Below are 57,671 nucleotides of genomic sequence, written 5' to 3'. Positions count from 1 at the left end.
CGTAGCTCCGACAGCCGTTGCAGCAGAAGCTCGTTCGACTTCCGGTCGCCCGCCGCGCCACCCTCGCCGCGGATCTCGAGCAACAACACTCCGGCCTCGGCCGCGAGCCGTGCGGCGACCGCGTGGTCGTCGCCCCCGTCCACCGACCGCGCGACCACCTCGGAAACACGGTCCGCACGCAGGGCCTGATCGCTATCGCCGGTCGCCGCCATCACATCCATCCTTCCGCCGGTGTGCGGTGAGCACACCGATCGTTCGAACATACTCGACAGCCCCGTGGACCAGCGTCGCGGCGGATTCGGATCCGGTGCCACGGGTGATCCCGGCGCCACTGTGATATGTGATCATCGGACTCGGATCCCGTTGCGCGGCCGGAGTCTCGGCCGCACGGTGAGAGGCCTGGTGGTCGATCGGCGTCATTCGGCTCATCCCGCCGGGGGAGGGGTGAGCAGGCCGAGGGTTCGGAGGTGCTCGACCACCCGGTCGGCCAGTGTCGCGGCGGATTCCGCGCCGCCGGTGTCGAGGCGCAGTTCGGGTGATTCGGGCGGCTCGTAGGGGGAGTCGATGCCGGTGAAGTGGACCAGGTCGCCGCGTCGTGCCTTGGCGTACAGGCCCTTCGGGTCGCGGGATTCGGCGACGGACAGCGGGGCGTCCACGTGGATCTCGATGAATTCGCCGTCGTCCAGCAGTTCGCGCGCCAACTGTCGTTCGGCGCGGAACGGGGAGATGAACGAGGCGAGCACGATGAGCCCGGCGTCGGCCATCAGCCGCGTCACCTCCGCGATGCGCCGGATGTTCTCGACGCGGTCGGAGTCGGTGAAGCCGAGGTCCTTGTTCAGGCCGTGGCGGACGTTGTCGCCGTCCAGCAGGTAGGTGTGGAAACCCTGCTCGTGCAGCCGCTTCTCGACGAGGTTGGCGATGGTGGACTTGCCCGCGCCGGACAGGCCGGTGAACCACAGGACCGCGGGATGCTGCGCCTTGGTCCGGGCGCGAGCGCGCTTGTTCACCTCGACGGCCTGCCAGTGCACGTTGTCGGCGCGGCGCAGGGCGAAGTGCAGCATTCCGGCGGCGACGGTGGCATTGGTGAAGCGGTCGATGAGAATGAAGCCGCCCATATCCCGGCTGGCGGTGTAGGGGTCGAAGGGGATCTGCCGGTCGAGATTGAGGTTGCAGACCCCGATCTCGTTGAGGGCCAGGGTGCGGGTCGCGGTGTGCTCGAGGGTGTTGACGTTGATCTTGTACTTGGGCGTGGCCGCGGTGGCCGTCGCGGTCCGGGTGCCCAGCTTGATGAGGTACGGCCGTCCCGCCAGCATCGGCTGGTCGCTCATCCAGATCAGGTGGCACTCGAATTGGTCGGCGCTGCCGGGCGGTTCGTCGGCGGCGGCCAGCACGTCGCCGCGGCTGACATCGACCTCGTCGGTCAGAGATATCGTGACCGACTGTCCCGCAACGGCTTCGGCGAGATCGCCATCGGCGGTGACGATGCGGTCCACGGTGCTCTCGAGGCCGGAGGGCAGGATCCGGATCCGATCACCGGGCCGCACGCTGCCGCCCGCGATCTGCCCGGCGAAGCCGCGGAAATCCAGGTTCGGGCGGTTGACCCACTGCACCGGCAGGCGGAAGGGCCGGCCCGACAGCTCGTCGGCGATCTCGATCGTCTCGAGATGCTCGATCAGTGACGGCCCGGTGTACCACGGTGTGCTGGGACTGGATTCGGTGATGTTGTCACCGCGCAGCGCCGACATCGGGATGCAGGTGAAGTCCTCGATGCCGATCCCGGCGGCGAACTCCCGGTAGTCGCGCTCGATCGTGTCGAACACCTCGGGGGAGTAGTCGACCAGATCGAGCTTGTTCACCGCGACCACGATGTTTCGAATCCCCAGCAGCGACACCAGATAGCTGTGCCGCCGGGTCTGGGTGAGCACGCCCTTGCGGGCATCGATGAGGATGACCGCGGCATCGGCGGTCGAGGCGCCGGTGACCATGTTGCGGGTGTACTGCTCGTGCCCCGGCGTATCGGCGACGATGAACTTGCGGCGCTCGGTGGAGAAGAAGCGGTAGGCGACGTCGATGGTGATGCCCTGTTCGCGCTCGGCGGCCAGGCCGTCGACAAGCAGCGCGAAATCCAGCGCCCCGCCCTGTGTGCCGACCGTCTTCGAATCCTGTTCCAGGGCCGAAAGGTGGTCGGAGAAAACAAGTTTCGAGTCGTACAGCAGTCTGCCGATGAGCGTCGACTTGCCGTCGTCGACGCTGCCGCAGGTGATGAACCGCAGCATCGACTTGTGTTCGTGCTGGTCCAGATACTGTTCGATATCGGTGCCGACCAGGTCGTTGATCGTATGTGCCATCAGAAGTAACCCTCCTGCTTCTTGCGCTCCATCGAGCCGCTCGCGTCGTGGTCGATGACCCGGCCCTGCCGCTCGGAGCTGGTGGTGAGCAGCATCTCCTGGATGATCGCGGGCAGGGTCGCGGCCGTGCTCTCGATGGCGCCGGTGAGCGGATAGCAGCCCAGCGTGCGGAAACGCACGCTGCGCTCGACCGGTACCTCGTCGGGCTGCAACGGCATCCGGTCGTCGTCGACCATGATCAGCGTGCCGTCCCGCGTGACCACCGGCCGCGGCGCGGCGAAATACAGTGGCACGATCGGGATGTCCTCCCGGTAGATGTACTGCCACACATCCAGTTCGGTCCAGTTCGACAGCGGGAACACCCGCACGCTCTCACCCGGACTCTTGCGGGCGTTGTAGAGCCGCCACAGCTCCGGCCGCTGCTGCTTCGGATCCCAGCGATGCTGTGCGGAACGGATCGAGAACACCCGTTCCTTGGCCCGGGCCTTCTCCTCGTCGCGGCGGGCGCCGCCGAACGCGAGATCGAACCGATGCAGATCCAGGGCCTGTTTGAGGCCCTCGGTCTTCCACATGTCGGTATGCGTCGAGGATCCGTGATCGAACGGATTGATGCCGCGCGCAACGCATTCCGGGTTCCGGTGCACGATCAGATCGATGCCGAGCCGGTCCGCGAGCTGGTCGCGGAATTCGTACATGGCCCGGAACTTCCAGGTCGTGTCCACGTGCAGCAGCGGGAACGGCGGCTTGGACGGATAGAAGGCCTTCATCGCCAGGTGGAGCAGGACCGAGCTGTCCTTACCCACCGAGTAGAGCATCACCGGCCGTTCGCTCTCGGCCACGGCCTCGCGGAAGATCTGGATGCTCTCGGCCTCCAAGCGCTCCAGATGGGTCAGTCGATGCATGGTGTTTCCGGTCATGGTGTTTCCGATCTGAGTTCGTCCGAATCACTGCCGCAGGTGGGAGCCGCCGCCGATGTACCAGGTCTGGCCGTTGATCCACTCGGCTTCGTCGGACAGCAGGAAGGAGACCACCGAGGCCAGATCGCTCGGCCGCCCCAACCGGGTGGTCCGGCCGTGGGTCACGAAGGCCTCCTGCAGCGCGGTGTCGTTCTGTTCGATCTGCAACTCGCCGATGACGTAGCCCGGCATGACGCAGTTGCTGCGGATTCCCTTGGCGCCCCAGTTGACCGCGACGTGGCGGGTCAGCTGATTGATCGCGGCCTTGGACGCGTTGTATGCCACGTGCATGGGATCGTTGCCCAGCGACCCGCCGGAGGAGGTGTTGACGATGCTCCCGCCGCCGTCGGCGAGCAGGTGCGGCAGCACCGTGCGAATGGTGCGCACGTAGCCGAACAGGTTGACCTCGAACGTGCGCTGCCACACGTCCATATCGGTGTCCAGCAGGGTGGTGTCGCGACCGAGATTGCTCGGGCGCAGATCCGCGCCGACGTTGTACAGCCCGTGCACCGCGCCGAACTCGTCGATGGTCCGCTGGACCAGATCCACGATCGACTTCTCGTCGGACAGATCGAATTCGACCGCGATGGCCCGCCCGCCCGCCGCGGCGATCCGCTCGGCGGTGGCCGTGGCTCCGGGAAGGTTGATGTCGCCGATCGCGACGAGCGCGCCCTCGGCGCCCAGCCGTTCGGCGGTGCCGCGGCCGATTCCGGTGGCGCCGCCCGCCACGATGACGACCTTGTCAGCCAGTCCTTGCATGGTTTCTCTTTCAGTGCGTGGTCCAGCGGCCGGCGTGTTCGACGTACTCGGCGAACATCGGCCGGACCTGGTCGATATCGATCCCGAACGCGGCCGGATCGGCGCGGTGGCTGGGTTCGCGCTCGGCTGCGGTCCGGGTCCACCAGCTGCGCATCCGGTTACCGAATTCGGCGCCGACGGGCTGGCCCAGCCAGGCGTACAGGCCCTCGACCTGTCCGATCGGATCGGATTGCATGGCGCGGAAGTCGATGTCGTAGAAGCGGTCGTCGGCACCGTCGTCCCGGAACCGCACGGCCCGCCGCACCCCGAGCGCGCAGTGCTCGACGTTGAGCCGGCCGATGTAGGGGCGGTCGATATGGTCGGTGAATCCACCGATGATGTCGGCGTACAGTTCGGCCACCGACAGCACGACGTCGGCCGGATCGCGATGGGTCATCACGTACCGGGCGTCGGGAAAGACCTTGTCGATGACGGTGAGGAACAGCACGTGCGCGGGACACTTGAGCCGCCACGGCCGGGTCGGCTCACCCCATTGCAGCAGTTTCATCACGCGGCGCTGGTACTCGAACGTGGAGGCCAGATCGGCGCGGCTCACCAGCCACTCGGAGTACGTGGGCACCTGGGCGAACGCCTGGAACAGATGGGATTTGAAGTCCAGGCCCATCAGTTCGAGGCATTCCATCGGGCCGTTCGCGTCGTCGACCGGGACGTGATACCGGGTCCCGATCATTTCCCCCTTGTCCGAGGGAATTCGGGGATCCGGCCCGGACACCGTGGACGGGGGCGGGCACGGTTGCGAGGATTCCCAGCGGCGCAGATACCGGGTATCGGGGTCCTGGGCCAGCAGTGCGGACAATGCCGTGGAGCCGGTGCGGGGTAAGCCCAGGCAGATCAGCGGCGGGACGATCGGCACGTCGTCTATTTCGGGGTGCCGACGGTACCAATCCTCGACCTGTAGGCGTTGCGACAGATAGGTGATCAGGCGCGAATATATCGCGTCCTCGCCCCGGGAATTCAACTGCGCCTCGGTGCGCAATGACTGTGCCAGGATTTCGAGACCCTCCCGGAAGGAATCATCGCCGAAATCGTGCAGGCCGGTCTTGGCGACCGCGGCCTCGATCAATTCGTTCATAACCGTCAACCGATCAATTCATCCATTGTCCGCCGGCCACATCAATAGTCTGGCCGCACATATAGTTGGCCGCATCGGACGCCAGAAAGGCGACCACATTCGCCACTTCCTCGGGCAGACAGGCGCGGCCGAGCTGTACCTGGGTAGTGATCGACTCGGCGATCGAATCGCGCCCGGCGCGCTGCATATCGTTCTGCGGGTCGAAGATCATCTGTTCCATATCGGGTTTCAGCATGATGCCGGGCCCCACGCCGAGCACGTTCACTCCGCGCGGCGCGAATTCGTGCGCGAGGTTGCGGGTGAACCCGATGACACCCGCTTTGCAGGAGTCGTAGACGACCAGGCCGCGGTGCTGGATCCGGCCGCCGACGGCCCCGATGTTGATGATCTTGCCCGACGCCTGGGGAAGCAGATGTTCCAGCGCGGCGTGGGCGCCGTACATCATCATGGTGAGGCTGCCCAGCACCGTCTGGTCGATCTGTTCCCTGGTATGTTTCTCGAACGGCCCGGCGTTCACCATGACCGGGTTGTTGACCATGATGTCCAACCCGCCCAACGCTTCTCGGCTCTCTCGTACCGCACGATGCACCTGATCCCAGTCGGACAGGTCGGCCAGGATCGGCACCGCGCGCACATCCCAGCGCTGCTCGATCTCCTTGGCGCGGCGCTCGACCTTCGCGAACGTCCGGCCGATCAGCGCCACGTCCGCGCCGAGTCCGGCGAAGCGATTCGCGATGGCCTGGCCGAGGCCGTCGCCGCCCGCGCCGGTGACGATCGCCCGGCGTCCGGACAGATCCATCAGCTCGGTCACGCGTTTGTCGATGGTGTGTCTCGGCAATCGATCCATACCCAGCATCTCGGACCAGTTCTGCTCCCGCGCATCCATGCCAGATCACCTTTCAAGGGTCATCGACGGGTGTGACGCCAGAGCGGCAAGGTATCCCCGTCGAGACTTTGCTGTCGCGTTAGTACTCTATGGCCGGGGGTTTTCCGGAATCCAATACCAATTTCGTCGATTCGTCATATCATTGCGTTATAGCGGATAGATTCGGATCGCGATGGACACACATAGACTCAAGTATTTCCTGCGTATTGCCGAGGAGGGGTCGATGACCCGGGCGGCGAGCGTGCTCGGAATAGCTCAACCCGCGTTGAGTCGTCAGATGCGGCTACTCGAGGAAAATCTCGGCGTCGTGCTCTTCCGGCGAACCTCGCGCGGTGTGGAACTCACCGAAGAGGGCGAGCGGTTTCGCGCGTCCACCGCCGCCCCGCTGCGTCAGCTGGAGCTCGCGTTCCATTACGCGGGCTCGCCGCTCGCGCGCATCGAGCGGGCGCTGCGTTTCGGCATGCATACCACGGTGGCGAACGTCGCGGGCACGGCGCTGGTGGGCGGGCTCAGCGCCGCATTCCCGCGGATGAGTTTCGATGTCACGGTCGGCAGTACGGATCATCTCGTGGAGGGCATGATCAAGGGCGCGATCGATACCGCGATCATCAATCCGGTTCCCGACGACCGGGTGTTCTACCGCGAGATGCTGGCCGAGGGGCTGGTCGTCGTCGGGGGGCCGACGACGGCGCTGCGGTCGGACCATCCGATCGAGTTCCTCGAACTCGCGCAGCTGCCGTTGGTGATGCCCGCCTCACCCACCGGGATCGGCAAGACCGTCGAGAACGCCGCACTCCGGCTGAAAACGACGATCGACTCGAGATTCGCCACCGATTCGCTACAGCTCGCCAAGGAACTCATCCACGCGGGCCACGCCTACGGCGTGTTGCCGGTGTCGGCCTGCGCCGCGGAGTTCCAGACGGGATGGCTGTGCTACGCGCCGTTGAGTCAGCCCGAACTGAGCCAGCAGTTCGGCGTGGCCGCCTCACGGCAGCTCGATCTGCCGCGTGAGGTCGCGACCAAGATCGGGGACGTGATCCGGGAGGAGGTCGCCCAGCTGACACGCTCGGGCGCATGGCCCGCGGTGTTCCTGTCCCCGAACCGGTGGAACCCTAATTTTCCGGACCAGCCTCCATCGTCCGGGTGAGAAAGTGGAGGCTGGGCGCGTCTGCTATCGGTTCAGATACGTCGAGCCGAAGGCGTCGATGAAATCGAAGGTGGCCGAGGCGGTTCCGGTACGGCTGGACACCACGATCCAGTCGACGCCGATCTTCTCCAGTTCCGCGAACGTCTCGCGATGCCGGTCGGCGTCCACGGCGGGTGATTGCATGTCCTGGCCACTGTAGGAATACACCAGATCGACATGTTCGGTGCGTCCGGCGGCCTCGGCCGCGGTGCGCACCTCGGCCATCCTGGCCCCGAGTTCGGCGATGCCGCCGAGGGCGGGAGTCCTTGCGGTGGAGCTCAATTGGGCGCCCCCGGACATGGGCATCCAGGCCTGCGCCCGGGCGGCGACGCGGCGGCGGGTCAGCGCCGAGTTGCCGCCGATCCAGATCGGGATCGGATCCTGGACCGGCAGCGGCCGGGCGACGATGTCGCGGGCGCTGAAATGACGGCCCGTATAGCTGAACGGCTCGCCGCGCCAGTGCAGCGGCAGCACGTCCAGCGCCTCGTCGAACAGCGCGTTGCGCTCCTCGAAATCGACTCCGAGAGCGTGATATTCGCCCTTCAGATACCCGGTGCCCAGGCCCAGGATCGCCCGCCCCTGCGACAGTCTGTCGAGCGTCGCCACCGCCTTCGCCAGCAGCAGGGGGTTGCGATACGGCGCGACCGCGAGATAGGTGAGCAGCCGCAGCCGTTCGGTCGCGCCGGCCACGAAGCCCAGCGCCACGAACGAATCGAGCGTCTGATGCCCGCCCGAGGCCAGCCATCGGGCGCCGGGTGCGGGGTGCTCGCTCAACGAGAACCCGTCGAATCCGGCCCGTTCCACCGCGATCGCGACCTCCCGGAGTTGCCCGGCGTCGAGCATGTCGCCGTCGTACCCGGTGACCTCCGGGTAGTGGAATATGAATCGCATCGTTGCCTCGAATTGTCGAAAGTGCGGGGCCACTACCTCAGCGGCCGTTCAGCCCGGCACCGCGTCGCCGCCTATCGGGGTCGGAAACCGCTGCGGTGCAAGCGGGTTCGCGCAGCACCCCGACAGGCGCGGCGTGGGCCGGGAATTCCCGGGTTGCGGTCCGTTCCGGCTAGACCTTCAGCAGCCGGGCCAGGTTACCGCCCATGATCAGGGCCTGATCCGCCTCGGACAGCTCCTTGATCTCGTTCACGTAGCGGGCGGGCTCGGCCAGGCCCTCGGGGTGCGGCCAGTCCGAACCGAACAGCACGTGATCGGCGCCGATGAGGCCGGACAGCTCGACCAGATCTTCCTCCCAGAACGGGCTGACGTAGATCTTCTTGATCATCTCGACCGGATCGCCCAGGAAGCCCTGCGGCGCCTTCTTGTAGATGCCGGCGAGATCGTCGATCAGGCCGGGCAGCCAGGCGGCGCCGTTCTCGATGACCGCGATCTTGAGCTCCGGGAACCGGAACAGCGCGCCGTGGCATACCCATGACGCCATCGCGTCGCGGATCGGCTGCCACTGGTTGACCATCTTGAAGGTGTTGGTGACGAACGGCAGCATCTCGCGCGCCACGCCGTCCCATTCGGAGGCGAAGCGGGCGTACCCGCTATCGGAGGAGTGCATCGTGACCAGCACGTCGAGCTCGACGACCCGCTTCCAGAACGGATCGAACTCCGGCACCGCGAACGAGCGCGGACCGCGCAGGCCGGGTACCGGGGCGGGCCGTACCAGGATGGCCTTGGCGCCGCGCTCGACGACCCACTCCAGCTCCTCGATGGCCTTGTCCACGATCGGCAGGCTCACCACCGGCACGGTGAAGATCCGCTCCTGGTAGTTGAACGACCAGGTCTCCTCCAGCCACTGGTTCAGCGCGTGCACGGCGGCGTGGATCAGCTCCGGATCGTCCTTCATCCGCTCTTCGATGAGGCTGGCCAGCGTGGGAAACATCAGCGCCCGGTCGATCTGCAGATCGTCCATGACCTTCAGGCGGGCGCCGGGCTCGCGGAAGGCGTCGGTGGCGCGGATCGGCTTGCCGAAGATCTCCCGCATGCTCTTGCCGTCGGGATTGCCGTTCTTGAAGTAGTCCTCCATCGCGCCCGGCGCGGCGACCACGTCGAAGGTGGGGTTGGGGATGTACTCGCTGATCTGGCCGAGGACCGCGATCTTGGTGCGGCCGTCGACCTCGACGTACTTGACCGCGTCCCGGTACTCCTTGGGGAGGAACTTGGTGAACGCCTCCTTGGTCTCGTACAGGTGGTTGTCGGCGTCGAACAGGGGATAGGGCAGGTCCCACTTGGGCATGTAAGTCTCCTTTGCTTCTGAGGAGAATCGTATTCTCCCGAATAAGGACGACGCAATACTGGTAAGGATTGCAAGGAAATACCCGCGCGAGCAGGCTCGTCGTGGTGTAGCTGGATACACCGGCGATCCGGGCCTGTACTCCCCGGTGGCAATCGCCCGGCAACGATACGGTGGGTTGACCGGTCCAGCTCCCGCGTCGAGGAGCGCCGAGAAAGGACGAACACCCATGTCGGCTATGAAGTCGGTTCAGACCGCGGGTTCCGGCGGTGTCGAGGTCGTCGAGGTCGCCCGGCCCGCCGTCGGCCCGCGCGACGCGCTGGTGCGCATCCGCGCCTGCGGAATCTGCGGCACCGACGTGACCTTCGTGCATATGGGCGGCATGCCCAAGGTGCTCGGACCGCAGGCCGAGGCGGTTACGCCCGATCAGCTGCGTCCGGTGGTACTGGGCCACGAACCGGCGGGTGAGGTGGTCGAGGTGGGCGCGCAGGTCACCGGGCTGAAGTCCGGCGACCACGTGGTGATCAACCCGCAGGGCGCACCTTCGGGCATCATCGGCTGCGGCGGCCCGCTGGGCGGGATGAGCGAATACCTGCTGATCCAGGATGCCGAGATCGGGAAAAGTGTTGCGGTGGTGCCGGACTCGCTGCCCTTCGAGGTCGCGGCGATGAACGAGCCGATGGCGGTGTCCCGGCACGCGGTGAACCGTTCCGGGGCCGGGGCCGGCGACAAGGCCCTGGTATTCGGCGCGGGCCCGATCGGCCTCGGCGCGGCGATCTGGCTGAAGCTGCGCGGCGTACACGTGGTCGTCGCCGACGTGATCCCGTCGCGGCTCGAGACCGCACTGGCCGTGGGCGTCGACGCGGTGATCGACTCCTCGTCCGAGGACGTCACCGCCCGCCTGCTCGAACTACACGGCGAGGGCCGCAACGCCCTGGGCGCGCCGCGTCCCGACACCGACGTCTACATCGATGCCGCCGGGGTGGCGGTGGTCGTCAATACCGCCCTGAACGCCGGGAAATGGGGAGCCAAACTCGTCACGGTCGCGGTGCACAAGAAGCCCGAACCGATCGACCTCGGTGCGATCCTGCGCAGCGAGATGACCATCGTCGGGTCTCAGGGATACCCCACCGAAATCTTCGAGATCACCCCCGAATTGGCCGAGCATGCCGAGCTTTTCGCGCGCCTGATCAGCCACCGCGTTCCGTTCGCGGAGGTGCACAAGGCTTTCGAACTCGCCTTGACCCCGGGGGCCGCGGAAAAGGTTGTCGTCACCTACGAGTGAGCCGAGTCGGCGCCATATTCCGGTACGACGGGGGCGGGGGATCGCTGTCACCGACCGCATGGCCGCAGTACAGGTGATCGATGCGCTCGCCCGATCCGGCCGCCATCCGCGCACGGTTACCGACTGCGGCTCGAGTCGATAACCGTGCGGGCGAATCCGGCCGTTACGCGGTGCGGCGGCGGCGCAGGAACGGGTCGGTCAGGGCTGGCGGCTGATAGCTCTGGTCGGCCCGGGAGATCGTCACGCCGGGCGGCACGATCTCATCGATCTTGTCCAGGATGTCGGTGGACAGCGTGACGTCCGCCGCGCCGATCTGGGACTCGAGATGCGCCAGGGTGCGCGGGCCGATGATCGGGGCGGTGACTGCCGGATGCTGTATCACGAACGCCAGCGCCAGGTGGATCAGCGGGAGACCGGCCTCGTCGGCCAGTGCGCCCAAGGCGTCGGCGGCGTCGAACTTACGCTGGTTATCCGGATTCGAGAGGTCGTATCGGGCCGGCATCCGGTTGCGGCGCTGGGAATCCGGCAGGTCCTTGTCCTTGCGGTAGCCCCCGGTGAGCCAGCCGCCGCTCAGCGGGCTCCACGGCAGCACTCCCATGCCGTACTCCTGGGCGACGGGCAGTACGTCCGCCTCGATCCCGCGCACCAGCAGCGAATAGGGCGGCTGCTCGGTCACGAATCGGCCGAGTCCGCGCCGCTCGCTCGTCCACTGGGCTTGCACCATCTGGTGGGCGGGGAAGGTCGACGAGCCGAAGGCGCGGATCTTGCCCTGGCGCTGCAGATCGGTGAGGGCGGCGAGGGTCTCCTCGACGTCGGTGTCCGGATCGGGGCGGTGTATCTGATAGAGGTCGATCCAGTCGGTGTTCAAGCGCCGCAGGCTGTTCTCGACCTCCTGGATGATCCAGCGGCGGGAGTTGCCGCGCTGGTTGGGATCACCCTTGGCGCCCGGGAGCGCGTCGGTCGGGAGGCCCATCTGGAAATGGACCTTGGTGGCCAGGACCACGTCGTCTCGTTTGCCGCCCGCCAGGGCCTTGCCGACGATGGTCTCCGATTCACCCTGAGAGTAGACGTCGGCGGTGTCGATGAAGTTGATGCCGGCGTCCAGGGCCGTATGGATGGTTTTGATACATGTCTCGTGGTCTGGCTCGCCCCAGGCGCCGAACATCATGGCGCCGAGGCACAGCGGACTGACTTGGATGCCTGTTCGTCCGAGGCTGCGATATTCCACAACCTCGAAGTCTAGGCGCGAACGTTGCCCGAGTACTCGATCTTGTCCGCACGAGCCGTCGGGACAGCACGATGCCGACCGGCACGACGCTCGATCCGGATCGCGTCACTCCTGGTTGAGGTAGGCCAGGACGGCGAGCACGCGGCGATGACCACTGTCGGTTGGCGGCAGGCCGAGTTTGAGGAAGACGTTGCCGATGTGTTTGGAGACCGCGCGTTCGGTGACGACGAGGGTCGCGGCGATGCCCGCGTTGTCGTGGCCGGCGGCCATCAGCGCGAGGACCTCGCGTTCGCGGGGGGTCAGCGAATCGAGGGGGGATCGCCTTGGGCGCGTGAGCAATTGGCTGACGACCTCGGGATCCAGGGCGGTGCCCCCGGCGGCGACCCGATCCAGGGCGTCGAGGAATTCGTCCACCCGGCCCACCCGATCCTTCAGCAGATAGCCGACACCGCTCGCGCCGCCGCCGAGAAGTTCTGTGGCATAGGACTGTTCGACATATTGCGACAGCACCAGGACCGGCAGCTCCGGCATCCGCGCGCGGGCCTCGAGCGCCGCCTGCAGGCCCTCGTCCCGGAATCCGGGCGGCATCCGCACGTCGAGAACCGCGATGTCGGGGTGGTGCTCGAGCAGCATCGGCATGATCTCCGGGCCGGTCCCGGCGATCGCGACCACCTCGTGCCCGGCCGAGGTGAGCAGCAGTACCAGCCCCTCGCGCAGCAGGGCGTTGTCCTCGGCGATCACCACACGCATGGGAGCTCCGCTTCGATCGTCGTCGGGCCCCCGGCGGGGCTGGTCAGGGTGAACGTACCGTCGAGGGCGGCGACTCGCCGCTGCATGCCGAGCAGGCCGGAACGATCGGCCGTCGGCTCGCCGAATTCCGCCCCGCCGCAACCATTGTCGCGGACGGTGACGTGTAGGCCCGCGGCGGTTCTGGCCAGGGTCACCTCGGCGCGGTCGCCGTGGCCGTGTTTGGCGGCGTTGGTCAGGGCCTCGGCGACCACGAAGTAGGCGGCCGCCTCCACGGCCGCGGGCGCGCGAGACCCTTCGTGCACGCCGTCGGTGTCGACGGTGGTGGCCACGGTGCTGTCGGCGGCCAGCGCACGGACCGCGCCGAGCAGACCGCGGTCGGTGAGGATCGGCGGATGGATGGTCCGCACCACGTGCCGCAGCTCGGCCAGCGCCTGCTGCGCCTGGTCCTGCGCCTGATCGAGCAGGGCCAGCGCGCCCTGCGGATCGGTCGCGCACGCCCGTTTGGCCAGGCCGATCCGCATCGAGAGGGCGACCAGCCTGGCCTGCGCGCCGTCGTGCAGGTCGCGCTCGATCCGGCGTAGTTCGGCGCCGTGCGCGGCGATCGCGCCGGCGCGGGTCGTGGTCAACTGCTCCACGCGCTCGGTGAGCCGGGCGCGCGGCGGCGGGGCCAGCAGTGTGCGAGACAGGCGGGCGTCCAGGTCGGCGAGGCGGGAGATCAGCGGCAGGACCACGGCGGGGCGTCGCAGCATCCCGCAGCCGATCCCGTCGACCACCAGCCCCACCGGCCACAGCGGGATCGCGAGGACCGCCAGCGCGCCGTACAGGTAGTAGGCGAGCAGCCAGCGCAGGTCCGCATAGGTGCACGGGTCGCGCACGGCGTTGCGGAACGCCGCGCGCAGCGGCGGGTCGAGCGGCAGATACGCCTCCGGTATCGGCCGCCCCGTCCATTTCGTGGTCATCCGGCGCTTGGACGAGGTGATCCGGCGCAGCAACAGAACGGTTTCCGGCAGTATCCCGATCCCGATCACCGTCACCGTCCCGGCCACGGCCAACAGGATCATGCTGATGAACAGATACATCGCGAAGCACAGCGCGATGGCATTGGCCAAATGCATCGAGGCCCGCGCCGCCTGCCGCACCGATACCAGCATGACCATCACAGTAATCCGGGAACGACAGGATTACGGGGGAGCCACGTGCACCGCCAGGGTGTAGCGGAATACACCGCCCCTTCGGGACCGCACCCCCTCGCGGCAACCGCCCGGCAACGAGATCGTTGAGATGTCGGAGTCCATCACATACCGAAGGCTCGCCGGCCGAGCGGCGGTTCGTCGCCCGTTACCGCCACGACGGCCGGGGCACCGGACTCGTCGGCTGCAACATGCCCGAGCAGGGCCGCCTGCGCCGCCAGGAAATCGTCCACGCCCGAGCGGCGCCGGCGCACTGAGCGATTCATTCGATACCCGAGGAGCCCCCGTGAAAGTGTTCGTAGACCAGGACAAGTGCGTCGCCTGCGGCCAGTGTGTGGCCGCCGCTCCCGAGGTCTTCGACCAGCGCGACGAGGACGGCATCGTCATCCTGCTCGACGAGAACCCGCCGTCCGAGCAGGACGGCGACGTCCGCGAGGCGGCCGGTGTCTGCCCTGCGCTCGTCATCACCTTCCAGGAATGACCAGTCCCGCGAAAGGAAAGACCATGACCGAGTCCACGATTGCCACGAAGCTGCCCGAATTCCCGGCCGCCCGGTCCGCGAGCTGCCCGTTCCACCCGCCCGCCGAACAGCGCGAACTGCTGGCGCGGGCGCCGCTGTCCCGGGTGCGTATCTGGGACGGCAGCACCCCCTGGCTGGTCACCGGCCATGCCGAACAGCGCGTCGTCCTGTCCGATCCGCGGGTCAGCGCCGACGAGCGGCTGCCGGGCTTCCCGCATCACAACCGGGGAATGGCCGAGACCATCGAGCACCGGCCCCCGACCATCTTCAACACCGACGCCCCCGAACACACCCGCTTCCGGCGCTTCATGACCTTCCCGTTCACGGTCAAGAAGGTGGAGGCGCTGCGCCCGATCATCCAGCAGATCACCGACGACCTCATCGACGAGATGCTGGCCGGGCCGAAGCCGGTCGACCTGGTACAGGTGCTCGCACTGCCGCTGCCGTCGCTGATGATCTGCGAGCTGCTCGGAGTTCCCTACGCGGACAAGGAATTCTTCCACGAGCACGCCGCCACCGCGGTGGACAGCAAGGCCACGTCCGAGCAGAACGCCGAGTCCAGCGGGGCGATCGTGGAATACCTGGCCGGGCTGATCACCGAGCGGATGAAAGAGCCCGGCGTGGGCTGGGTTTCGGACCTGGCCGAACGGGTGGACGCCGGTGAGCTCACCGTCCACGAGGCTGCGCAGATGGGTGTGGTGCTGCTCATCGCCGGGCACGAGACCAGCGCGAACATGATCGGCCTCGGAACCCTTGCACTGCTGGAGAATCCGGACCAGCTGGCGGTGTTCCGCGACAGCGACGACCCGAAGGCGATCACCGCCGGGGTCGAGGAGATGCTGCGCTACCTGTCCATCCCGCAGCACGGCCTGCGCCGGATCGCCGTGCAGGACATCGAGGTCGGCGGCCGGACGATCCGCGCGGGGGAGGGAATCATCACGCCGCTGCCGATCGCCAACTGGGATCCCTCGGTCTTTCCCGACCCCGAGCGGCTCGACCTGCACCGGCAGGCGCGCGCCCACCACGCCTTCGGCTTCGGTATCCACCAGTGCGTCGGGCAGCAGCTGGCACGGGTGGAGTTGCAGGTCGTCTACGGCACCCTCTATCGCCGCGTCCCCACCCTCCGGCTGGCCACCACGGCCGACCGGATCGAGTTCAAGCACGACATGTTCGCCTTCGGCGTTCACGAACTCCCGGTCACCTGGTAATCGGACCCTTTCGGAAAGGAAATACTGAAATGAACGAATTGAAGGGCAAAGTCGCGATAGTCACCGGCGGTGCGTCGGGCATCGGGCTGGCCTCGGCGGAGAAGTTCCTGGCACACGGCGCCCGCGTCGTCATCGCGGACATCAACGCCGAGGGTGGCGAATCCGCCGCCGCGGCACTGGGATCGAACGCCGCCTTCAAGACCGCCGACGTCTCCGATACCGGCCAGATCGGCGATCTGATCGACTTCACCGTCGATACGTTCGGCGGCCTGGACATCATGTTCAACAACGCCGGTATCCCGGCGGCCATGCGCTCGAGCTTCCTCGACGACGACCTGCACGATTTCCGGCACATCATGGACGTCGATCTGCTCGGCGTCATGCTCGGCACCCAGCACGCGGCTCGCTACATGGCCGAGCACGGCGGCGGCTCGATCATCAACACCACCTCCATCGGCGGTATCCAGGCCAGGCGCGGCCAAATGGCCTACCGCGCGGCCAAAGCGGGCGTGATCCACTTCACGAAGTGTGTTGCCATCGATCTGGCGGAGTACGGTATCCGTGTCAATTGCATTGCGCCCGGTGGCATTCCCACGAAAATCCTGTCCATAACCACCGCGCACCTGGCCGACCCGGACGAGGCCGTCCGTGAGCTGCGCGAGGTGATCAAGTCCATCCGGCCGCTGCCGCACGACGGCAACGCCGACGATATCGCCGAAGCCGCCCTCTATTTCGCGGGCGACCGCTCCGACTACATCACCGGCACGATCTTGCCCGTCGACGGCGGTATCGTCGCCGGCATGCCGCTGAACGCCATGGCGGATATCGAGAAGTCCTGCGCTACACCGATATCCGCATAATCAAGGAGAGACTCGAATGACCAAGCCCGATACCGCCGTACGCTCCGGCAGCGTCCTGGCGGTACTGGCATACACCGGCATCGTCGCATCGCTGATGCAGACGCTGGTGGTTCCGCTGCTGGGCCAGCTGCCGCAGATCCTGCATTCGTCGGCGGCGAACACCTCGTGGGTGGTCACCGTCACCCTGCTGGTCGGCGCGGTGGCGACACCGGTCGCCGGCCGGCTGGGCGACATGTACGGCAAACGGCGGATGGTGATCATCTCGACCATCCCGCTGATCGCCGGCTCGGCGCTCTGCGCGGTGGCGAGCTCGCTGGTGCCGATGATCGTCGGCCGCGGCCTCCAGGGGCTGGGATTCGGCGTGATCCCGCTGGCGATAGCCCTGTTGCGCGATGTGCTGCCGCCCGAGCGGCTGGGATCGGCGATCGCGCTGATCAGCTCGTCGCTGGGGATCGGCGGCGCGCTCGGCCTGCCGATATCGGCGGCCGTCACCGAATACAGCACCTGGCGGGTGCTGTTCTGGGTCGCCGCCGGGCTGGTGGCCGTGTCCACGGCGCTGATCATCGCCTTCGTCCCGGAAGGCATGTCCGAGGGGTCTTCCGGACGGTTCGATTTTCTCGGCGCGCTGGCGCTGGGCGTCGGGCTGGTTTCGACGCTGCTGGCCGTGTCCAAGGGTGCGAGCTGGGGTTGGACAAGTACGAGCGTGCTGAGTCTGTTCGCGGCCGCGCTGGTGGTGCTGCTGGCGTGGGGCTGGTGGGAGCTGCGGGTTGCGCCCGAACCGCTGGTCGATTTGCGGGTGACCGCCCGGCCACAGGTACTGGTCACCAACATCGCGTCCATCGCGGTCGGCGTGGGCATGTACGGGCTGCAACTCGCGGTCCCGCAGCTGCTGCAGCTTCCCCGGCGCCTCGGCTACGGCCTGGGCCAGTCGATGATGGCGATGGGCCTGTGGATGGCCCCGGCGGGCATCGTTATGATGCTGATCTCACCGGTCGGCGCCCGGTTGTCGGCCGCCAAGGGCCCGAAGTTCACCCTCGTCGTCGGCGGCCTGATCATGGCCGTGGGTTACGGCTCCGCACTGGGCCTGATGCACCACACCTGGGGCCTGCTGATCGTCAACGTCGTCAGCACCACCGGCGTCGCCTTCGCCTACGGCGCCATGCCGGCACTGATCATCGGAGGAGTTCCGCAGTCGGAAACCGCCGCCGCGAACAGCTTCAACCAACTGATGCGATCGGTCGGCACCTCGATCTCCTCGGCGGTGATCGGTGCGGTCCTGGCACAGATGACCATTACCGTTGGCGGGCACAACATTCCGACCGAGCGCGGCTTCCAGGTCGTCTTCGCGATCGGATGCGGCGTCTCGGTCGTCGCGGCGCTAATCTCCATGGCCATCCCGATTCGCGCGGCCGTGCGAGCGGAACCGGCCGCGGACACCGAGCCCGAGACCTCACCCGCCCGCTGAACGGCTGAGACTCGCCGGCCGTCGGGTCGGCGAAACACAGTGCCCTGGAACCGATGCCGGTCGGTTTCAGGGCACGGCCTCGGCGTGTTGCGGTGAAATGCCGTCCGGTTGTTTCGGTTTCGTGTTGGGTACGCGCTAGATTGCTGAATCATGGCCGAGACGCCGTCCACACCTTATGATTCGTTGTTCAAGCAGTTGATGAGCAACAAGGAGAACGCTGCTGCGGAGTTGCGTTCAGCGTTGTCGCCTGCGGCGGCGGCGCGGATCGATTGGCGCTGGCTCACACCGTATCCGGGCAGCTTCGTCCGACCGGACCTGCGGCAGCGGCACACCGACCTGATGCTGGAGACCCGGCTGATCGACGGCACCGAAGCGTTTCTGTACTGCCTGGTGGAGCACCAAAGCAGTCCCGATCCATTGATGCCCTATCGGCTCGATGAATACCGGCAGCGGTTCTGGAGCGCATGGCTGGACGAGCATCCTGGCGCCACCACGGTGCCAATGGTGATCTCGCTGGTGATGCACTGCAACCACGAGGGCCGCCGCTGGCATGTTCCGCTGGACCTGGCCGACCTGATCGACCTGGACGAGCAGAGCCGCGCTGCACTCGGAGAGCTGGTGCCGCGATCCCGGTATCTGGTCGATGATGTCAACCGGCTGGACAAACCGGCCATGCTGACCCTGCCCCAGCCCCCGGAACTACGGGTGTTGAAGGTGCTGTTGCGGTTCGGGCCGGGCAACCCGGCCCTGGTCGACCTGCTGACCCAGGACTACGGTCCCGACCTGAAGGCCTCGTTCAACGCCGCCGGCGGAGACAGGCGATTCGAGTACGTGATGGAGTATATTTTGTTTGTGACCGCTGGTTCGATCAGCGAGCATGATCTGGAACCGATATACGAGCTACTCGGCCCGGAAGCGAAGGAGATCGCCGTGACACTTGCCGAAAAGTACGAGGCTCGCGGCGAGGCGCGTGGTGAAGCTCGTGGTGAAGCTCGTGGTGAGGCCCGGGGTCGCGCAGAGGCGCTGCTCCAACTGTTGTGCGCGAAGTTCACCTCGCTGCCGACCGAGGTGGTCGAGACCGTGCGAGCCGCTGACATCACGCAGTTGCAGGCATGGACCGAGAGTGTGCTGGCAGGGGCCACCCTCGAGAGTGTCTTCGACTGACAATCGCTCGCGAGTTATGAACTGCCGCAGGTAATGTGGATCCTTCGGCGTCACCAGGGCATGCTGGGCGGTGTGATCACCCGGATGGCTGAGCTGTCGATCATCACCCCGATCAGGTAGGCCGCGGTCTCCCCGACACCTTGACGATCACCCGTTCGACTTCTTCTTTGCGACCTTTCGGTGGACACCGCGGTGTCGTTGGTGCGGTGATATCCACACAGACACCGGATGTCGGCACACGATGCTGTTGGATGCCGGGCAGATGACGGTAACGTTAACCCAGGCCTGCGTCGAGGCCGGTCTGACGGATGGGGTTGCTGTGCAAGATTTCAACGTGGTGCTGAGGCAGTCGATCGGTGAGTCGGCCTTGGCGGAGCTACAGGCGCGGGCGGACGAGGACGATGTCGCGTTGCGGCTCGGAGTGATCATCGAGCGCCGGGGGGAGGTGCTGCTGCTGGACCGGGCCGAGGTCGCGCCCGGGCGTTTGCTCATGCTGCCGGGCACGACGGTGAAATCCAAGGAGAGCCTGGCGGCGGCCGTCTACCGGGCCGTGTTGGAGGAGACCGGGCTGATCGTGACGGACATCAGTCGGTTCATCGGCAGCTTCGATTATCTGTCCAATGCCGGAACCCCCGTGCGCCGACTGCATTTCGCCGTCGATGTGGCGGCCGACCAGCCGATCCGGCTCAGCAACTATGCCCATTACGTGTGGCTGCCGCTGACCGGAGAACTGCCGGTGACGTCGTCGATTCGCGAGATTCTCACGACCTATCGCGACACTCCGGCGGGAGTTTGACGCCTGACGGGAGCCTGCTTCGGGGGCGCACCCGCCGCCGCAAGGTCCGCACACCATGCGATTAGCCTGCATGGATGACTTCTTCCTGGACCACGGGCGGCGTGCTGGATGTCGTCCCCGCAGTGGAACACCCGGATCTGCTGGCCGATCCGGTCCGCAAGGCCCTGGACGGGCTGGAGGGTGCGGATCGCTGGGGCGTGGCCGAGATCGATCCGGAGCTGGCCGACACCGCGGCCTTCTGTGAGCGTTACCAGGTGGGCCTGGAGGTATCGGCCAACTGTGTCGTGGTCGCGGCCAAGCGGGCCGGCGAGATCCGCTACGCCGCCTGCATGGTCCTGGCCACCGACCGAGCCGACGTCAACGGCATCATCCGTCGCCACCTGGACGCCCGCAAAATCTCCTTCGCCCCCATGACAGAGGCCGTCGGCCTGACCGCCATGGAATACGGCGGCATCACCCCCTTGGGCCTCCCCGCCGACTGGCCGCTCCTGATCGACACCGCCGTCGCCCGATCCCCCGAGGTGGTCGTAGGCAGCGGCCTGCGCCGCAGCAAACTCTTCGTCCCGGGCAGCGCCCTCACGACCCTCCCCACCGCCGAGACACTCACCCTCGCACTCAACCGCTGAGAAAGGGGCCTCGCAGGTCAACTGCCATATATCTCATCGAGTCCGATAAGTAGCGGCGGTGCGGTGTCGTCTTGTTGGTTGCGCAGTGTGTCGCTGAAACCAGCTCCGCTGAAACAGGCCAGGCGGCAGCGGGATACGTCCCAACCGGCGGCCGCCAGAAGATCTCGTGCCCGGCTCAGGCGGCTTGTGTGGCCGATGCCCATGATGGCGCCCCATTTCACCTCGCCGAGCAGTGACACCGCGGGCTTGCGGCCGCCGTCGCCCGGATGGGTCATCGCGACGTCTATCTGAATCTGGCTGCGGGTCGCTGGATCTGGGACGATGCCGCAGCCGACATCACCGAATTCGGCCTCCGGGCCGAGTAGGTCGATGCCGTCGCCGAGCATGAATTCCCGGCACATCGTCTCGAAGTGAGGGCCCGCGACCTGGGCGGCGAAGCGCTCTCGGGACCGCGCCCAGACCTGCTGTGCCTGCCCGTCCTCCAGACGAACCCAGGCCGGGCGCATGATGGCCTCGTAGAAGGTGATCAGCGGCTCGGTGATGCGGTAGACGGATTTACCGGCTCGGAAAGCGTCTTGTTCCCGGACAAGAAGGCGGCAGTCCTCCAACACGGCGAGGGGATGCGAGATGTCGACCGACTTGCGGCCGATGTAACCAGCGATGCCGCCCCGGGTGTTGTTTCCCTGTGCCACGGCGGCCAATACCGAGTGGTACAGCGCGGTATCGCGGACCTCGGCCTCCTCCGCCAGCAGGTAGCGAGCCTCTCGGAACAGTGGGCTCAGCGGGGATAGCACCGTGCGGCACAGCCATTGATCGAAATCGTCGAGCGAAGCGGGCACATCGTCTGCCAGAAATTGGCGGCGGTATGCGGGGGTTCCGCCGAGTACGGCGTGCAATCGCAACGCGAGCGCGGGATTTTCCGCGACCCCCCAGAACTGTGCCGCATCGCGAAAACCGAACGGCTGCACCACGAGTTCGAGCTGTGCTCGTCCGCGCAGCGGCGCACTGCTGGCCAGCAGCCCACCCATGACCGACATGGCCGATCCACACAGCAGCAGGCGCATCCCGCTCGGCTCGGTCTGGTAGCGATCGATCTCCCGCTGAACCAGTGACGGCAGCTCGGGCACCGATTTCACCAGGTACGAAAACTCGTCCAGCACAACCAGAAACGGCGAATTGGCATGGTCACGGGCCGCGAGTCCGAACAGATAGGTGATCGCGTGATCCCAGGTGTCGAACGAGATCGGCACCTCGGCTCCGGAATGTTCGGCGATGGCAGCACCGAACTGGCGCAGTGATTCGCCGGAGGTAGCCGTCGTGGCGCCGAAGTAGAGCCCGCCGAGTTGCTCGACAATGGCGCGGAGAAGGTAGGTCTTGCCCATGCGGCGGCGCCCACTGACAATGCCCAGCCGGGCAGTGGCGCCGGGCCGTGACGCGAATGAGACCAGGGCATCCCATTCCACTGCCCGGTCGAACAGGTGCTCCGGTTTCGCCACAGGCTTCCTCCCAGCGCTTAGGACTATACCCCTTAGGACTATACTCCTAATGTGCCGCCTGTTCGCTGAGTTCGCCGCCGGTGATCGGATTCGGGCCGGTGGGTGCGTCGGGGTGGCGGGGAGAATGTTATTCTCATTATTCGATGATCTGATTCTCGTACCGGTCGGAGGGCCGTCGCATGAGGATCGCGACACGAAGGACCGCCACACCATGACCCTCGAGCCGACCGGCGACCAGATACTGTTCCAGAATACGACCCGGGAATTCCTGGATCGCACCGTACCGATCGGGGTGGTGCGTCAACTCGCCGATACCGCAACGGGTTTCGACCGCGACTGGTGGCGCCGGGGAGCGGAGCTGGGCTGGACCGCGATGCTGGTTCCCGAAGACCTCGGGGGCGGCTCGGTTGCCGGGCAGCCGCTGTCCGAACTCGCGCTGGTGGCAACGGAATTCGGGCGCACCTGCGCGCCCGGGCCGCTGATCCCCACCAGCGCGGTGCTGGCGGGGCTGGTCGCCGCGGGCGACCGGTTCGCCGACGTCGTCGCCGAGATCCTCACCGGTGATCTCGTCGCCGCGTGGGCGCTGTACGAGCCGCGTCACGGGCTGGATCTCGCACCGGCGCAGACGCGCGCGGAACCCGACGGCGCGGGCTACCGTCTCACCGGGTGCAAGGACCGCGTCGAGGCCGGCGACAGCGCCGGCATCTTCCTGGTCACCGCGCACAGCACGGACGGCCCGGTCCAGGTGCTCGTGCGCGCCGACGCGCCGGGGGTGACAGTCACCCCGACGTGGACCCTCGATCTGGTCCGCCGCACCGCCCGGGTGGAATTCGACGATGTCGCCGTGGACGCCGACTCGGTCGTGCAGCGCGGTGAATCCGCCGCCGCGGCAGCGCAATCCCAGCTTCACATCGCCGCGGCGCTGACCGCGGCGGAATCCGTGGGCGCCACGCAGGTCGCCTTCGACGCCACCGTCGCGTGGATGTTCGACCGCTACACCTTCGGCCGCCCGCTGGCGTCCTATCAGGTCCTCAAGCACCGCATGGCCGACAACAAGACCTGGCTCGAGGCCTGCCGCGCCACCGCACGCGCTGCGGCTCGCGCGGTGGACGAGAGTCCCTCCACCGCCGCGGAACTCGTCAGTGTCGCCAAATCGTACGTGAGCACCAAGGCGCCGGTGATCGTCCAGGACTGCGTGCAGATCCACGGGGGCATCGGCGTCACCTGGGAACACGATCTGCACCTGTTCCTGCGGCGGGTCACCCTCGGCCGGGCGCTGTACGGCACTCCCGAGGAACACCACCACCGCATCACCGATCTACTCGTCCGGAGCGCCGCATGACCATCGAAACCGACACCACCACAGCCGAATCCGTCGAGAGCTTTCGCGACCGCGCCCGGCACTGGCTGAAGGACAACCTCGAGCAGGCAGTGCCGTACTCCGGTCTCGGCGTCCCCGACGACGAGGAGTGGCCCCGCGCGCGCGAATTGCAGCGCCGGCTGTCCGACGGCGGCTTCGCGGGTATCTGCTTCCCCGAAGCCTATGGCGGCCAAGGACTCACCCCCGCCCATCAGCGGGCCTTCACCGAGGAGGCGCTCGGCTACGAGATGCCGCTGGCACTCAACGTGCCCACCCTCGCGATCTGCGCCGCGGCCGTGCTCGACCTGGGCACCGAGGAGCAGAAGCGGGCACATCTGACCGCGGTGCTGCGCGGCGACGAGGTGCTGGTCCAGTTCCTGTCCGAACCGCGCGGCGGCTCGGATCTGGCGGGGCTGACCACCCGTGCGGACCGCGACGGCGACGAATGGGTCCTCAACGGCTCGAAGATCTGGAGTTCGGGGGCCTACGCCGCGGACTACGGGCTGTGCCTGGCGCGGACCAACTGGGACGTGCCCAAGCACAACGGGCTCACGCTGTTCCTCGTGCCGGTCGCCGCGCCCGGCGTAACCATCCAGCGCATCAAACAGGTCACCGGGTCCACGGAGTTCTGCCAGGAGTTCTTCGACGATGTCAGGCTGCCCGCCGACGCGGTGCTCGGGGAGGTCGGCGGCGGCTGGGCGGCCGCCTCACGGCTGTTGCAGCGCGAGCGGGAGGCGATGGGCGGCACCTCGCCCTTCATCAGCGGGGCGCGCCCCCATCTCGGCGGCGAGATCTCCTCTCTGGTCGAACTCGCCCAGAGCACGGGCCGCCTCGACGATCCGCGGGCGCGCGAGGAGATCGGCGCCGCCCGCGCGATGACCGTGGTGCGCAACCAGCTCATCGCCCACGTCTCGAATGCCATCGGCACCGGTGAACTGCCGCCCGCGGCCGGTTCCATCGTGCGGCTGTTCGGCGCGGAGAACAGCTGGACGCACGCGGACGCCGTCATGGCGATCGCGGGCTCTGCGGCCGTCACCGGAGACCCGGACGGTCCGGGCACCGGGCAGATCAGCATCGACTATCTGTTCCGCAACGCCTCGAGCCTGGGCGGCGGCAGCACCGAGATGGCCCGGAACATCATCAGCGAACGGGTGCTCGGCATGCCGCGCGAGTTCGCCGCGGACCGTGACGTGCCGTTCAACCAGGTCAAGCACGGTCGCTGAATCGCGGTATCGCACAACGGGCCTGGCGGTTCACACGGCAGCCGCCGGGTTCGGTTGCCGGAGCGCGGTACGGCCGGTACGAGATCAGATCCGCACCGGCCGTCGGCGCCCGGACCGCGGCAACCCGATTCCGGCCCCCAGCGCGACCACTCCCATTCCGGCCGCCGCCAGGATGCTCTGCGGACCGTCCACGAACAGACCGGCGCACACGGCGACGAGCAGATTGAACAGGAACAGGAACCACAGCGTCGGGCGGGCGGACAACCATGTGCGAATCGGTTCCTTGCGCATGACCAAGGGCCCGGTCACCAGCGCGAGCGCGGTGCCCGAGTAGGTCGTGACCTGTTGCGGATCGCCGTGCAGTACGAACCCCGATCCGAGGCAGGCGATGAGTCCGGCGACGAACAGGCACCACAGGGCGACGGTGCTGAGCAGGGATTTCATGGGGTCTCCTGGAATGGCGGGGGCGTTGCACCTCTCACCATTCCGGTTTCCGTCGCTGGTCACGATGGAGCGAACTCGCCGGTCCGTGGTGTAGCGAGGTACACCGGCCGCGCGGCGCGGACTATCCGATCGCGGCGATGATCTCGGTGATCTGCGGTCCGGCGTCGGCGGCGAGCTGCGGCAGGCCGTGGTCGGCGCAGCGTGAAAGTGCCGGTTGGAGAGTGTGTTTCGCCTCGTCGCGGCGTCCCGCCGCCCACAGGCAGCAGCTGTGGAGGAGTTGGGCGCGTAGCAGCGCCAGCGGGCGGTGCTGGGATCGGATCTGCCGCATCATCCGATCGGCACGGGTGCATGCCTCGTCGGCGGCGGCCGCCGTGTGCCGGGCCAGCAGCAGGCGGATGGCCGCCTCCTGTTCCAGCTCCGCGATGGCGGCGTGGATCCGGTTGTCCTGCTTGCCATACGGCGGGAGTGATAGCAGACGGGCGCGCACGTCCGGGGCGATCGGCAGGCCGAGTCGGCTGCGCTCGTCGAGGATCCGGGCGGTCAGCCGGGACAGTGAGCCGGCGTTCGCGATCGTCTCGCCCGTCGCGAGGTGCTGCGCGGCGGTGTCGAGATCGCCGCGCAACGCGGACAGCCGGGCGCCGGTGCCGAAGGTGGCCAGCAGAAAGTCGACCGGCCCACCGTGGCGACCCAGTCGCGCACTGGCGGTGAGTAATTCGGTGGCCTCGGCGATCCGGCCCTGCTGATAGCGCAGCTCGCCCAGCAGCACCCCGGCCAGGGTCGTGAACTGGTTCGGGCCACTGCCCGAGCGTTGCGCGATGGCGATGGCCGCCTCGAAAAGCTGTTCCGCCGTAGGTATGTCGAGCTGTTCGAGGGCCGCGAGCCCGGCGATGCAGCGCCCGTGCATGATGAGGAAGGGCGCGCCCTGGCCGAGCGCATGCGGCGCGGCCCACACGAACCAGCGTGTCGCCTCGTCGAATTCGAAGTGATCGAGCGCGTCGATGGCGGAGAGGTTGGCGGCACAGATCGCGGTGAAGTCGCCGAGCGGGTCCTGCCGATGCTCGAGCACCAGATCGGGCAGTCCGTTGAGCCGGTCGGTCACGTACAGCTCGACGCAGCTCACCATCGCGGCTTCCACGCGCAGCGCGGTCGCCAGCGGTTCGGGTGGCGAGGTCGTGGCCAGCGCGGCGAGGGTGTGGTGCAGTGCGGCGTGCATCGGCTGGGGGCGTTGCAGGGCGAGGTAGGCCCATGCCGCGCTCAGCTGCAATCGTGGTCGCAATTCCGCCAGGCCCACAGGGAGTTTCGCCATCAGGCCCAGAAAGGTGGTCATCCGGGATTCGGCGATCAACGGCTCGGCCCGGGCCTCGAGCAGGTCGGCCGCGCGTGCCGGATCGCCCGATGCCAGGGCATGATCGAGGGCCTCGGTGAGCATGCCGTGCTCGGCGAACCAGGATCCCGCCAGCTCGTGCAGCCGGTCGAGGCGGTCCGGCTGCTCCTGGACGAGCCGCCGGTGCAGATAGTCGGCGAACAGCCGTCCATAGCGGAACCATTCGGAGTCCTCGTCCAGCCGGCGCAAAAACAGCCCGCGGTCGGTGATCTGCTCGAGCAGTTCCTGGCTGTCGGCCCGGCCGGAGAGCACCGTGGCCAGATCGGCGCGAATCCTGGCGGTGATCGAGGTGCAGAGCAGGAAATCGAGTAGTCGCGGATCGAGCGACTTCAGCACGTTCTCGGCCAGGTATTCGCCGATGATGTGGTGGCGGCCGGTGAGCTGCTCGATGAAGGAGTCCGGGTCCTCGCGCCCGCGCAAGGAGAGCGCGGCCAGTTGCAGAGCGGCGGGCCAACCCTCGGTCGCCTCCTGCAACGCGGTCACCTCCGCGTCGGTCAGCGGCAGGTTGTTCTCCGCGACCAGAAACTCCCGTGTCTCCGCGGAGTCGAAACGCAGTGCGGCGGTATCGAATTCGAGCAGCTCGTCCTGCACCAGCAGACGGCTCAGCGGCAGCCGGTCCCGTGCCCGGGTCACGACCACGATCCGCAGATGATGACAGCCGCGCTCGAGCAGATAGTCCAGCGCCGCGAGGGTCGTACGGCCCGTCACCCGGTGCCAGTCGTCGATCACCAGAACCAGGGCGCGGCCACTGTCGTGGATCTCGTCGATGAGCGTGGACAGCACGTATCGCGCGGTGTCCGACGCGTGCTCCTCGAGCAGCGCGCCCATTTCGCGCGCCAGGTCGGGCCGCACCCGCCGGATCGCCTCGACGAGGTGGGCCAGGAACCAGACGAGGTTGTCGTCGTCGGAATCCGCGGACAGCCATGCGATCGGCATGCCCTGCGACTCGAGGCGACGGCCCCACTGCGCGGCCAGGACGGTCTTGCCGAATCCGGCCGGCCCGTGGATCACCGTCAGCCGGCGCGTGGGGGCCTGTCCCAGGGCATCCAACAGGCGGGTGCGCTCGATCTGCGTTCGAGGTGGGTCCGGCGGGCGGAACCTGGTCGCGGCGCTCGGCGGCGTCACCGACCCGGCGGGATGCGCGACCAGCGGTGCGGGCGGCGCACCGGTGATCGCGGTCGGCGCTGCGGGCGGCACGGCCATGGCGTCGACCGGGCAGCCGCAGCCGCGCTGCACGTCGCGGAGCGTTTCGCCGAAGTCGGTCGCCGAGGCGGGCCGCCGCGCGGGGTCGGTCGCCATCGCCGCCTCGATCGCCGCGCACACGGCGTCCGGAATGTCGAACTCACGCAAGTCGGGCAGCGGTGCGGTGGCGATCCGGGCGAGCTGGGCCTCGAGCGTCTCGCCGGTGCGCCGGGCGTACGCCGCGTGCCCGGCCAGCAGGCTGAACAGGGTCGCGCCCAGCCCGTAGATATCGGACGCCGCGGTGGGGACGGCGCCGCCGAGCACCTCGGGCGCGGTGAACGCGGGCGTGCCCGCGACGATCGGCTCCACGCTGATCTGCTCGCCGAAGTGGGCGATGCCGAAGTCGGACAGCTGCGGCTCGCCGTAGTCGGTGAGCAGGATGTTGCCCGGTTTCACATCGCGGTGCAGAATACCCAGCGCATGGGCCGCCGCCAAGGCGCCGGCGATCTTGACTCCGATCGACAGCACGTCCGGCCAGCGCAGCGCACCCAGCCGGTCCAGCATCCGGTCCAGCGAGCCCTGGGCGTGATACGGCATCACGATATAGGGGCGGCCGGTGGCGGTGATGTCGGCCTGGAGCACCTGCAGAATATGCGGATGGCCGGACAGGCGGCCGAGTGCTCGCTGTTCGCGCACGAATTGCTCGCGCTCGTCGCCGCGGACCTCGGACATCAGGATCTTGACCGCGACGTGGCGTTCGAGGGTGTATTCATAGCACCGGTACACGATGCCGAACCCTCCCCGCCCGATCTCCTCGGCCTCGCCGAAACCGGCAGCTGCCAGCTCGGCGGTGATCCCGGTGGGGAGATCCCGCTGGGTAGCGCCGTCGTCGGACCGTCCCATGGGATGCGCCGATGCGCTCAGGCCGCCCGGGAGCCCGGGGCCCGGTGTCGGCGGCGTGGCTCCACGGGTCCGACGTACAGCTCTGGAACCATGCTCACCTCCGCGGACGGCTACTCATCCCGACCTCGTCGCTCAACGATAGCGCGGTTCGGACCCGTTGATAACCTGCCGCTCCATGCTGCCATGGGCGATCGGTTCGTACGCATGCGCCGCGCCGATGTCAGGCGATCCGCACCGCGGTCCCCTCGGTACCGGGTACCGGTTCGAATCGCGTCAGCACTTCCGGGTCGTGACCGGGCACGATGAGATCCGGGGAGCTCGCGAGACCGTGCATGACGTCGAAGGCGTGATAGGTGCCGGGCAGGTCGGTGTGCACGGCGAAGGGGGCGTCACCGCAGACATTTCCGTAGAAATGGGAGGAGTCGGCGGCCAGGACGACCGTGCCGCGCGCGGTGGCGATGCTGACGATCTGCATGCCGGGGGTGTGGCCGCCGACCAGGTGCACCCGGACGCCCGGGGCCAATTCTCGCTCGCCGTCGACGTATTCGAGGCGTCCGGCCAGCCCGAGTTCCACCAGCCGCACGATGTCTTCGGCCTCGATGAGGCGATGAAATTCGAGACGGGACGCGAAACGCCCTGTCCAAAAGGCCATTTCACTGGATTGGACGATGAATTTCGCGTTCGGGAAGGCGTCGAGATCGCCGACGTGGTCGTAGTGGAAGTGCGAGAGCACCACCTGCGACACGGCGGCGCAGTCGACCCCGAGCAGGGCCAGCGCCTCGGAGGGGGCGCGAAAGTGCGTGCGCTTGCGGCGCTGGGCCATGGCGGCGGTGAATCCGGCGTCGACCACGATATCGGCCTCCGCGGTGCGGACCAGCCATACGTAGTAGTCCAGCTGCATCGACTGATCGCGGGGATCGGCTGCGCAGCCGTGGAAATACTCGCCGCGGGTGCCGCCGGGGTTCTCGCCGAACTTTATCGCGTAGACCTCGTGCATCGGCTCCGTCATGGCCGGACCCGACCGTGCTCGCCCACTCGTCCCGCCGCGTTCGCCCCCGCGATCCGCCCGAACACCGCGCCGCGCATCAGGCCGGCGCCCGCGGCGTAGTTGTGATGGAAGAAGTCGCCGGTGATCTCGCCGGTGGCGTAGAGGCCGGGCATGGGCTGCCCGGTCACGTCCAGCACCCGGGCGTCGGTGTCGATCTTCAGGCCGCCGTAGGTGAAGGTGATTCCGCAGGTGACCGGATAGGCGACGAACGGCGCCCGATCCAGGGTGATGGCCCAATTGGATTTGGGCGGTTGACCTTCCGGCCGTGCGGCGAGCCCGTCGAGGGAGATCGGGTCGAATCTGAGTTCGGCGTCGGACGCGACGGCCTTGTTGAACGCGGTGACCGTCGCGGTGAGCGTGTCGCCCGGAATGCCCAGCCGGGTGGCGAGTTCCTCCAGCGTGTCGGCCTCGATCGGCGCACCGGTGCGATAACGCGGTTCGAGCAGATGCGCGGTCTTGCGATCGAAGATCTGGTAGGCGACAGCGCCGCGCTGCCGCAGGATCGCCGAACCGGTCTTGGCGTAGGTGAGGAAGACCTGATCCTCGCCCTCGTCGACGAAACGCACGCCCTCGGAGTTGACCAGCAGCGAATACGGATAGGAGTAGCGGGCGAGCTTATCGGTCAGGCGCAGATCGCCGACCGGGGGATGGGCCGCGTCCTGCGGGCTGGCGTGGCAGCCGCCCCAGTGGCCGGTCGGTTGCGCCCCGGCCTCGAGCGCTTTGGCCAGCATGGTGCCCATGTTGAAGCGGGTGCCGCGCACCCGCACCAGATCCCAGCCGGGGCCGAGGTAGCGCATCCGCATCTCGGGATTGGCCTCGAACCCACCGCAGGCCAGCACCACCGTGCCCCGGACCTCCTCGAACCGGTCCGGCCGGCGCACGCGCACACCCTCGACGGTCGCGCCGCTGGTGATGAGGTCGGCCGCCGGCGCGTCGTACCAGATATCGATCCCGGCGGCCTCCGCCGCGGCGAACAGCGAGGCGACCAGGCCGATGCCCTCGTGCCGCACCCGGATCGCGCCGCCGGGTGTCAGCGCGTACACCTGATCGAGGCTGTCCAGGTCGAACAGCTTGTTGGCGGTCAATTCCCATTCGACGCCGTGCCCGCGCATCCATTCGAGGGTCGCGAACGATCGGTCCACGACCGTTTCCACCAGATCCCGCGGCGGATGCCCCTGCGAGGTGTTCATCCAGTCGCGGATGTAGTTCTCGCGGGTGTACGCGGCCACCGACACCCGGGCCAGGATGTTCTCGTCGGGATCGACCAGGATCGGCCGGATCGAGTCCAGGCCGTCGTGTACGGCCCGGAAGATGGAGCCGGAGAACCGGCTGTTGCCGCCGCGCTCCTCCTGGTTGGCGGCCTCCAGCACCAGCACTCGCGCGCCGGCCTCGCGGGCCGTGAGCGCGGCGACCAGCCCGGCGTTCCCCGCGCCGACCACGATGACGTCGTATTCCGCTGTAGACAAAGCGAATTCCTTCCTGAATCGAGCGCGACTCTCCATGTATTCGGTGAAACACAGCACCGCAATGGAATTCGGCTCAGGTGCGGATGACGAACGGGTCCCGGGCGGCCCCGGAGTAGTCGATCATCACGTTCTGGGTGTAGGTGTACTCCGCGAGCGCGTCCTCGCCGCGCTCGCGGCCGTAACCGCTGCGCTTGATCCCGCCGAACGGGGCCTGGGCGGCGGTGCTGCGGTAGGTGTTGACCCACACCGCACCCACCTCCAGTTGCTCGACCACGCGGTGCACGCGGTCGATGTTCCGGCTCCAGACCGCGGCCGCGAGCCCGTAGTCGATGCCGTTGGCGATGCGCACGGCGTCGTCCTCGTCGTCGAACGGAATGATCGACAGGACCGGGCCGAACACCTCCTCGGTCGCGACCCGCATATCGGGTGCGACGTCGGCGAAGACGGTCGGGGCGACGAACAGTCCGGCGCCGAATCCGGTCGCGGGCCCGCCGCCGGCGACGAGCGTCGCGCCGTCGCCCCGGGCGGCCTCGATCAGGCCCAGGATCCGTTGGTACTGCGGTTCATTGGCCACCGGGCCCATCTCCGTGGCGGGGTCGAGCGGGTCACCGAGCCGAATTCCGGCCGCCCGCTCCGCGATCGCGGCGACCACCTCGTCGTAGACCGGGCGCTGCACCAGCAGCCGCGAGCCCGCCACGCAGGTCTGCCCGGCCGCGGCGAAGATCCCGGAGACCGCGCCGACGATCGCGCGGTCCAGGTCGGCGTCGTCGAAGATGATGTTGGGCGACTTGCCGCCCAGTTCCAGGGTGACCGGAACCAGCCGCCGCGCCGCGGCTTCCGCGATCCGGGTTCCGGTCGCGCTGCCGCCGGTGAAACTGATCTTGCTGACACCGGGATGGGAGATCAGGGCCTCACCGGCCTGCGGGCCGCCGGTGATCACGTTCACCACACCGGGCGGGAAGCCGACCTCGCAGGCCAGCCGCGCGAGTTCGCAGGTGGTCACCGAGGCGTGCTCCGACGGCTTGACGACCACTGTGTTGCCGGTGGCCAGGGCCGGCGGAAGTTTGTTGGCCAGCAGTCCGATCGGTGAATTCCACGCGGTGATCAGCGCTGCGACGCCGTAGGGGCGGCGGCGGGTGTAGTCGAACAGGCTGGGGTTGTCCAGCGGAATCGTGCGGCCGTAGAGCTTGTCGGCGTAACCGGCGAAGAACCGCAGATTCCTTGCCGCGAAGGTCATCTGAGGGCGCGTCTCGCGGATTATCTTGCCGTTGTCGGTGGATTCCATCCGGGCCATCGAGTCGGCCTCGGCCTCCAGCGCGTCGGCCAGTGCGAGCATCAGCCGGGCTCGCTCGACTCCCGGTGTGCGACGCCAGGTTTCGCGGAACGCGCGCTGGGCGGATTCGACCGCCCGGTCCACCTCGTCGGCGCTCGCGTCGGGGATTCGCGCCCACACCTGCCCGCTGTACGGATTGACCGCCTCGCGCGTCGCGGCGCCTGCGACGGGCTTGCCGTCGATGACCATGGTCGCGTGTTTCATGAAGTCTCCTCGATGTCATGGTCCGCGTACGGATGCGCGATGCCGCTCATCAATCGCCTGGCGGTGCGGACCACCCCCACCGAGTCGACGTGCGGGCCGTCGGCGCGCACCTGCGCCAGGACGTCCACCGTGCCCAGCGGGTGTGCGATCCGTAGCGCGCTCGAAGGCGGCACGGTGTCCTCCCGGGCGAGGCAACCGTGGGGGAGCGTGCCGGGAATGCGGGCCGCCGCGGCCAGGCACAGCGCTGCGGTGATCGGCACGGCGCGATGCACCACGCCCATCGACACCGCGACCACGGCCAGGTCGGTGTCCGGTGCGCGCGCGGGGCCCACCAGGACGATGCGCGGAATCACCGGGGACAGCTCCTGGGCGTCGTCGGCCTTGTCGACGACGCCCAGCAACCGTGCCGCCTCGCCCCGGATACGCTCGATGCGCAGCAGCAGATCGGGGTCCGCGTTCAGTTCGGCGACGCTGCGCTCGTGCGGAACGATATCCAGGTCGGCGGCCCGGGCGAAGACATAGGCGCTGGTCACGTCCAGGATGGACAGCTCCAGCGGACCGGCGGGCCCCTCGGCGGTGTCGACCGGATTGCCGGTCGGGAGCAGCTTGCCGGTGACGGCTCCGCCCGGGTCCGAGTAGTGCGTGACGATCGGTGAACCCGGCCGGGGGACGCCGGCGACCCGCAGCTCGCCGTCGGTGCGGGCGCGTCCGTCCCGCACCGGAACCTCGGCCTCGATCCGGACGCCGGTGTTGCCGTTGATCATCCGCACCCGAGTCGTGGGTTCCACCGGGGGGACGAGCTTCTCGTCGACGGCGAACGCCGCGACCGCGGTGGTCAGGTTGCCGCAGTTGCCACGCCAGTCCACGGTGGGAGTGTCGATTCCGACCTGGCCGAACCAATACGTCACCGCGCCTTCGGGTCCGGGCTCGACGACCATCACTTTGCTGGTGCTGGAATATGTTCCGCCGAGTCCGTCGATCTGCATCGGGTCCGGACTGCCCATCAGGTCCAGGACGAGCGCGTCGCGTCGCGGCCCGGCCGGGGGGAGATCCCGGGCGTGCAGGAACAATCCCTTGCTGGTGCCGCCGCGCATGAGGACCGCGGGAACGCCGCGGCCGGACGTCATTTCCGGTCCTTGTCCAGCAGGCGTACCACCGCGGTGTGGTAGTTCTGGGCGAAACCGTTGTCGCACAGTTGATCCAGCATGGAGTGCGCGAGCGTGGCCGAGGGCAGTTCGACGCCCAGTTCCGCCGCCAGTTCCAGGGTGTAGCCGAGGTCCTTGCGCATGTAGGCCGCCGGGAAGATGCCGGTGGGATGCTGGTCCGGCAGCAGGGCCGAGCGGCCGTGGTTCTCCAGGACGAAACTGCCCGCCGAACCGCCGCCCAGGACGTCGAAGAGCGTCTCGTCGGTCACCAGCCCACTGTGCCGGGCGAGGGTGACCGCTTCGGCCAGGGCCACCACGGTTTCGAAGACGACCGTGTTGTTGACCAGCTTCAGCAGCGCGCCCGCGCCGCCGGGACCGCAGTGCGTGACGTCGGTGCCCATGGTGCGCAGCAACGGCTCCGCGCGCCGGTAGTCGCTCTCGGCCCCGCCCACCATGATCGCCAGGGTGCCCGCCACGGCGGCCTTCCTGGTGCGTGCCACCGGTGCGTCGAGAAAACTCAGCTGCCGCTGCGCGAGTCGATCGTGCGCCGCCTTCGCCACTGCCACCGGCGTGGTCGACAGATCGATGACCAGGCTGCCGGGCCGCGCCGCGCCGAGAATGCCGCCCTCGTCGTAGAGCACGGCCGAAACCTCGGTGCCGCCGGGCAGCGACAGGAACATCACGTCGGCCCGCGCGGCCACCTCGGCGACCGATTCCGCCGGAATGGCGCCGGCGGCCACCAGCGGTTCGATATTGTCCGGATTCAGGTCGAAGACGACTGTCGGCGTCCCGGACTTGCGGAGCAGATTGAGGCATTCGGCCGCGCCCATCACGCCCAGGCCGATGAACCCCAAGGTCGATGGTGCGAGGCTCATGACGGCACACCCGTTCCCTGCGTCATGGTGGCGAACATGCGAAATCGCCTGCCTTTCCACCCAACTCGATTGTTCGATCAATACTTATAAGGATAGTAACCATAGCGTCATCTGCTGTCTACAGACGACGGGATGCCGGGGACGGGCTCGCGCTGCGCGGGCGCATGCGCGGCTGTACGATTCGAGCCGTGAGGCTTCGCCGCTGCCGAGGACGGCTAGGGCTGGTAGCGGCGGTGATTCTGCTCATGCTGCTCACCAGCGGGTGCATTGGGACGGTCGATCGCGCCGATTTCGAACAGGTCGTACACCAGCGCGGCGGGGGATTGGTGTCATCGCTGCCCGCGGGGGCGATCGCCGCCCTGCGGCAACGTCTGGGCACGCCCGGCCTACAGGCCGTTGTCGTCCTGCTCACCAGCCCCGACTCGTCGGGTTTCCGGCTGGAGGTGCCGGACCAACCCGCTCAGGTGACGAGCTACCTCGACGACAATCCGGACCTGGCGAGTCCCGACGCGGTGGTGCACCTGCGGATCGCGGTGCCGAGCCGGCCCGGCGAGTTCGACGACTACAGCTATGCGAACGGTGTGCTCGGGTCGTCCACGCCGGTGCGGGTGTCGGCATCCAGCGGCCCGGACGACGAAACCTTCTCCCTCGCGGACGTTCCCGTACTCGGCAAGATCGAGGGCATCGTCGACAGCGCACTGGCGCACAGCGGATCCGAGGGCGGCTATGTCTCCTCGATCCTGGTGAACCGTTACGGCGCCGACGTTCTCGTCACCGTCCAGGTCACCGCACCGCGCTCGATATCGGTCGTCAGGTTCGACCGGACCGGCGCCTTCCTCGGGATTCAGCAGGCATGAGCGTGCAGGATCGTCCATCTCGCCGCCGCATCGGCGCAGGAGCGGTGATTGCGGTCGGATTCGCGATCCTGGTCGGGACGGCATTGCTCGGATGCGTTCTGCCCGTGGCGATCTGGCCCGGCGAAGCGAAACTCACCGCACCGGTGTTCTGCCACGGCCCATACACCGACCCGATCGTGGTCAGCTACCCGGTGGATTCCGACGGCGGCACCAACATCACCATGTATTGCGTCGGGCAGCGCGGCCAGTACACCGAGGTGGGCTTCTTGCTCCCATGGCTCACCCTGTGGGCCCTGCACGCCGCGATCGTCACCGTCCTGATCGTGGTGATCACTGCCGCACGCCGGATCTCCCGAAAACCCGTCGCGTTGGAGGACGGTGAGATGGGATCCTCGATTTCGTAAGCCGCTCTTGGCGATCGGTGACTCCGTAGCGATAGCGGCAGTCCGGAATCAGGGCAGACGCGCACGAACTTCGGGAGGTGGGCCTATGACCGTCATCGTCAACGATGCGTCGATGCTCAGCGATATCACCCCTGAGTCGGCACACCGTCGCACCGAGCGCAGCGGTCATGCGTGGCGGTTGAGCTGGCTGCCTGCCCGGTCGTTGACCCGTGTGCAGGCGCTGGCCGGAATGAGACTCGACGAGATCCTCAGCGACCCCGCGGTGGTATACGACCGCCTGTCCATGGCGCAGGCGGACGCCTACGCCGACCAGTTGGGCATCCTGCACGAACATGCGGTGATCCTGCTGGCCAAGCGGATGGCGGAACGCGACCGCGCGCGGCGGCCCACGGGTGTTGCCTGAGTCGGCGGTGGCCGGCCGATAAGCCATAACACGGTGATATGACGATCGGCCGGATTCTGTATTGGCCCGCTCGGACCGCGCGGTTTTAGGCTCGTGGGCAGTGGGCCGGTCGGCCCGCCGACGGAAGGATGACTACCTATGAGTGATCTCGAGGCGGCTGCTCGTCCGCTTTTGGCGACGTCCGCGCAAGTCGATGCCGAACAGACATTGATGCGGCTGCTGCGTGATCCGGAGTTGCGGCGAATACAGGCGGAAATTCGGGAGGAACTGGCGGCGAGGCCTCGGGGTCGCACCGAATCAGGGGCGGCCACGCTCGATCACGCCATTGCGCTCTGGACGAATTCTCTGGTCTTGGCCGAGATTTCCATCCATCAGCCGACTCCGGCGTTTACCTGGGGTACCGACAACACACCACGCACCTGGATGGGATACACGTTGTCGGGAGTCGGGACTTCCGGCGACAATCCCGATGCGGTCTTGCACAAGGGCGCCAAGGTGACGCCGCCGCCGATGGACGGTAATATGTCCGATCTCATGCCGCTGGCGAGTATCAGCGATCGCGATCTCGACGTCGCGCCCGATGGAACCTTCCGGTTCACCGTCGGCCGCGATGCCGAAAGTGCCGTTCATATGACCTCGGCGCCGGGTATGCTCACACTCGGTATTCGCGACATTCTTTCCGACTGGCGGCAGCGACCCTGCATGCTCGAGTTCCGGCCCCTCGACGAGGAACCGGCGAAGAGCCATACCGACGACGATATCCTGCGTGCGACGTATAAGGATCTGCCGCCCTATATTCGATTCTGGGCGAGCTTTCCGGAGAGATGGTTCGGCGGCCTGAGCGGCACCACGATCACTCCCGTACAGGTCCGTAACGGAAGTATGGCGGGCTGCATCGCCGCCATGAGTTTCGATCTCGCGCCCGACGAGGCGATTCTCGTCACGACGCTTCCGGTAGGGGCCGCGTACACGGGTTTTCAGATCATCGACCCGTGGATGCTCAGCGTCGATGTCACCGAACATCCTGTCAGCCTGAACAAATCGCAGACGGTGCCCAACGCGGACGGCAGCTTCACCTATGTCATCTCGCGATCCGATCCGGGCCTGGCGAACTGGCTGTCGACGGGAGACCTGAGCACTGGGCTGGGGATTGTGCGGTGGCAGGCGATGACGGATATCGACAGTGTGCGTCCGGCGGATCTGGTGCGTGAATTCCGCGTCGTCACGCACGCCGAACTCGAAGGAATGCCCGATCTGCCGCGCGTGACGGCACAGCAGCGTAAGGAGCAATCGGCGCAGCGCGCCGAGACATACGCTTCTCGCACATCCTGATGAGGCCGGAACCGCACGGCGACATTCGCCGTGCGGTGCCGGATGTTCAGGCGCCCTCGACCCGCAGACGGGTGATCCGCAGAGTTTTGATCTGCCAGGCTCCGCCGGTCTGCTCGTAGGTCTCGTGGTAATAGCCGAATCCGGTCATCACCCCGATATCGGATCCCGCGGGCATGTACAGCCGGTCGGTCATCGACCATATCGCGCCGGCGGAACGGTCACCGGTAAGCGTGATTTCACTGTCGTGACTCTGATGAACGCTGACGATGCCGAGGCCGGACAGGCCGTCCGAGACCCAGGATTCACGGCCTCGCATCACCACATTCATGGCCGGGAGAAAGTCATGTCCGGTCGCCGGATCGGTGCAGCAGCCCCGGTAGTCCAGGACGCAGTCGGCGGCGAGAATATCGCGCACCATCTCGCCGTCGCACGTGTCGACGCCGCGAAAATAGCGGGCCTTGGCCCGGCGTATGGCCTCGATCGCCAGCAGTCGGTCCGTATTGTCCAACACCGTCGCTCCCGGGTGATTTATGAATTCCCGGCCCTGATGCGGTCCAGGTCCGATTCGACCTCGACAACGGTCATCACCCGGTTCTTCGGCCTGTCGAACAGTCGCTCCTCGTCGGCGACGACTTCCGCGTCAAGGTTTTCGCTCGACACATTCCGCAGAGCGGCTTCGAATATCTTGCGATTGTCGAACCAAACCTCGGTGATCACGTCGTACGGGAGCTCCGCGGTATCGCCCGGCGCTGGATCGAGGTACCGGCGCACGTAGCGCACCATGCCGGCGGGGTATTTCTCGCCGATCAGACGATGCTTCGTCTCGTAGTAGTCACGAAACTCCTGCACCGACATGTCGGGACGTTTCTTGAGTAACAAGATCAGTTTGTAAACCGGCATCCGACTTCTCCTGTGTTGTCGAGTACTGCGGTGTATTCGAGGATCCGGGCTACGCCGGGTAGCCGAGCGTGGCCAGGAGCTTCTCGCTTTCGATCCAGAGTCGGGCGGCCGCGGCGTCGTCCAGAGCCGGATCGGCCGGAATCTCCTCGGCCTTGCGGTAGAAGAAACGACCGCCCGTATCGCCCGCCGCGGGGTCGGTGGCGAGCCAGACCAGCGTCTCGGCCGGTTCGTCGGGTGAGACGGCGTCGACCTTATTCTCCATGTGTGCCTTCATCGTCGCGTCCCCGTGCGAGGCGAAGTTGCTGTCCACTGTCCCGGGATGCATTGCCTGCGCGGTGATTCCGTCCTGGCCGGCGCGCCGGTCGAGTTCGCGGGTGAACAGGATGTTGGCGAGTTTGGCCTGGCAGTACGCGGAGCCGGTGCGGAAGTTGCCCAGGCTCTGCAGATCCTCCCAGTCCAGGCCGCGGCTCATGCGGTGGCCCGCGGAGGATACCGCGATCACCCGGGCCGAATCGGACTCGAGCAGGAGCGGCATGAGTTCGCGGGTCAGCAGAAAGGGGGCGAGGTGGTTGGCGGCGAAGGTCGCCTCGGTGCCCTCGGCGGTCACGATCCGCTGGTCGCGGACGCCGCCGGCGTTGTTGATCAGCACATCGATATGTGCTGTGCTATCGCCTATTTCGGCCGCCACCCGCTTGACCTCGGCCATCAGGGTGAAGTCGCCGCGCACCATGGTGAACGTCCCGCCCTCACGTGCGGCGGCGTTGATCTCGGCGGTGGCGGCGGCGCTGCGCTCGGGGTTGCGGCCGACGCCGATCACCTGCCAGCCGCGGGCCGCGAGCATCCGGGCGGTCGACTTGCCTATTCCGGCGCTGGCTCCGGTGACGACCGCGACGTTGCGGGCGGATTCGACTGTCACAGTTGTGTTCCCATCGTTCTCGGCCGATTATTTCCGGTCGGGCAGGTGGGGCACGAGATCGGGTTCCGGGTCGACGTCGAGCGAGCGCAGCATCATCGCCACCATCTCGTAGGTGGCCACGGTGAAAACGACGTCCATGAGCTGCTTCTCGTCGAACTCGGCGGCCAGCAGCTTCCAGGTGTCGCCGCCGATCGCGCCGTCACCGATCAGCTCGTCGACCGCCCGCAGCAGGGCCTGCTCGATCGGCGCCCAGCCCGGTGTGTCGGGTCCCGCGGTGGCGTACTCGATCTCCTGGGCCGACAGCCCGGCGTCCCCGGCGAGCAGCGTGTGCTGAGCCCACTCGTAGTCGCAGTGACGCAGGGTCGCGACGCGCAGGATGAGCATCTCGCGGTGTCGCGGCGACAGCGAATTTCCGTAGAGGAAATGGCCGTTGAAGGTCAGGAACGGCATCGCGAGTTCGGGATAGCGGACCAGCGTGCCGAGCAGGTTGACCCCGCCCGGGCGATTGCCCGGCGGCCGGTCACCGCGCACCGACGCTTGGAAGTTCGCGATGAAATCCGTTATCTCCGAAGGCCAGTCGGCCTTCGCGACGGGTTCGATCCGAGCCATGGTTGTCGATCCTTCCGGTAGGTGAATGTCGCGGGCCGCCCGAACCTGCGATGGGCGGCCCGCGACAGGGGTTGTCGTTCGGGTCAGGTGTTGCGTCCGCCGTTGACGCCGATCACCTGGCCGGTGACGTAACTGGCCTCCTCGCTCACCAGGTACGCGCAGGCGGCCGCGATGTCCTCGGGCTGGCCGATCCGGCCCACCGGCGTGTTCGCCAGTTGCTTCTCCATATCGAACACGCCGCCGGCCTTGGCGCCGTCCAGCATGGGAGTCTCGATGAACCCGGGCGGAATCGTGTTGACCGTGACGCCGTTTCGGGCGAATTCGAGCGCCAGCACCTTGGTGAGACCGACCACCGCCGCCTTCGACGACACGTAGGCGGCCATCCGGGCCACCCCACTGTGCATGCTGGACGACGAGATGTTGACGATGCGGCCCCAGCCCTCCTCGATCATTCCGGGCAGCGCCGCCTGGCAGCAGTCGAAGGTGCCCGTCAGGTTGATCGCCAGCACCGTGTTCCAGTCGGCGGCGGTGAATTCGAGGGTCGGCCCGGCCAGGGTGATCCCGGCGCTGTTCACCAGGATCGTCGGGCGGCCGAGCCGGGCGCCCACGTCCGCGATCCCGGCGTCGATGCCGGCGCGGTTCGTCACGTCGACGGCGAGACCGATTGCGGTGCCGCCCTTTTCCTCGATGGCCGCCGCCGCGTTCTTGGCGGCGTCGCCGTTGATGTCGAAGATCGCCACCCGGGCGCCGTCGGCGGCGAGGCGTTTGCTGATGGCGCCGCCGATTCCGGAGGCGCCGCCGGTGACAATGGCTGTGCGAGTAGTCATCTGATACTTCCTCTGTTCGTGGGTCAGTCGAATGTGATGACGACCTTGTCGGTCGCTCCCGGGGTGGCGGCCAGGCGAAGGCCGCTCTCGGCATCCGAGAACGGCACGATGTCGCTCACGATGTGCTGGTATTTGTCCCAATCCCTGATGATCGAGTCCGTCACCTCGAATATCTCCGTCGGATATCCCATCGACATCCGGATGTCGACCTCGCTGGTGAGGATCTGCTGGAAGTCGATCGGCACCGGCTGCTTGTGCACTCCGACGATGGTGAGCACACCGCGGTGCTTCACCGACCGCAGTGCGGTCTCGACCACGGCCGCGGCGCCCGCGGCGTCGATGTAGACGTCGGTATCGGGTCGCGTGGGGCGGCCCATGTGGCTCGGTGCCTCCCCGTGCAGGGTCTTCAGGCGGGTCACCACGTCCTCCTCGGCGGAGTTGATCACCGCGTCCGCGCCGACCAGCAGCGCCTTCTGGAGCCGGTTGGGCACCACATCGATCACCACCACATGCGCGGCGCCCTTGGATTTCAGCCCGATCGCGGCGCCGAGACCGACCGGCCCGGCACCGAACACCACGGCCTTGGCGCCCACACCCGCACCGGAACGGTTGACGCCGTGATAGGCGACCGCCATCGGCTCGTTGAGCGCCAGGACGTGCCAAGGGATTTCGCGCGGCACGACACGGAAATGCTTGCCGGGCTTCGCGTCGTACAGGACCAGCACATCAGAGAGGGCGCCTTGGGCGCCACCGCCGCCGACCAGGCCGTCGGTGGTCGCCATCGGGTCCACGACGATGTGGTCTCCCACCTCGACACCGGCGACCCGATCTCCGACCGCGACGACCTCACCGGCCGGTTCGTGCCCGAGCGGCGTCGCGCCCATACGCGGCGGGATGCCGCCGTTGTGGATGTAGAAGCCGTCGGATCCGCAGATTCCGCACGCCTTCACCCGCACGACCACATCCGCTGGACCGGCCGCGGGCTGCTCGACCTGCCGTACCTCGGTCCGGCCCGGCGCGGTCACCAGGACCGTCTTCATGACTTTCCCCGTGCTCCGCCGGTGGCGGGTTGGCGACCGTGACGCATGAGCAGGGCGATGACGAGGGCCGCGACCGTGGTGCCGACGACCACCCAGAAACTCTCGGTGTAGCCGCGGTCGGCGAACACCTGCGGAATCACCTGCACCGCTTGATGACCCATCACATCGATATGCGCCTTGACCGGGTTGTTGTTGAGCAGTGCGGTGGTGATGGCCATCGCGCCGCCGGTGCCCACGCTCATGGTGACGCCGAGCATGCCGGTGCTGATGCCCTGCTGTTCGGGGGGAACGGCCTCGACGATGAGGTTGGGCAGCGCGGCGTTGACGAACCCGAAGGCGATACCACCCAGCATGGCGAGCACCAGATAGGTCACCCAGCTGTAATGGAACACCGCGAAACCGATTCCGGACACCGTCAGCACCGTGAACGCGATGATCGCCGAGATACGGGGACCCGTGCGCCGGGCCACGATGCCGGCGATCGGACCGAAGATGACGGCCATCACGCCGACCCAGAGGGCGATGTGAAACGCGTACCCCAGCATGGTGAATCCGCTGCCGTAGCTGTAGCCCGGGTCGAGACTCACGTGCACCAGGGCGGCGGGAAGGTTGGCGCCCTTCTGATGCGCCTGGGCGACAACACCTTCGACGACATTGGCGCGCAGTGCGTCACTGCCGGGCGTCTGCGTCATGTAGCCGAGGGCCAAGGGCTGCACGGCGGTGATTCCCATGCCCACCAGCGCCATCAGCATGACGATGCTGACCTTCGGATTGGCCAGCAGTTTCATATCCATGATCGGCTGGCGGATCCGGGATTCGACGGCGAAGAACGCCGCCACCAGCACCAGCCCGCCGATCAGCCAGGCGAGGCTGCTCGGGCGAGCCCAACCCCAGTTCTGGCCGTTGTCGAGGTAGAGCAGCACGAACAGCACGCCCGCGGACAGCGTGATCGCACCGATCGGATCGATCCGTTCCCGCACACGGATTTTCGATTCCGGCACCAGGAATATCACCAGCGGTGTGAGGACGACGGTGTAGATCGCCAGGAACCAGAACATGGCCTGCCATTGAAAATGGTCGACCAGATAGCCGCCGACCAGGGGCGCGATGGCGCCCGAAAAGCCCACGCCCGCACCGATCATGCCGATACCGATGGGAACGTACTTGCGCGGCATGAGGTCCCGGACGAGACCGTAGGCGATGAACTGGGTGGCGATGGCCAGGGCCGACAGGCCGCGGCCGATGAGGAACAGCGTCCAGTTCGTGGTGGTCGCGTCGATCACCGCGCCCACCAGGAAGATCAGGCCGCAGAGCAGCAGCAGCCTTTTCTTGCCCCAGATATCGCTGGCCTTGCCGACCAGTGGTGTGGCGGAGGCGCCGACGACACCGAGAATGATGACCGCCCAGTTGATATTGCCCCCGACGGTGGGGAAGGTCTTCGTCATCTTCTGCAGGGCCGCGGCCACCATCGTGTATTGCAACGGTGCGATCTCGGTGAACAGAATGACGACGATGAGGATCGAGAACAGACGCAGGGGCGAGGCCCCGTCGAGTCGGCCGGAATCGGGTTCGGTGACCGAATCGACGGTGTCGACGTTATCGGGCGGGGGAGTTGTCTCGGTGCTGGACATGAAGGCTCCACAAGGCAAACAGCATTGGTTGCGAGTTTTTCGCACGAAATTGGGGCGGCCTACCTCGCCGCCATCGATAACCCCTTCCGGGCTATTTGACCGATTCCTGACCGACGAGGGTCGTGCGGTGCATCCGCCGCGGCTTGGCGCGGTCGAATTCGCAGGCCCGGTGCAGCAGGCCGGTGTTGTCCCAGATCACCAGGTCCCCGACCGCCCAGGTGTGCTTGTAGATCCGGTCCGGCGTGGTGGCGCGGCGCTCCAGATCGTCCAGGAGCTCGCGGCTTTCCGCGATATCCATGCCGACGATGCGCTCCGCACTGGACCCGAACACGAGCGAGTTGCGGCCCGACTCGTGCTTCCACACCAGCGGATGTTCGCGGTCGGTCCACCGCGCCCAGTCGGCCTCCTGCTCCGCGGTGGGATTCGGATAGGACAGGCGCTGGACCTTCGACATCGAGTGGATCACGCGCAGCGAGCCGAATTGTTCCTTTTCCGCATCGGACAGTTCGTCATAGGCCGCGTAGGTACTGGCGAAACCCGTCTCGCCGCCGACATCGGTCACCACGTGAGCGCTCATGATGGAGGCCCGTGCCGGTACCTCGTCCATGAATCCGTCGAGATGCCAATAGTCGTTGCTGGGCAGGTATTTCGCATTCGGGTTGTCCGGATCGAAACTGACCTCCATGACGTTCGGGTTCGCGTATTTGGGGAACTGAACCAGTTCGCCCAGTTTGCGGCTGAACGTCACCTGCGCGTCGTCCCCGGCGTGCAGTTCGCGGAACAGCAGCACGCTGTGTTCCTCGAGCAGGTCCAGGCATGCCGCGGGCAGGTCGTCGTCGGTGAGCAGGCGCTCGACGTCGACGTCGAGGATCTCCACTCCGACCTTGTCACTCAGTTTCTCGGTGGCGACGGTTGCCATTCGCCTCTCCTATCTACTCCTGCGGTTCAACGGCCGCTTGTTACCAGCGGAACGTCTCGGCGGAAGGCCGGGATGACCTCGTCCGCGAAAAGTTGGGCGTATTGCTGAAAGCGTTCGGCGGGCAGTCCGGGTGGACGCATCATCATGAAATGCTCGACCGGCGCCTTCTCCCGCATGCGTTCGAATCTCTTGATCGCGTGGCCGGGAGTGAGGATCTGTAGTATTCCGCTGCGTTTGAAGGCCGCCAGATCCATCGGCTCCAGCCCCGGGGCATCCAGGCCGCTGGCCTTGTCCTCGTTCAGCCAGACGCCGTAGCTGTTGTTGACGTGGTGGTAGTACGGCGCGAGTTCCTCAATTGCCGCCTCCGGATCCTCGGCGACGACGGTGAACAGCCCCTGGATGCGGACTCTCGCCTGCGCGGAATCCTTTCCGTTCGCCGCCAGTTTCCGCGCGTAGAGGTCGCAGAACTCCTCGTTGCCGAAATAGCCGTCGGCGTATTTCGCGGTGCGTTCCAGCGCCCTGTCGGCGAAGCCGCCGAGGTACAGCGGAACCCGGCCGCGCGTCGGCGGGGGAACGATGCGCGCGTCCCGCACGGTGAAGTATTTGCCCTCGTAGGTCACCGTCTCACCCGCCCAGAGTGCGAGCACGATATCGAGAAATTCGTCGAAACGACGTCCCCGGGCCCCGAATTCGAGGCCGTAGCCGGCATATTCGCGTTGCCGGTAGCCGATCGCGAGCGCCATGTCGAGCCGGCCGTCCGACAGGATGTCCAGGACCGCGCATTCCTCGGCGAAACGTACCGGATGATAGAGCGGCGCGAGCGCGACAGCGGAGCCGAGCCGCAGCGAATTCGTGCGCGCGGCGATGGCGGCCAGGACCGTGGTGGGCGTGGGGATGTACCCGTCGTCCGCGCCATGATGCTCCGGCACCCAGGCGCCGGTGAAGCCGACGGTCTCGCTCCATGCGATCAGGTCGAGCGTCTCGGCGTAAAGTTCGGCCCAGGGGCGCTGCCACTGCGGCGGATTGCGGAAGTCGTAGAGATATCCGAAACTCAGCTCTCGCATCGGTTCTCCTTCCTGCTTCTGTCGAGGTTCATGGGGGCCCACGACGGCTCAGCCGGGGATGTTCGGCCGGCGCCTGTTGATCAGCGGCCGCTGGTACGAGGGGTCGGCCGTGCTGCGCGCCGGTGCGCCGTTACCGTGGATATCGGGCACGTCCGAGAAGGGAATCGGCATGGTGGGCAGCAGCCCGGACCATTCGATCATGTTGGTGCGCATCGTGATTCGCCAAATTCCGGAGCGCCGCTCGAGCCGGTCGAGGTAACGGCCGCCCGCCAGCCAGTTGGTGTCGTCGCGGTTGCGCACGGCGTACAGGTAATAGGTCTCGGTGTGCGCGATGTCGCCCTCGAGATCGCAGGTGTGATTGAGCAGGTTGTGCTGGGTGGCGATCTGGCCCTGTTCGTGCATGGCGCTCGCCCAGTCGTACAGCTCGCCAGGTCCGCCGACGAATATGCCCGCCGCTATGGTGGCGTCGGCGTGGAACGCCTCGAGGAACAGACCCCGGTCGAAACGGTCCATGCCGCGACTGAATTTGGTGAGGCAGTCGAGGATTTCCTGGCGGTCCAGCAACTGCTGGAGTTTCGCGAGCTGATCCGGGGTCGTCGAAGTGGTCATCCGTAGTTCCAAGCGATAGAAGGCAAGTGGGGATCGTCCGGCTATACCGGTGACCAGATGGGTTCGCCGCGGGTCGTACGCAGCGAGGGGACCATCGTGCCGTCGATATCGGTGATGCCGTAGTCCCGGCCGAGTTCGGCGGTGATGAATGTGCCGCCGGAGCGTTTCATGATGTCCGGATCGGTCGCGAGCGCGACGATCACGCGGCCCGGATACTCCGGAGAGCACCCATTTTCCGGTCGCGTGGACGCCTGGTCCGCCAGACCCGGAATGTTCGCCAGATTGCGTTCGGCGCGCTCGGTCCAGGTGAGGCCCTGCCAGATCGAGATCGACGCCACATCATGGGGTTTCAGCTCCACGGCCATATCCCGCGCCATCCGATCCACCGCCGATTTCGCGGTGCCGAATACGACGCCGTAGGTGTAGCTCACTCCGGTGTATCCGGAGATCGCCACCACCAGACCCGATTTCTGCGATGCCATGATGTTCGCCGCATGCCACGCCGCCACGAAATTGGATCGCACGCCGACATCGACCATCTCCCAGTTGGACAGCGGCTTCTCCCAGAACGGATTGGGATCGGTGAGATCCTCCGGCAGTGAGAAGGCGTTGTTCACCAGGATGTCCAGCCGCCCCTGCTCGCGGGCGACCCGGTCGAACAGGGCGGCGACCTGTGCGTCGTCGCCGTGATCGACCCGTACGGCGATTCCCTTGCCGCCCCGGCGATCACATTCCTTAGCGGTCTCGCCGACGGTCCCGGGCAGGGGATACGTGCCGGAGGTCACCGTGCGTCCGGTGACGTAGACGGTGGCGCCCTGCTCGGCCAGCGCGACCGCGATACCCTTGCCGATCCCGCGACTGGCGCCGGTGACAACGGCCACCCGGCCTGTCAGTGCACCCATGGTCCCTCCGTTCAGAGGCTGTTCATATCCGTTGCGGCCCTCTAGGATTCCGCGGGCGCGTAGCCCATGATGCCCTTGGTTTCCAGATACTCGCCGAAACCGTCCGCGCCCCATTCACGCCCGTTGCCGCTCTTGCGGTATCCGCCGAACGGACAGGCGAAGTCGAAGGCGTCGTTGATCGAGACGAACCCGACCCGGATGCGGCGGGCGACGGCCCGCACGGCATCCAGATCGGCGCCGGCGACGTTGCCGGCGAGTCCGTACTCGGTGTCGTTGGCGATCGCGACGGCCTGATCGATGTCCTCGTATCCGAGGATCGAGAGCACCGGCCCGAAGATCTCCTCACGGGCAATGGTCATCTCGTTGGTGACGTTCGCGAACACGGTGGGCTTGACGTAGTACCCCGTCGTCAGCCCGTCCGGGCGCCCGGTGCCACCGGTGACCAGTGTGGCGCCCTCGTCGATACCCTTCTGGATCAACGCCTGGACCTTGTCGAACTGCCCGCCCGACACCACCGGCCCGATCCCCACGTCGCCGCTCGGATCGCCCACGGTGGTCTGCTCGGCGGCCGCGCGGGCCGCCTCGATCACCTCGGCCATCCGGCCGGCGGGCACGATCATGCGCGTCGCGGCACTACAGGTCTGGCCGGAGTTCATCATCACGCCCGCCACGCCCTTACCGACGTTGGCCGCGAGGTCCGCGTCGTCGAGGATGACGTTGGGGCCCTTCCCGCCCAGCTCCTGCGTCACCCGCTTGACCGTGGCGGCGGCGTTGCGAGCCACCTCCACACCCGCGCGCGTGGAGCCGGTGAAGGAGACCATGTCGATATCCGGATGCGCCGACAGCGGTACGCCGACACCGGGCCCGTCGCCCTGCACCAGGTTGAACACACCGGCGGGAACGCCTGCCTCATCGAGGATTTCGGCGAACACCTGGCCGTTGAACGGTGACTGCTCGGAGGGCTTGAGCACCATGGTGCATCCGGTCGCCAGCGCCGGGAAGACCTTCACCGCGATCTGATTCAGCGGCCAGTTCCACGGCGTGATCATGCCGCAGACGCCGATGGGCTCCTTGATGATCAGGGTCTCGCCGCGCTGCTCGGTGAACTCGTAGCTCTCCAGGACCTCGATGGCCTGCGCGAGATGCCCTGCCGCCAAATCCAACTGGAACCCGTTGGCCAGTGCGGTGGGCGCGCCCATCTCCTCGGTGAGCGCGGCGCCCAGGTCGTCGCGCCGCTTCTGGAAGGCATCCTGGATGCGGCGCAGGATGTCCAGGCGCTCGGTGACGCTGGTCGCCGACCAACCGGGAAACGCCTGTCGCGCAGCGGCTACGGCGCGGTCGACGTCGGCGGCCGTGCCCGCGGCCACGGTGCCGCAGACCTGTTCGGTCGCCGGGTTGATGACCTCGAAGGTGGACCGGCCGGCCGGATCGACCCACTCACAGCCGATGTAGAACTTCAGGTATTCACGCATGATCTCTACTGCTGCCCTTCCGCGTACCAGGTACGGAATTCGTCGTAGCTCGGCATCTCTTCCGAGTTGGCCTTCGGGTCGACCGCGACGTGGATGACTCCGGGCTTGCCGCTGGCGTAGGCACGCTTGATGGCGGGGGCGATATCCTCGTCGCGCTCGACGTATTCGCCATAGCATCCGAAGCCCTCGGCCACCTTGTCCAGCCGCACGTCCTTGCTCCAGTGCGCGGCGGTCTCCAGCGAACCCTGCCCGAACGTGCGCTTGTAGACCCCGACCTCGAGGCCCCAGGCGTAGTCCACGCCGACCACGCAGACCAGCGGAAGATTGTGGCGCGCGGCGGTTTCCAGCTCCGCGATCTGGAACTGGAACGACGAGTCGCCGGTGATCAGCATGACCGGCCGCTTACCGCCGTCGGCCACCGACGCGCCCACCGCGTACGGCAGGCCGGTGCCCAGATGCCCGAAGTTCTGGTTCCAGATCACATCGTGGGGTTTGGCCTGCGAATAGGTCCAGCCGAAGATCGTGGTCGCGCCGCCGTCGCGGACCATGATGCCCTCGGGCGGAAATGCCTTGGTGGCCTCCACGATCAGACGGGCCGGATGCACCGGGGTCTGGCCCGACGGCGCGGTCTCGGCCAGCTCCGCGAGCCGGGCGGCGTCCTGGTCGATCCAGCCCTGCAGCTGCGGGGTGGGCTTGCGCGGGGTGTCCTTCAGCGCCTCGACCAGCTGTGGCACGATCGCGCGCAGGTCGCCGACCAGCGGAACGTCGATCGGGCGGTTGACCCCGATGGCAGACGGATCCTGTTCCACCAGAATCCATTTGCGGTTCTCCTCGTTGGCCACCCAGTGCCGCCAGCGGCCGAAGTGCACGGGTTCACCGAGTTCGGTGCCGATGGCCAGGCACAGATCGGACTGCACCACGGCCTCGAGCCCGGCCTTCGAGAAGCCGTACGGGAAGGTGCGATCCTCGAGGCCCTCGATGTACGAGGTGCCGCCGGAGGTCTGCAGGACCGGCGCCGCGATGAGATCCGCGAGCTGTCTGACGGACTCTCCCGCACGAGAGGTGTGAACCCCGTGGCCCACCAGCAGAATCGGCTGCTTCGCGGCGCGGATGTACTGCACCGCCTCCGCGATCTTGTCCGGTCCGGCGGTCTGGCCGACGAGGCGATAGCGGTGGGGCGGCAACACCGGCGGGAGGTCGAGCTCCTGCAGGATCACGTTCTGGGGGTACTCGATGTACACCGGGCCGGGAGTCCCGGACAGCGCCTTGCGCAGACCCTCGCGGATGATCTCGTCGGTCTGGTCCGCGTATTCGATGCTGGCGCTGTACTTCACGGCGTTCTCGATCAGTCCGGCCTGCTGCACGAACTGGATTCGGCCGCGACGCACCCGCTGCTCGGTGATCCGGTCGCGCTGTCCGCCCAAGAAGATGATCGGCGAATTCTCCACCTTGGCGCACATGATGGATCCGGCGAGGTTGGCGACGCCCGGTCCCAGGGTGCCGATGGCCACCGCCGCCTTGCCGGTCATCCGCGACACACCCTCGGCCATGAAGCCGGCCGCCTCCTCATGGTGCGGCGAAACGACATTCCAGCCGCGCTCCTGCGCGCGCAGGAAAAGGTGCACGAAGTTCGGGTCCGGAATGCCGAAGATGGTGTTGATACCCTCTGCTTCGAACAGTTCCAGGATGCGTTCGTAGACCTTGATCGCCATGCTCACTTTCCTTTCGAAGGTTGTGCTGCCCCGGTGGGCATTTCGCGGCTCGCCATCGCGAAGCTCCGGCCGATGTGATCGGCATGAGCCGACAGCGGCGGCAGAATCCAGGAGTTGTCGGTGTCGCGGATCTCGTCGATGCGGTCGGCGACCTCATCCACGGTCCAGGCGGGTTGATACACGCCGGGCGTTTCGCCGATGTAGGCACGGGCCACCCGCCCCGCGATGGCCACCAGCAATTCGCCGGTGGGAGTGCAGGATTCGTGGGCCAGGTAGCCGACCGCGGGGGCCACCAGCTCGGGCCGCATATCGGGATAGGCGGAGGTGTCGATGCCCGCGGCCATGCGGGTCAGCGCCGAGGGGATGATCACGTTGGATCGAACGCCCACCTCGGCGCCCTCCAGCGCGACGACATTCGACAACCCGATCAGCCCGGCCTTGGACACCGCGTAATTGGCGACGCTCTTGTTGCCGTAGATGCCGCCGATCGAGGAGGTCAGCACCACCCGGCCGTATCCGGCCGCGGCCATCACCGGGAAACCGGCCCGCACCACGTGGAATGCGCCCCGCAGGTGCACATCCAGGACCGCCTCGAAATCCTCGTAGCTCAGCTCGGTGAGCGAGCCGTAGCGGACGTTGCCCGCGTTGTGGATCACGATGTCCAGGCGCCCGTAATGATCCAGCGCCGATTCGACGATCGCTTGCCCGCCCGCCGCGGTGGCCACCGAATCAGTGCTGGCCACCGCCTCGCCGCCGTCGTCCTTGATGGCTTGAACCACCTCGGCGGCCACGTCGGCCTCGAAGACGTCCCCGCGCATGGTGCCGCCGACGTCGTTGACGACGACCTTCGCGCCCAGGGAGGCCAGTAATTCGGCGTAGGCGCGGCCCAAACCGCGTCCGGCGCCGGTGATCACGGCGACACGATCGTCGAATCGCAGCTGTGTCATGGACGTTCCTTTACTGCTTCAGCTCGAGCCCGGCCAGATCACCGGCGTCACGCCAGGCCTGCAACAGCTCCTCGAGCACATAGAAACCACCCCAGTACGGATCACCGAGGAACGAGCGGCCGTTCGGCTCACCCTCGGCGTTGTAGTAACCGGGAGTACAGGTCTCGACGAATTCGGAGTTGTCGATCGAATTCGCCCGGATCGTCGCCACCCACTCGTCCTCGGCTTCCTGGCTGGGCTCCACGACCGTGGCGCCGCGCGCTTTCGCCTGCGCGACGATGTAGGCGATGTGATCGGCCTGCTGCTCGAACATGAGCGTGGTCGACGCGGTCACGCCGCCCTGGACGAACCCGGTGGCGAAATGGTTCGGGAACCCGCGCGACATGATGCCGTGCAGGGTGCGGAAACCCTTGCCCCAGTGCTCGTACAGCGACTCGCCACCGCGGCCGGCGAAGGGCTTGATGTCGAACTGGCGCTCGAGCGCGGTGGTGATCTCGAAACCGCTCGCGAACACGATGCAGTCGACCTCGTACTCGACCCCGTTCGCGACGACGCCCTTCTCGGTGATGCGTTCCACGCCTTTGGAGTCGGCGACATCGACCAGGGTGACGTTCGGGCGGTTGAACGTCGGCAGATAGGCGTCGCTGAACACCGGCCGCTTGCACATGTTGCGGTAGTACGGCTTCAGTACCTCCGCCGTCGCCGGGTCCTCGACGATCTCGGCGACCCGGTTGCGCAGCCGTTCCATCGCGCGATAGTCCTCGACCTCCTTGAGCTCGAGGAACTTCAGCGGATCGGCCAGCGCGGCCCAGCCGTTGGAGGCGTCGAGCTTGGCAGCCAGATTGCGGGCGACCTCGGTCCAGCCGTCGCAGATGAGGTCCGGCTCACCGGGGGAGTAGAACGCGAAGGCCGCGTTGTGGAAGTTGCGCTGCCGCGCGTTGCGCCACCCCGGTTCCAGGGTCTTCGCCCATTCGGGGTCGGTCGGCTGGTCGGCGCGCTCGAAGATGTAGGACGGCGTGCGCTGGAAGACGGTCAGATGCTTTGCGCCGCGGGCCAGGTGGGGGATGACCTGGACGCCGCTGGCGCCGGTGCCGACGACCGCGATGCGCTTGTCGCCGATCTTGTCGAGCCCGCCGTGCACACCACCGCCGGTGTAGTCGTAATCCCAGCGCGCGGTGTGGAACATGCGTCCCTTGAAGTCCGAAATACCGGGTATGCCTGGCAGTTTCGGCCGGTTGTACGGACCCTGGCACATGATCACGAAGCGGGCGCGGATGTCGTCGCCGCGGTTGGTGAGGATACGCCAGCGCTCGAGCTGCTCGTCCCACTCCAGCGAGTGGATCAGGGTGTGGAAGATCGCCTTGTCGTAGAAGCCGAACTGTTTGGCGATCCGCTGGGCGTGCTCGTAGCACTCGTCGCCGTGAGTGAATTTCTCCTTCGGCAGATAGCCGGTCTCCTCGAGCAGCGGCAGATAGCAGTAGGCGTCGGAGTCGACCTGGATGCCCGGGTAGCGATTCCAATACCAGACGCCGCCGAAGTCGCCGCCCAGCTCGATGATCTGGAAGTCCTCCACGCCCGCGTGCTGAAGCCGATGGGCGGTGATCAGCCCGGCGAATCCGCCACCGAGGATCACCACCTCGAGGTCGCCGATGATCGGTTCGCGGGGCACGACCGGCTGGTGCGGGTCGGACTCGTAATAGTCCGCGAATTGTCCGTCGACCGAGATATATTGGCTGCCGGCCTCGGGTCGCAGCCGTCTATCGCGCTCGGCGAGATATTTCTCCCGGAGGGCGGAGACGTCGACCTCGGGGGTTTCGGAGGGGGTGCACTGCGGCATTCGAATTCCTAATGTGATGCGGGTCTTCAGTCGGTGAGGTCGCCGGGTTCACCGACGCCCATGTACCGGGCGAGATTGTGGTGCAGGTTGACGATCGTGCGTTCGCGATACGGATTGGGTTTCGGTCCGGAGAAGCCGGCCGATTTCATGCCCTGCTGAACGGCGGCCATATTGTCGAAATCCTGGGGCAGCACGGTGCGCCAGCCCGGATCGCCGACCGGGGTGTATTCCCATTTCGTCTCCGGCTCTTCACCTTCCGGGAAGAGTTCGAAGACGGCGGCCTCGAAGATGCATTTGTCCGGATCGTAGCCGTGCGGCCGGAAGCGGTAGACCAGGGCGTTGTTCGGGGCATGGCCGATCTGGAAGTTGGGGAAGATCTGCCAGGAGGTGCCGCTCTTGGCGACGATCTCCGGGGGCACGGTCGGCCACTTCACGCCGCGCTTGGCGTCCTCGGCCCGGGAGGTGTCCAGCCAGTACCGCAGCACCTCACCGGCGGGCGTGCCGTCGGGCAGTTCGTCGGCCAGCCGGTTGGCCACGTCGACCATCGTCTGGGTGGTGTTGGTATTGGCGTTCTCCCAGGTGAAGTTCTGCAACTGGGCGGTCGATACGCGAGCGTCGGGGCCGCTGCCGATGCGCAGCTTGCCCTGGTTCTCGTCCATACCCTTGGGCGCGTCGTAGCCGATATTGCTGTGTAGGCCCTGCGAGCGTGCCCACCCGAGGAAATTCCCGAAATTCATGAATTCCGGATGGGTGTAGGGCACGTGGTAGGTCTCCATGAAGGCCTCGAACGCGACCTTCCAGTTGCAGTCGAACGTCAGCCAGCGCCGCCACCGGTACCGCATGTTCTCCAGTTCGAACGGATCGAGCAGACCCGCGGCCGGTTCCAGATAATCATGCAGCGGTTCGGCGTCCGGGTCCAGATTGATCCAGATCCAGCCGCCCCAGGTGTCGATTTTGACCTGGTTGAGCCCGTCGTTGCGTTCGGTCAGCCCGCACGGCCAATCCTCCCGCTCGGCGGCGAACGTATTGCGTCCCTCGAGGTCGTATCGCCAGCCGTGGAAGCCGCAGACGAATTGTTTGCGGCTGCCGCGGGCGTCGTGCTCACCCGGTGGCGTGTCGATCAGACGGCGACCGCGATGCGCGCACACATTGTGGTATGCGCGAATCGTGTCCGCCGCCGTGCGTATGACGATGATCGAGTCGTCCAGGATCTCGTAGGTGAGGAAATCGCCGACGTTGGGGATCTCCTCGATCCGGTCGACCTGCTGCCACACCTTGCGCCACAACTTGTCGCGTTCGGCGCGGGCGTATTCGGGGGAGATATATGCCTCCACCGGGATGAGCATCGGTGTCGACAGCGGCTCGGCGGGAGCGGAATTGGGGTGCTCGGCGATATCGGTCATCGTGATCTCCTGCTGCAATTCTCCTGGGTGATATTTCGGATCAACGCGTGATGGCGGCGCGGAACTCTTCGTCCTCGAGGAACAGCGAGGTGTTGTCCGCGTCCAGGTGCGTCCACTTGAGGTTGAGGCCGCCGTCCACGAGCAGTGTCTGCCCGGTGACGTAACTGGACAGATCCGAGAGCAGGAACAGGATCGGTCCCGCCTGCTCGTGCGGCTGTGCGCGGCGGCCCATCGCGATGGCCCGGCGGTCGCGCTCCGGGTCGGGCGCGACATACATTCGCGACGACGGGGTTTCGGTGACCCCGGGGGCGACGGCGTTGACCCGGATGCCTTCCTGCGCCAGCTCCACGGCCATGGTGCGGGTGGCCGCCACCAGCGCCGCCTTCGCGGTGCCGTAGCCGATATGGAAAGGGGCCGTGTTCATTCCGCTGATCGAGGAGAGCGACACGATCGAGCCCGGGTGTTCGTGCGACTTCAGTTCGGCCGCGACGGCCCGGCTGAAGAAGAACATCGTCTCGAGATTCCAGGCGAACAATGCGCGCCAATCCTCCCGGGTGACCCGGGTGGAGGGCATCCACGTCGCGGGCGCCGCGCCGCCGGCCACGTTGACCAGCCCGTGCAGCTGACCGTCCGTCTGGCGCACCCGCTCGAGCACGGTCTCGATGCCCTCGTCGGTGGCCGCGTCGGCGGCCACGGAGATCACCGGAAGACCCTCTGCGGCAAGGGGTTCCACGTGCTTGTTCAGATTCTCCGCGGACCGGCTCACCGCGATCACGGTGGCGCCGGCCTCGGCGACCAGCCGGGTCACCGCGGTGCCGATACCGCCGCCGCCCGCACCGGAAACAATGACGATGCGTCCGTCCAGTCCGAAAAAGTCTGTCATCGCTCCACTCATTCTGTGAATCGCAGCGCCATCACGCTGCCTTCTGCGTCGGCCGAGAGATAGACGGTGCCGTCCGGCCCGGCGGTGATACCCGCGAAGGGTCCCATCGGCCCGGAGAACGGCGGGGTCCCGCGCAGCGGTTTGGCGACCACCCCGGGCGGCACGCCCACCGGAAGGTCGGCGGCGATCGTCTGCCGTGTGCCGGTCTCCAGGTTCACGCCGATCAGTGCCTTGAGCCCGACGTCGACGATCAGTAATTGATTGCCGCGCACCAGGATTCCGTGCGGGGTATCGAGGCCGTCGACCACCGTGTCGACGGTCGAGCCGTTGATCGAGACGATCCGCCCGGCCCCGGATTCGGACACCAGCACGTTCCCATCCGGGCCGAACGCGACGCCGAGCGGGCCGTTGAGCCCCGAGGCCAGCACGTCGGTCTGGCCGGGCCGGATCGACAGGACCCGGCCGCCACCGAATTCCGCGGTGACGATGGTGCGATTCGGGCCCGAGATCACCCCGTACAGCTGATCGAATCCCTCTGCCACGACCTCGGTTTCGGCGTCGGCGCCCGGCCGGTGGTAGGAGACCTCGCCGTTGGAGGTGGTGCACAGGAACTCTCCCGGGCCGACCGCGGTGACGCCGCGTACGTAGCCGGGGGTGCCGGGGCTGAAAAGCGAAGCGACGACCTGCAATCGGCCCTCGCGCAGGACGTGGAAGTAGGTGCCGTCGGCGACATACAGACTGCCGTCCGGCCCGACCGTCAGGTCCAGCGGCCACATCAGCCCGCCCTCCAGGACCTCCCGTGTCTGCCCGCCGCCGAGGATTTCGGTGATCTCGCCGGTGAAGCTGGAGACGAACAGCCGGTCGCCGACGAAGGTGCAGTTGTCCAGGCCGGGCGCCAATTGCGCCAGTACCTGCTGCTCGCCCGTGCGCGGATCGATGCGCAGCACCTGACCGCTGGCCACCTGGGTGGAGACGATGAAGCCCTCGGAGTCGAACTTGACCGAGTCGGGTACACCGAGATCGCCCGCGACCCGTTCCGGCTCACCGCCATCGGGGTCGATGCGCCAAATGTCGTTGCTGCCCATGACCGGGTAGTAGAGCAAGCCGTCCGGGCCGACCTCCATGGCATTGGGCATCGCCATGTTGTCCTGGAGTATCCGCGGCGCGCCGCCGTCGAGGGGTACCTCCATGAGGCGCCCGCCGACCCGGCATTCGTTGACGAACAATCGGCCACGGTGCACGGTGATGCCGTTCGCGCCGGGCAGATCGTCGCGGATCACCCGGGTGCGGCCATCGGCGCCGCGAATACTGACGCGAGCGTCCATGTACTCGGTGGCGATGAGGTTGCCGTCGGGATCGAAGGCGATGTCGTCAGGGGCGATGATGTCGCCGCCCTTGCCGCTGATCGTCTCCAGATCACCGGTGATGACATCCAGTGCGCTGATCGTGCTGCCCGCCACCTGGGCCACATAGATGCGGCCGTCGGATCCGGTGCGCAAACCGTTGGCGCCGAACAGGCGACTGGGTGGTGTTAGTCGTTCGAGGTGCCACCCTTGCGCGAGGGTGACAGGTGTGGTGCTGGCGTAGCGCGCCCCCTTGGACAAGGCGGGGCCTCCCATGAGTGTGAGAACGGCGATGTTCGCGATGTGAGCCTCGCTGCCGGCCTGTCGGCCGTGACGTAGGCCACTTCTATCGTGGAGCCACGCTACGTCAATCCTCATAAGGATAGCAATACTTGAGTGGTAGTGATTTCCTGGTTAAACTCCGCTGCTCCGGGGAACGGGATCAGCCTGATGAGGAGTGCCGCTCTATGAACAGTCGTGTCCGCCACGAAGATCGGCCGCCGGCCGGTTCGCGGTGACCGGCGGTCACTGGGGCGGCGTCGCCCTCGCGGCCGTGCTGCTGTTCGCCGCCACCAATATCGACGACGCGGTCGTGCTGGCAGCACTCAACATCGCCGCCCGCAGCATCGGCGCCCCGACCCATCGGCAGATCTGGGCGGGCCAGTACCTCGGCATGGCGCTGGTGGTGTTCGTATCCTGGCTGGCCGCCTTCGGATTGGGTTCGATACCCTCGGATTGGCTGGGCCTGCTGGGATTCGTGCCCCTGGCGCTGGGAATCATCCTGCTACTCAAAGCGATCCGCCACCGTGGCAGACCGCAACCACCGGTGACGGTCGCCGGCCTGCTCTCGGTAGCCGGCGCCACCCTGTCGGGTGGCGGCGACAACATCGCCGCCTACACCACGGCGTTCCGCGTCATGAGCTCGCCCGCCCTGATCCTGACCCTGGTGGTCTTCGCGTGCTGCACCGCGCTATGGTGCGCGGGCGGATACGCCCTGCTGTCCCAC

General features: G+C 67.0%; 54 protein-coding genes (1 of these 54 running past the window's edge). 16 read left to right on the top strand and 38 right to left on the bottom strand.

Annotated elements, in window-relative coordinates; translation table 11 throughout:
* The 6 genes from JZ791_RS17140 to JZ791_RS17115 form a co-directional block, all read right to left on the bottom strand.
* Positions 1–212, bottom strand: partial view of a 3'(2'),5'-bisphosphate nucleotidase CysQ gene (locus JZ791_RS17140; RefSeq protein WP_216896024.1) — the start only. 589 nt of this gene lie to the left of the window's left edge; only the first 212 of its 801 coding nucleotides appear in the window; the start codon lies at positions 210–212; its stop codon lies off the left edge, out of view.
* A 213-nt stretch (positions 213–425) separates the two neighbouring features.
* Complete coding sequence (gene cysN, locus JZ791_RS17135; protein ID WP_216896022.1) at positions 426–2,348, bottom strand: sulfate adenylyltransferase subunit CysN; 1,923 nt, start codon at positions 2,346–2,348, stop codon at positions 426–428.
* Entirely contained in the window at positions 2,348–3,250 is a 903-nt protein-coding gene (gene cysD / locus JZ791_RS17130) for a sulfate adenylyltransferase subunit CysD (protein WP_216896045.1), read from the bottom strand. Before cysD ends, cysN begins: the two co-directional genes overlap by 1 nt.
* Positions 3,251–3,292: 42 nt before the next feature.
* Positions 3,293–4,063: an SDR family NAD(P)-dependent oxidoreductase gene (locus JZ791_RS17125; protein ID WP_216896020.1), complete on the bottom strand. Its 771-nt coding sequence runs from the start codon at positions 4,061–4,063 to the stop codon at positions 3,293–3,295.
* Between the two features lie 10 nt (positions 4,064–4,073).
* Entirely contained in the window at positions 4,074–5,195 is a 1,122-nt protein-coding gene (locus JZ791_RS17120) for a sulfotransferase family protein (RefSeq protein WP_438804530.1), read from the bottom strand.
* 13 nt (positions 5,196–5,208) lie between these two features.
* Positions 5,209–6,081, bottom strand: coding sequence for an SDR family NAD(P)-dependent oxidoreductase (locus JZ791_RS17115; protein ID WP_254205836.1), 873 nt, complete (start codon positions 6,079–6,081; stop codon positions 5,209–5,211).
* A gap of 172 nt (positions 6,082–6,253) precedes the next feature.
* On the opposite strand from JZ791_RS17115, the gene JZ791_RS17110 reads away from it, so the two are divergent.
* A complete protein-coding gene (locus JZ791_RS17110) occupies positions 6,254–7,228 on the top strand; it encodes a LysR family transcriptional regulator (RefSeq protein WP_216896016.1) in 975 nt (324 codons plus the stop codon).
* A gap of 24 nt (positions 7,229–7,252) precedes the next feature.
* Here the strand turns inward: JZ791_RS17110 and JZ791_RS17105 are convergent, their stop codons facing one another.
* On the bottom strand, positions 7,253–8,158 hold the full coding sequence (locus tag JZ791_RS17105; protein WP_216896014.1) for an LLM class F420-dependent oxidoreductase: 906 nt from the start codon (positions 8,156–8,158) through the stop codon (positions 7,253–7,255).
* 169 nt (positions 8,159–8,327) lie between these two features.
* Positions 8,328–9,503 carry an amidohydrolase family protein gene (locus tag JZ791_RS17100; protein ID WP_216896012.1) on the bottom strand — a complete coding sequence of 392 codons (1,176 nt, stop codon included), beginning with the start codon at positions 9,501–9,503 and terminating at the stop codon, positions 8,328–8,330.
* A gap of 235 nt (positions 9,504–9,738) precedes the next feature.
* Between JZ791_RS17100 and JZ791_RS17095 the strand changes: the two genes are divergently transcribed.
* Positions 9,739–10,785: a zinc-dependent alcohol dehydrogenase gene (locus tag JZ791_RS17095; protein WP_216896042.1), complete on the top strand. Its 1,047-nt coding sequence runs from the start codon at positions 9,739–9,741 to the stop codon at positions 10,783–10,785.
* Between the two features lie 163 nt (positions 10,786–10,948).
* Here the strand turns inward: JZ791_RS17095 and JZ791_RS17090 are convergent, their stop codons facing one another.
* The 4 genes from JZ791_RS17090 to JZ791_RS17075 all read right to left on the bottom strand — a co-directional run bounded on the left by JZ791_RS17090 (position 10,949) and on the right by JZ791_RS17075 (position 14,219).
* Entirely contained in the window at positions 10,949–12,013 is a 1,065-nt protein-coding gene (locus JZ791_RS17090) for an aldo/keto reductase (protein WP_216896010.1), read from the bottom strand.
* A 105-nt stretch (positions 12,014–12,118) separates the two neighbouring features.
* Complete coding sequence (locus tag JZ791_RS17085) at positions 12,119–12,763, bottom strand: response regulator transcription factor (RefSeq protein WP_216896008.1); 645 nt, start codon at positions 12,761–12,763, stop codon at positions 12,119–12,121.
* Positions 12,751–13,914, bottom strand: a complete 1,164-nt coding sequence (locus tag JZ791_RS17080; protein WP_216896007.1) for a sensor histidine kinase — start codon at positions 13,912–13,914, stop codon at positions 12,751–12,753. The genes JZ791_RS17085 and JZ791_RS17080 overlap by 13 nt, the downstream gene beginning before the upstream one ends.
* A gap of 143 nt (positions 13,915–14,057) precedes the next feature.
* Positions 14,058–14,219: a hypothetical protein gene (locus tag JZ791_RS17075; RefSeq protein ID WP_216896006.1), complete on the bottom strand. Its 162-nt coding sequence runs from the start codon at positions 14,217–14,219 to the stop codon at positions 14,058–14,060.
* 20 nt (positions 14,220–14,239) lie between these two features.
* Here JZ791_RS17075 and JZ791_RS17070 point away from each other — a divergent pair, with 20 nt between their 5' ends.
* From JZ791_RS17070 to JZ791_RS17040, 7 genes are all read left to right on the top strand, one after another.
* Positions 14,240–14,434 (top strand): ferredoxin, encoded by a 195-nt coding sequence (locus JZ791_RS17070; protein ID WP_216896004.1) that lies wholly within the window; start codon positions 14,240–14,242, stop codon positions 14,432–14,434.
* 23 nt (positions 14,435–14,457) lie between these two features.
* Positions 14,458–15,681, top strand: coding sequence for a cytochrome P450 (locus JZ791_RS17065; RefSeq protein WP_216896002.1), 1,224 nt, complete (start codon positions 14,458–14,460; stop codon positions 15,679–15,681).
* Between the two features lie 29 nt (positions 15,682–15,710).
* Entirely contained in the window at positions 15,711–16,541 is an 831-nt protein-coding gene (locus JZ791_RS17060) for an SDR family NAD(P)-dependent oxidoreductase (protein WP_216896000.1), read from the top strand.
* Between the two features lie 16 nt (positions 16,542–16,557).
* Positions 16,558–18,006 (top strand): MFS transporter, encoded by a 1,449-nt coding sequence (locus JZ791_RS17055; protein ID WP_216895998.1) that lies wholly within the window; start codon positions 16,558–16,560, stop codon positions 18,004–18,006.
* Positions 18,007–18,156: 150 nt separating this feature from the next.
* A complete protein-coding gene (locus tag JZ791_RS17050) occupies positions 18,157–19,170 on the top strand; it encodes an Rpn family recombination-promoting nuclease/putative transposase (RefSeq protein ID WP_216895996.1) in 1,014 nt (337 codons plus the stop codon).
* 247 nt (positions 19,171–19,417) lie between these two features.
* A complete protein-coding gene (locus JZ791_RS17045; RefSeq protein WP_216895994.1) occupies positions 19,418–19,966 on the top strand; it encodes an NUDIX hydrolase in 549 nt (182 codons plus the stop codon).
* 74 nt (positions 19,967–20,040) lie between these two features.
* Positions 20,041–20,592, top strand: coding sequence for a YbaK/EbsC family protein (locus tag JZ791_RS17040; RefSeq protein WP_216895992.1), 552 nt, complete (start codon positions 20,041–20,043; stop codon positions 20,590–20,592).
* A gap of 17 nt (positions 20,593–20,609) precedes the next feature.
* On the opposite strand, the gene JZ791_RS17035 is transcribed toward JZ791_RS17040, so the two are convergent.
* The gene (locus JZ791_RS17035) at positions 20,610–22,088 is read right to left on the bottom strand and encodes an AAA family ATPase (protein WP_216895990.1); all 1,479 of its coding nucleotides are present in this window, start codon (positions 22,086–22,088) and stop codon (positions 20,610–20,612) included.
* Positions 22,089–22,299: 211 nt separating this feature from the next.
* Between JZ791_RS17035 and JZ791_RS17030 the strand changes: the two genes are divergently transcribed.
* Both JZ791_RS17030 and JZ791_RS17025 read left to right on the top strand, forming a co-directional pair.
* Positions 22,300–23,430 carry an acyl-CoA dehydrogenase family protein gene (locus JZ791_RS17030; protein ID WP_216895988.1) on the top strand — a complete coding sequence of 377 codons (1,131 nt, stop codon included), beginning with the start codon at positions 22,300–22,302 and terminating at the stop codon, positions 23,428–23,430.
* Positions 23,427–24,671, top strand: coding sequence for an acyl-CoA dehydrogenase family protein (locus JZ791_RS17025; protein WP_216895986.1), 1,245 nt, complete (start codon positions 23,427–23,429; stop codon positions 24,669–24,671). Before JZ791_RS17030 ends, JZ791_RS17025 begins: the two co-directional genes overlap by 4 nt.
* 84 nt (positions 24,672–24,755) lie before the next feature.
* On the opposite strand, the gene JZ791_RS17020 is transcribed toward JZ791_RS17025, so the two are convergent.
* The 7 genes from JZ791_RS17020 to JZ791_RS16990 form a co-directional block, all read right to left on the bottom strand.
* On the bottom strand, positions 24,756–25,115 hold the full coding sequence (locus JZ791_RS17020) for a hypothetical protein (protein ID WP_216895984.1): 360 nt from the start codon (positions 25,113–25,115) through the stop codon (positions 24,756–24,758).
* 121 nt (positions 25,116–25,236) lie between these two features.
* Positions 25,237–28,584, bottom strand: a complete 3,348-nt coding sequence (locus tag JZ791_RS17015; protein ID WP_216895982.1) for a serine/threonine-protein kinase — start codon at positions 28,582–28,584, stop codon at positions 25,237–25,239.
* Between the two features lie 220 nt (positions 28,585–28,804).
* Complete coding sequence (locus JZ791_RS17010; protein WP_216895980.1) at positions 28,805–29,593, bottom strand: N-acyl homoserine lactonase family protein; 789 nt, start codon at positions 29,591–29,593, stop codon at positions 28,805–28,807.
* Entirely contained in the window at positions 29,590–31,098 is a 1,509-nt protein-coding gene (gene tcuA / locus JZ791_RS17005) for an FAD-dependent tricarballylate dehydrogenase TcuA (RefSeq protein ID WP_216895978.1), read from the bottom strand. The genes JZ791_RS17010 and tcuA overlap by 4 nt, the downstream gene beginning before the upstream one ends.
* Before the next feature lie 73 nt (positions 31,099–31,171).
* Complete coding sequence (locus JZ791_RS17000) at positions 31,172–32,635, bottom strand: aldehyde dehydrogenase (protein WP_216895976.1); 1,464 nt, start codon at positions 32,633–32,635, stop codon at positions 31,172–31,174.
* On the bottom strand, positions 32,632–33,762 hold the full coding sequence (locus JZ791_RS16995) for a PrpF domain-containing protein (RefSeq protein ID WP_216895974.1): 1,131 nt from the start codon (positions 33,760–33,762) through the stop codon (positions 32,632–32,634). Before JZ791_RS16995 ends, JZ791_RS17000 begins: the two co-directional genes overlap by 4 nt.
* The gene (locus tag JZ791_RS16990; protein WP_216895972.1) at positions 33,759–34,655 is read right to left on the bottom strand and encodes an NAD(P)-dependent oxidoreductase; all 897 of its coding nucleotides are present in this window, start codon (positions 34,653–34,655) and stop codon (positions 33,759–33,761) included. The genes JZ791_RS16995 and JZ791_RS16990 overlap by 4 nt, the downstream gene beginning before the upstream one ends.
* A 188-nt stretch (positions 34,656–34,843) precedes the next feature.
* On the opposite strand from JZ791_RS16990, the gene JZ791_RS16985 reads away from it, so the two are divergent.
* The 4 genes from JZ791_RS16985 to JZ791_RS16970 all read left to right on the top strand — a co-directional run bounded on the left by JZ791_RS16985 (position 34,844) and on the right by JZ791_RS16970 (position 37,651).
* Positions 34,844–35,512, top strand: a complete 669-nt coding sequence (locus tag JZ791_RS16985; protein WP_216895970.1) for a hypothetical protein — start codon at positions 34,844–34,846, stop codon at positions 35,510–35,512.
* A complete protein-coding gene (locus JZ791_RS16980) occupies positions 35,509–35,916 on the top strand; it encodes a hypothetical protein (RefSeq protein WP_216895968.1) in 408 nt (135 codons plus the stop codon). The genes JZ791_RS16985 and JZ791_RS16980 overlap by 4 nt, the downstream gene beginning before the upstream one ends.
* A gap of 85 nt (positions 35,917–36,001) precedes the next feature.
* Entirely contained in the window at positions 36,002–36,319 is a 318-nt protein-coding gene (locus tag JZ791_RS16975) for a hypothetical protein (RefSeq protein WP_216895966.1), read from the top strand.
* A 138-nt stretch (positions 36,320–36,457) separates the two neighbouring features.
* A complete protein-coding gene (locus tag JZ791_RS16970; RefSeq protein ID WP_216895964.1) occupies positions 36,458–37,651 on the top strand; it encodes a hypothetical protein in 1,194 nt (397 codons plus the stop codon).
* A gap of 46 nt (positions 37,652–37,697) precedes the next feature.
* Here the strand turns inward: JZ791_RS16970 and JZ791_RS16965 are convergent, their stop codons facing one another.
* From JZ791_RS16965 to JZ791_RS16880, 18 genes are all read right to left on the bottom strand, one after another.
* Entirely contained in the window at positions 37,698–38,162 is a 465-nt protein-coding gene (locus JZ791_RS16965; RefSeq protein ID WP_216895962.1) for a nuclear transport factor 2 family protein, read from the bottom strand.
* A gap of 17 nt (positions 38,163–38,179) precedes the next feature.
* A complete protein-coding gene (locus tag JZ791_RS16960) occupies positions 38,180–38,551 on the bottom strand; it encodes an EthD domain-containing protein (protein WP_216895960.1) in 372 nt (123 codons plus the stop codon).
* Between the two features lie 49 nt (positions 38,552–38,600).
* Positions 38,601–39,467, bottom strand: coding sequence for an SDR family NAD(P)-dependent oxidoreductase (locus JZ791_RS16955; protein ID WP_216895958.1), 867 nt, complete (start codon positions 39,465–39,467; stop codon positions 38,601–38,603).
* A 27-nt stretch (positions 39,468–39,494) separates the two neighbouring features.
* Positions 39,495–40,076 (bottom strand): carboxymuconolactone decarboxylase family protein, encoded by a 582-nt coding sequence (locus JZ791_RS16950; RefSeq protein ID WP_216895955.1) that lies wholly within the window; start codon positions 40,074–40,076, stop codon positions 39,495–39,497.
* A gap of 83 nt (positions 40,077–40,159) precedes the next feature.
* Positions 40,160–40,903: an SDR family NAD(P)-dependent oxidoreductase gene (locus JZ791_RS16945; protein WP_216895953.1), complete on the bottom strand. Its 744-nt coding sequence runs from the start codon at positions 40,901–40,903 to the stop codon at positions 40,160–40,162.
* 23 nt (positions 40,904–40,926) lie between these two features.
* On the bottom strand, positions 40,927–41,943 hold the full coding sequence (locus JZ791_RS16940; protein ID WP_216895951.1) for a zinc-dependent alcohol dehydrogenase: 1,017 nt from the start codon (positions 41,941–41,943) through the stop codon (positions 40,927–40,929).
* Complete coding sequence (locus JZ791_RS16935) at positions 41,940–43,619, bottom strand: MFS transporter (protein ID WP_308162958.1); 1,680 nt, start codon at positions 43,617–43,619, stop codon at positions 41,940–41,942. Before JZ791_RS16935 ends, JZ791_RS16940 begins: the two co-directional genes overlap by 4 nt.
* Positions 43,620–43,665: 46 nt before the next feature.
* Entirely contained in the window at positions 43,666–44,493 is an 828-nt protein-coding gene (locus JZ791_RS16930) for a TauD/TfdA dioxygenase family protein (protein WP_216895949.1), read from the bottom strand.
* A 26-nt stretch (positions 44,494–44,519) separates the two neighbouring features.
* Entirely contained in the window at positions 44,520–45,557 is a 1,038-nt protein-coding gene (locus tag JZ791_RS16925; protein WP_216895947.1) for an LLM class flavin-dependent oxidoreductase, read from the bottom strand.
* A gap of 48 nt (positions 45,558–45,605) precedes the next feature.
* Positions 45,606–46,166, bottom strand: a complete 561-nt coding sequence (locus JZ791_RS16920; RefSeq protein WP_216895945.1) for a nuclear transport factor 2 family protein — start codon at positions 46,164–46,166, stop codon at positions 45,606–45,608.
* 41 nt (positions 46,167–46,207) lie between these two features.
* The gene (locus JZ791_RS16915; RefSeq protein ID WP_216895943.1) at positions 46,208–47,068 is read right to left on the bottom strand and encodes an SDR family NAD(P)-dependent oxidoreductase; all 861 of its coding nucleotides are present in this window, start codon (positions 47,066–47,068) and stop codon (positions 46,208–46,210) included.
* A gap of 41 nt (positions 47,069–47,109) precedes the next feature.
* The gene (locus JZ791_RS16910) at positions 47,110–48,540 is read right to left on the bottom strand and encodes an aldehyde dehydrogenase family protein (RefSeq protein ID WP_216895941.1); all 1,431 of its coding nucleotides are present in this window, start codon (positions 48,538–48,540) and stop codon (positions 47,110–47,112) included.
* Between the two features lie 5 nt (positions 48,541–48,545).
* On the bottom strand, positions 48,546–50,252 hold the full coding sequence (locus tag JZ791_RS16905; protein ID WP_216895939.1) for a thiamine pyrophosphate-binding protein: 1,707 nt from the start codon (positions 50,250–50,252) through the stop codon (positions 48,546–48,548).
* Between the two features lie 2 nt (positions 50,253–50,254).
* The gene (locus tag JZ791_RS16900) at positions 50,255–51,199 is read right to left on the bottom strand and encodes an SDR family NAD(P)-dependent oxidoreductase (protein WP_216895937.1); all 945 of its coding nucleotides are present in this window, start codon (positions 51,197–51,199) and stop codon (positions 50,255–50,257) included.
* Positions 51,200–51,209: 10 nt separating this feature from the next.
* Positions 51,210–53,036, bottom strand: coding sequence for a flavin-containing monooxygenase (locus tag JZ791_RS16895; RefSeq protein WP_216895935.1), 1,827 nt, complete (start codon positions 53,034–53,036; stop codon positions 51,210–51,212).
* Positions 53,037–53,062: 26 nt separating this feature from the next.
* Positions 53,063–54,439: an aromatic ring-hydroxylating oxygenase subunit alpha gene (locus JZ791_RS16890; RefSeq protein ID WP_216895933.1), complete on the bottom strand. Its 1,377-nt coding sequence runs from the start codon at positions 54,437–54,439 to the stop codon at positions 53,063–53,065.
* Between the two features lie 40 nt (positions 54,440–54,479).
* A complete protein-coding gene (locus tag JZ791_RS16885; RefSeq protein ID WP_216895931.1) occupies positions 54,480–55,322 on the bottom strand; it encodes an SDR family NAD(P)-dependent oxidoreductase in 843 nt (280 codons plus the stop codon).
* 8 nt (positions 55,323–55,330) lie between these two features.
* On the bottom strand, positions 55,331–56,941 hold the full coding sequence (locus JZ791_RS16880; protein ID WP_216895930.1) for an SMP-30/gluconolactonase/LRE family protein: 1,611 nt from the start codon (positions 56,939–56,941) through the stop codon (positions 55,331–55,333).
* A 238-nt stretch (positions 56,942–57,179) separates the two neighbouring features.
* On the opposite strand from JZ791_RS16880, the gene JZ791_RS16875 reads away from it, so the two are divergent.
* The coding region (locus JZ791_RS16875; RefSeq protein WP_216895928.1) for a cadmium resistance transporter at positions 57,180–57,671 on the top strand (492 nt) is incomplete at its 3' end.

The sequence above is a fragment of the Nocardia alni genome, from assembly GCF_019038435.1.
Lineage (GTDB): Bacteria > Actinomycetota > Actinomycetes > Mycobacteriales > Mycobacteriaceae > Nocardia > Nocardia alni.
The sequence above is the reverse complement of the archived record's forward strand: the minus strand, read 5'-3'. Positions and strand labels throughout refer to the sequence as shown.

Coding starts and splice junctions, on each gene's coding strand:
- cysN (WP_216896022.1), bottom strand. CDS start 2,348: ATGGCACATACGATCAACGACCTGGTCGGCACCGATATCGAACAGTAT.
- cysD (WP_216896045.1), bottom strand. CDS start 3,250: ATGCATCGACTGACCCATCTGGAGCGCTTGGAGGCCGAGAGCATCCAG.
- JZ791_RS17125 (WP_216896020.1), bottom strand. CDS start 4,063: ATGCAAGGACTGGCTGACAAGGTCGTCATCGTGGCGGGCGGCGCCACC.
- JZ791_RS17120 (WP_438804530.1), bottom strand. CDS start 5,195: ATGAACGAATTGATCGAGGCCGCGGTCGCCAAGACCGGCCTGCACGAT.
- JZ791_RS17115 (WP_254205836.1), bottom strand. CDS start 6,081: ATGGATGCGCGGGAGCAGAACTGGTCCGAGATGCTGGGTATGGATCGA.
- JZ791_RS17110 (WP_216896016.1), top strand. CDS start 6,254: ATGGACACACATAGACTCAAGTATTTCCTGCGTATTGCCGAGGAGGGG.
- JZ791_RS17105 (WP_216896014.1), bottom strand. CDS start 8,158: ATGCGATTCATATTCCACTACCCGGAGGTCACCGGGTACGACGGCGAC.
- JZ791_RS17100 (WP_216896012.1), bottom strand. CDS start 9,503: ATGCCCAAGTGGGACCTGCCCTATCCCCTGTTCGACGCCGACAACCAC.
- JZ791_RS17095 (WP_216896042.1), top strand. CDS start 9,739: ATGAAGTCGGTTCAGACCGCGGGTTCCGGCGGTGTCGAGGTCGTCGAG.
- JZ791_RS17085 (WP_216896008.1), bottom strand. CDS start 12,763: ATGCGTGTGGTGATCGCCGAGGACAACGCCCTGCTGCGCGAGGGGCTG.
- JZ791_RS17080 (WP_216896007.1), bottom strand. CDS start 13,914: ATGCTGGTATCGGTGCGGCAGGCGGCGCGGGCCTCGATGCATTTGGCC.
- JZ791_RS17075 (WP_216896006.1), bottom strand. CDS start 14,219: ATGAATCGCTCAGTGCGCCGGCGCCGCTCGGGCGTGGACGATTTCCTG.
- JZ791_RS17065 (WP_216896002.1), top strand. CDS start 14,458: ATGACCGAGTCCACGATTGCCACGAAGCTGCCCGAATTCCCGGCCGCC.
- JZ791_RS17060 (WP_216896000.1), top strand. CDS start 15,711: ATGAACGAATTGAAGGGCAAAGTCGCGATAGTCACCGGCGGTGCGTCG.
- JZ791_RS17055 (WP_216895998.1), top strand. CDS start 16,558: ATGACCAAGCCCGATACCGCCGTACGCTCCGGCAGCGTCCTGGCGGTA.
- JZ791_RS17050 (WP_216895996.1), top strand. CDS start 18,157: ATGGCCGAGACGCCGTCCACACCTTATGATTCGTTGTTCAAGCAGTTG.
- JZ791_RS17040 (WP_216895992.1), top strand. CDS start 20,041: ATGACTTCTTCCTGGACCACGGGCGGCGTGCTGGATGTCGTCCCCGCA.
- JZ791_RS17030 (WP_216895988.1), top strand. CDS start 22,300: ATGACCCTCGAGCCGACCGGCGACCAGATACTGTTCCAGAATACGACC.
- JZ791_RS17025 (WP_216895986.1), top strand. CDS start 23,427: ATGACCATCGAAACCGACACCACCACAGCCGAATCCGTCGAGAGCTTT.
- JZ791_RS17020 (WP_216895984.1), bottom strand. CDS start 25,115: ATGAAATCCCTGCTCAGCACCGTCGCCCTGTGGTGCCTGTTCGTCGCC.
- JZ791_RS17015 (WP_216895982.1), bottom strand. CDS start 28,584: ATGGGACGGTCCGACGACGGCGCTACCCAGCGGGATCTCCCCACCGGG.
- JZ791_RS17010 (WP_216895980.1), bottom strand. CDS start 29,593: ATGACGGAGCCGATGCACGAGGTCTACGCGATAAAGTTCGGCGAGAAC.
- JZ791_RS17000 (WP_216895976.1), bottom strand. CDS start 32,635: ATGAAACACGCGACCATGGTCATCGACGGCAAGCCCGTCGCAGGCGCC.
- JZ791_RS16995 (WP_216895974.1), bottom strand. CDS start 33,762: ATGACGTCCGGCCGCGGCGTTCCCGCGGTCCTCATGCGCGGCGGCACC.
- JZ791_RS16990 (WP_216895972.1), bottom strand. CDS start 34,655: ATGAGCCTCGCACCATCGACCTTGGGGTTCATCGGCCTGGGCGTGATG.
- JZ791_RS16980 (WP_216895968.1), top strand. CDS start 35,509: ATGAGCGTGCAGGATCGTCCATCTCGCCGCCGCATCGGCGCAGGAGCG.
- JZ791_RS16975 (WP_216895966.1), top strand. CDS start 36,002: ATGACCGTCATCGTCAACGATGCGTCGATGCTCAGCGATATCACCCCT.
- JZ791_RS16970 (WP_216895964.1), top strand. CDS start 36,458: ATGAGTGATCTCGAGGCGGCTGCTCGTCCGCTTTTGGCGACGTCCGCG.
- JZ791_RS16960 (WP_216895960.1), bottom strand. CDS start 38,551: ATGCCGGTTTACAAACTGATCTTGTTACTCAAGAAACGTCCCGACATG.
- JZ791_RS16950 (WP_216895955.1), bottom strand. CDS start 40,076: ATGGCTCGGATCGAACCCGTCGCGAAGGCCGACTGGCCTTCGGAGATA.
- JZ791_RS16945 (WP_216895953.1), bottom strand. CDS start 40,903: ATGACTACTCGCACAGCCATTGTCACCGGCGGCGCCTCCGGAATCGGC.
- JZ791_RS16940 (WP_216895951.1), bottom strand. CDS start 41,943: ATGAAGACGGTCCTGGTGACCGCGCCGGGCCGGACCGAGGTACGGCAG.
- JZ791_RS16930 (WP_216895949.1), bottom strand. CDS start 44,493: ATGGCAACCGTCGCCACCGAGAAACTGAGTGACAAGGTCGGAGTGGAG.
- JZ791_RS16925 (WP_216895947.1), bottom strand. CDS start 45,557: ATGCGAGAGCTGAGTTTCGGATATCTCTACGACTTCCGCAATCCGCCG.
- JZ791_RS16920 (WP_216895945.1), bottom strand. CDS start 46,166: ATGACCACTTCGACGACCCCGGATCAGCTCGCGAAACTCCAGCAGTTG.
- JZ791_RS16915 (WP_216895943.1), bottom strand. CDS start 47,068: ATGGGTGCACTGACAGGCCGGGTGGCCGTTGTCACCGGCGCCAGTCGC.
- JZ791_RS16910 (WP_216895941.1), bottom strand. CDS start 48,540: ATGCGTGAATACCTGAAGTTCTACATCGGCTGTGAGTGGGTCGATCCG.
- JZ791_RS16905 (WP_216895939.1), bottom strand. CDS start 50,252: ATGGCGATCAAGGTCTACGAACGCATCCTGGAACTGTTCGAAGCAGAG.
- JZ791_RS16900 (WP_216895937.1), bottom strand. CDS start 51,199: ATGACACAGCTGCGATTCGACGATCGTGTCGCCGTGATCACCGGCGCC.
- JZ791_RS16895 (WP_216895935.1), bottom strand. CDS start 53,036: ATGCCGCAGTGCACCCCCTCCGAAACCCCCGAGGTCGACGTCTCCGCC.
- JZ791_RS16890 (WP_216895933.1), bottom strand. CDS start 54,439: ATGACCGATATCGCCGAGCACCCCAATTCCGCTCCCGCCGAGCCGCTG.
- JZ791_RS16885 (WP_216895931.1), bottom strand. CDS start 55,322: ATGACAGACTTTTTCGGACTGGACGGACGCATCGTCATTGTTTCCGGT.
- JZ791_RS16880 (WP_216895930.1), bottom strand. CDS start 56,941: ATGGGAGGCCCCGCCTTGTCCAAGGGGGCGCGCTACGCCAGCACCACA.